General features: G+C 61.7%; 51 protein-coding genes (2 of these 51 only partly in view). 26 read left to right on the top strand and 25 right to left on the bottom strand.

Going from position 1 to position 57,165, the window contains the following annotated elements; translation table 11 throughout:
- The 6 genes from glmU to L6D81_RS12740 form a co-directional block, all read left to right on the top strand.
- Positions 1-1,027, top strand: the 3' portion of a protein-coding gene (gene glmU / locus L6D81_RS12765) for a bifunctional UDP-N-acetylglucosamine diphosphorylase/glucosamine-1-phosphate N-acetyltransferase GlmU (RefSeq protein ID WP_236179915.1). The gene continues 341 nt to the left of window position 1, outside the view; the window shows 1,027 of its 1,368 coding nt (coding positions 342-1,368); the start codon falls outside the window, past its left edge; it ends in the stop codon at positions 1,025-1,027.
- 128 nt (positions 1,028-1,155) lie between these two features.
- Positions 1,156-1,932 (top strand): DeoR/GlpR family DNA-binding transcription regulator, encoded by a 777-nt coding sequence (locus L6D81_RS12760; protein WP_236179912.1) that lies wholly within the window; start codon positions 1,156-1,158, stop codon positions 1,930-1,932.
- Positions 1,933-1,934: 2 nt separating this feature from the next.
- Positions 1,935-3,767: a glutamine--fructose-6-phosphate transaminase (isomerizing) gene (gene glmS, locus L6D81_RS12755; RefSeq protein WP_236179910.1), complete on the top strand. Its 1,833-nt coding sequence runs from the start codon at positions 1,935-1,937 to the stop codon at positions 3,765-3,767.
- 71 nt (positions 3,768-3,838) lie between these two features.
- Positions 3,839-4,765 (top strand): LysR family transcriptional regulator, encoded by a 927-nt coding sequence (locus L6D81_RS12750; RefSeq protein ID WP_236179908.1) that lies wholly within the window; start codon positions 3,839-3,841, stop codon positions 4,763-4,765.
- Between the two features lie 104 nt (positions 4,766-4,869).
- Positions 4,870-5,496: a glutathione S-transferase family protein gene (locus L6D81_RS12745; protein WP_236179906.1), complete on the top strand. Its 627-nt coding sequence runs from the start codon at positions 4,870-4,872 to the stop codon at positions 5,494-5,496.
- A gap of 38 nt (positions 5,497-5,534) precedes the next feature.
- Entirely contained in the window at positions 5,535-7,565 is a 2,031-nt protein-coding gene (locus L6D81_RS12740) for a 2Fe-2S iron-sulfur cluster-binding protein (protein ID WP_236179904.1), read from the top strand.
- Between the two features lie 4 nt (positions 7,566-7,569).
- Here the strand turns inward: L6D81_RS12740 and L6D81_RS12735 are convergent, their stop codons facing one another.
- From L6D81_RS12735 to L6D81_RS12700, 8 genes are read right to left on the bottom strand one after another with little or no spacing between them, the layout of a single operon-like run.
- Entirely contained in the window at positions 7,570-8,700 is a 1,131-nt protein-coding gene (locus L6D81_RS12735; RefSeq protein ID WP_236179902.1) for a glycosyltransferase family 4 protein, read from the bottom strand.
- A complete protein-coding gene (locus tag L6D81_RS12730; RefSeq protein ID WP_236179900.1) occupies positions 8,701-9,831 on the bottom strand; it encodes a glycosyltransferase family 4 protein in 1,131 nt (376 codons plus the stop codon). It abuts the gene before it with no gap.
- Complete coding sequence (locus L6D81_RS12725) at positions 9,815-11,182, bottom strand: glycosyltransferase family 4 protein (RefSeq protein WP_236179898.1); 1,368 nt, start codon at positions 11,180-11,182, stop codon at positions 9,815-9,817. The genes L6D81_RS12730 and L6D81_RS12725 overlap by 17 nt, the downstream gene beginning before the upstream one ends.
- Entirely contained in the window at positions 11,179-12,432 is a 1,254-nt protein-coding gene (locus tag L6D81_RS12720; RefSeq protein WP_236179896.1) for an ABC transporter ATP-binding protein, read from the bottom strand. Before L6D81_RS12720 ends, L6D81_RS12725 begins: the two co-directional genes overlap by 4 nt.
- On the bottom strand, positions 12,432-13,229 hold the full coding sequence (locus L6D81_RS12715; protein ID WP_236179894.1) for an ABC transporter permease: 798 nt from the start codon (positions 13,227-13,229) through the stop codon (positions 12,432-12,434). The genes L6D81_RS12720 and L6D81_RS12715 overlap by 1 nt, the downstream gene beginning before the upstream one ends.
- A complete protein-coding gene (locus L6D81_RS12710) occupies positions 13,230-14,672 on the bottom strand; it encodes a mannose-1-phosphate guanylyltransferase/mannose-6-phosphate isomerase (RefSeq protein ID WP_236179892.1) in 1,443 nt (480 codons plus the stop codon).
- A 3-nt stretch (positions 14,673-14,675) separates the two neighbouring features.
- Entirely contained in the window at positions 14,676-15,647 is a 972-nt protein-coding gene (gmd, locus tag L6D81_RS12705; RefSeq protein WP_085747992.1) for a GDP-mannose 4,6-dehydratase, read from the bottom strand.
- Entirely contained in the window at positions 15,644-16,558 is a 915-nt protein-coding gene (locus L6D81_RS12700) for a GDP-mannose 4,6-dehydratase (RefSeq protein ID WP_236179891.1), read from the bottom strand. Before L6D81_RS12700 ends, gmd begins: the two co-directional genes overlap by 4 nt.
- A gap of 426 nt (positions 16,559-16,984) precedes the next feature.
- On the opposite strand from L6D81_RS12700, the gene L6D81_RS12695 reads away from it, so the two are divergent.
- The 6 genes from L6D81_RS12695 to L6D81_RS12670 are packed head-to-tail and all read left to right on the top strand — an operon-like array spanning position 16,985 to position 25,160.
- Positions 16,985-18,532, top strand: a complete 1,548-nt coding sequence (locus L6D81_RS12695) for a glycosyltransferase (protein WP_236179889.1) — start codon at positions 16,985-16,987, stop codon at positions 18,530-18,532.
- Complete coding sequence (locus tag L6D81_RS12690) at positions 18,526-19,830, top strand: glycosyltransferase (RefSeq protein ID WP_236179887.1); 1,305 nt, start codon at positions 18,526-18,528, stop codon at positions 19,828-19,830. The genes L6D81_RS12695 and L6D81_RS12690 overlap by 7 nt, the downstream gene beginning before the upstream one ends.
- Positions 19,827-20,981 (top strand): acyltransferase family protein, encoded by a 1,155-nt coding sequence (locus L6D81_RS12685; protein ID WP_236179884.1) that lies wholly within the window; start codon positions 19,827-19,829, stop codon positions 20,979-20,981. The genes L6D81_RS12690 and L6D81_RS12685 overlap by 4 nt, the downstream gene beginning before the upstream one ends.
- Positions 20,975-21,793, top strand: coding sequence for a class I SAM-dependent methyltransferase (locus L6D81_RS12680; protein WP_236179882.1), 819 nt, complete (start codon positions 20,975-20,977; stop codon positions 21,791-21,793). Before L6D81_RS12685 ends, L6D81_RS12680 begins: the two co-directional genes overlap by 7 nt.
- 48 nt (positions 21,794-21,841) lie before the next feature.
- The gene (locus L6D81_RS12675) at positions 21,842-23,035 is read left to right on the top strand and encodes a DUF3142 domain-containing protein (RefSeq protein ID WP_230734382.1); all 1,194 of its coding nucleotides are present in this window, start codon (positions 21,842-21,844) and stop codon (positions 23,033-23,035) included.
- Positions 23,022-25,160, top strand: coding sequence for a hypothetical protein (locus tag L6D81_RS12670; RefSeq protein WP_236179881.1), 2,139 nt, complete (start codon positions 23,022-23,024; stop codon positions 25,158-25,160). Before L6D81_RS12675 ends, L6D81_RS12670 begins: the two co-directional genes overlap by 14 nt.
- On the opposite strand, the gene L6D81_RS12665 is transcribed toward L6D81_RS12670, so the two are convergent.
- Positions 25,157-25,786 (bottom strand): LysE family translocator, encoded by a 630-nt coding sequence (locus L6D81_RS12665; protein ID WP_236179879.1) that lies wholly within the window; start codon positions 25,784-25,786, stop codon positions 25,157-25,159. The two genes, L6D81_RS12670 and L6D81_RS12665, sit on opposite strands and share 4 nt — an antisense overlap.
- Positions 25,787-25,930: 144 nt before the next feature.
- Here L6D81_RS12665 and L6D81_RS12660 point away from each other — a divergent pair, with 144 nt between their 5' ends.
- Positions 25,931-26,404, top strand: coding sequence for an Lrp/AsnC family transcriptional regulator (locus tag L6D81_RS12660; protein ID WP_007954205.1), 474 nt, complete (start codon positions 25,931-25,933; stop codon positions 26,402-26,404).
- A gap of 37 nt (positions 26,405-26,441) precedes the next feature.
- Here the strand turns inward: L6D81_RS12660 and lpdA are convergent, their stop codons facing one another.
- Positions 26,442-27,842, bottom strand: coding sequence for a dihydrolipoyl dehydrogenase (gene lpdA, locus L6D81_RS12655; protein ID WP_085747982.1), 1,401 nt, complete (start codon positions 27,840-27,842; stop codon positions 26,442-26,444).
- Between the two features lie 210 nt (positions 27,843-28,052).
- Here lpdA and hflK (L6D81_RS12650) point away from each other — a divergent pair, with 210 nt between their 5' ends.
- From hflK (L6D81_RS12650) to cfaB, 5 genes are all read left to right on the top strand, one after another.
- Positions 28,053-29,999, top strand: coding sequence for a protease modulator HflK (gene hflK / locus L6D81_RS12650; protein WP_236180102.1), 1,947 nt, complete (start codon positions 28,053-28,055; stop codon positions 29,997-29,999).
- Positions 29,996-31,042 carry a protease modulator HflC gene (gene hflC, locus L6D81_RS12645; RefSeq protein WP_236179877.1) on the top strand — a complete coding sequence of 349 codons (1,047 nt, stop codon included), beginning with the start codon at positions 29,996-29,998 and terminating at the stop codon, positions 31,040-31,042. The genes hflK (L6D81_RS12650) and hflC overlap by 4 nt, the downstream gene beginning before the upstream one ends.
- On the top strand, positions 31,039-32,097 hold the full coding sequence (hflK, locus tag L6D81_RS12640) for a protease modulator HflK (RefSeq protein WP_236179875.1): 1,059 nt from the start codon (positions 31,039-31,041) through the stop codon (positions 32,095-32,097). The genes hflC and hflK (L6D81_RS12640) overlap by 4 nt, the downstream gene beginning before the upstream one ends.
- Positions 32,094-34,001, top strand: a complete 1,908-nt coding sequence (locus L6D81_RS12635) for a heavy metal translocating P-type ATPase (protein WP_236179873.1) — start codon at positions 32,094-32,096, stop codon at positions 33,999-34,001. Before hflK (L6D81_RS12640) ends, L6D81_RS12635 begins: the two co-directional genes overlap by 4 nt.
- Before the next feature lie 181 nt (positions 34,002-34,182).
- Complete coding sequence (cfaB, locus tag L6D81_RS12630) at positions 34,183-35,370, top strand: C17 cyclopropane fatty acid synthase CfaB (protein ID WP_236179871.1); 1,188 nt, start codon at positions 34,183-34,185, stop codon at positions 35,368-35,370.
- A gap of 1 nt (position 35,371) precedes the next feature.
- On the opposite strand, the gene cls is transcribed toward cfaB, so the two are convergent.
- Positions 35,372-36,811 (bottom strand): cardiolipin synthase, encoded by a 1,440-nt coding sequence (cls, locus tag L6D81_RS12625; RefSeq protein ID WP_236179870.1) that lies wholly within the window; start codon positions 36,809-36,811, stop codon positions 35,372-35,374.
- A gap of 144 nt (positions 36,812-36,955) precedes the next feature.
- Between cls and L6D81_RS12620 the strand changes: the two genes are divergently transcribed.
- A complete protein-coding gene (locus L6D81_RS12620) occupies positions 36,956-37,474 on the top strand; it encodes a DUF3617 domain-containing protein (RefSeq protein WP_007954220.1) in 519 nt (172 codons plus the stop codon).
- Positions 37,475-37,513: 39 nt separating this feature from the next.
- Here the strand turns inward: L6D81_RS12620 and L6D81_RS12615 are convergent, their stop codons facing one another.
- Genes L6D81_RS12615 through folE2 form a run of 6 tightly spaced genes read right to left on the bottom strand, consistent with a single transcriptional unit; the run spans position 37,514 to position 42,726 of the window.
- Positions 37,514-38,851 carry a dihydroorotase gene (locus tag L6D81_RS12615; protein WP_236179867.1) on the bottom strand — a complete coding sequence of 446 codons (1,338 nt, stop codon included), beginning with the start codon at positions 38,849-38,851 and terminating at the stop codon, positions 37,514-37,516.
- A gap of 3 nt (positions 38,852-38,854) precedes the next feature.
- Positions 38,855-39,415, bottom strand: coding sequence for a gamma carbonic anhydrase family protein (locus L6D81_RS12610; protein ID WP_236179866.1), 561 nt, complete (start codon positions 39,413-39,415; stop codon positions 38,855-38,857).
- Positions 39,412-40,287 (bottom strand): metal ABC transporter substrate-binding protein, encoded by an 876-nt coding sequence (locus tag L6D81_RS12605; protein WP_236179864.1) that lies wholly within the window; start codon positions 40,285-40,287, stop codon positions 39,412-39,414. The genes L6D81_RS12610 and L6D81_RS12605 overlap by 4 nt, the downstream gene beginning before the upstream one ends.
- Before the next feature lie 11 nt (positions 40,288-40,298).
- A complete protein-coding gene (locus L6D81_RS12600) occupies positions 40,299-41,165 on the bottom strand; it encodes a metal ABC transporter permease (protein ID WP_236179862.1) in 867 nt (288 codons plus the stop codon).
- Entirely contained in the window at positions 41,165-41,833 is a 669-nt protein-coding gene (locus L6D81_RS12595; RefSeq protein WP_236179861.1) for a metal ABC transporter ATP-binding protein, read from the bottom strand. The genes L6D81_RS12600 and L6D81_RS12595 overlap by 1 nt, the downstream gene beginning before the upstream one ends.
- A complete protein-coding gene (gene folE2 / locus L6D81_RS12590) occupies positions 41,830-42,726 on the bottom strand; it encodes a GTP cyclohydrolase FolE2 (RefSeq protein WP_236179859.1) in 897 nt (298 codons plus the stop codon). The genes L6D81_RS12595 and folE2 overlap by 4 nt, the downstream gene beginning before the upstream one ends.
- Positions 42,727-42,810: 84 nt before the next feature.
- On the opposite strand from folE2, the gene L6D81_RS12585 reads away from it, so the two are divergent.
- On the top strand, positions 42,811-44,010 hold the full coding sequence (locus L6D81_RS12585; RefSeq protein ID WP_236179857.1) for an N-acetylmuramoyl-L-alanine amidase: 1,200 nt from the start codon (positions 42,811-42,813) through the stop codon (positions 44,008-44,010).
- Here L6D81_RS12585 and L6D81_RS12580 read toward each other — a convergent pair.
- Positions 44,007-44,381 carry a glutamine synthetase gene (locus L6D81_RS12580; RefSeq protein WP_236179855.1) on the bottom strand — a complete coding sequence of 125 codons (375 nt, stop codon included), beginning with the start codon at positions 44,379-44,381 and terminating at the stop codon, positions 44,007-44,009. The genes L6D81_RS12585 and L6D81_RS12580 overlap by 4 nt on opposite strands.
- 223 nt (positions 44,382-44,604) lie before the next feature.
- On the opposite strand from L6D81_RS12580, the gene zigA reads away from it, so the two are divergent.
- Both zigA and L6D81_RS12570 read left to right on the top strand, forming a co-directional pair.
- Positions 44,605-45,810 (top strand): zinc metallochaperone GTPase ZigA, encoded by a 1,206-nt coding sequence (gene zigA, locus L6D81_RS12575; RefSeq protein WP_236179853.1) that lies wholly within the window; start codon positions 44,605-44,607, stop codon positions 45,808-45,810.
- The gene (locus L6D81_RS12570) at positions 45,810-46,460 is read left to right on the top strand and encodes a DUF1826 domain-containing protein (RefSeq protein WP_236179851.1); all 651 of its coding nucleotides are present in this window, start codon (positions 45,810-45,812) and stop codon (positions 46,458-46,460) included. The genes zigA and L6D81_RS12570 overlap by 1 nt, the downstream gene beginning before the upstream one ends.
- A gap of 4 nt (positions 46,461-46,464) precedes the next feature.
- Here the strand turns inward: L6D81_RS12570 and L6D81_RS12565 are convergent, their stop codons facing one another.
- Positions 46,465-46,821, bottom strand: a complete 357-nt coding sequence (locus L6D81_RS12565) for an NADH:ubiquinone oxidoreductase (protein ID WP_236179849.1) — start codon at positions 46,819-46,821, stop codon at positions 46,465-46,467.
- A gap of 25 nt (positions 46,822-46,846) precedes the next feature.
- Here L6D81_RS12565 and L6D81_RS12560 point away from each other — a divergent pair, with 25 nt between their 5' ends.
- The gene (locus tag L6D81_RS12560; protein WP_236179847.1) at positions 46,847-47,818 is read left to right on the top strand and encodes a CobW family GTP-binding protein; all 972 of its coding nucleotides are present in this window, start codon (positions 46,847-46,849) and stop codon (positions 47,816-47,818) included.
- A 1-nt stretch (position 47,819) separates the two neighbouring features.
- Here L6D81_RS12560 and L6D81_RS12555 read toward each other — a convergent pair whose 3' ends face one another.
- Positions 47,820-48,233, bottom strand: coding sequence for a DUF3301 domain-containing protein (locus L6D81_RS12555; protein ID WP_236179845.1), 414 nt, complete (start codon positions 48,231-48,233; stop codon positions 47,820-47,822).
- A gap of 117 nt (positions 48,234-48,350) precedes the next feature.
- On the opposite strand from L6D81_RS12555, the gene pdxY reads away from it, so the two are divergent.
- Entirely contained in the window at positions 48,351-49,223 is an 873-nt protein-coding gene (pdxY, locus tag L6D81_RS12550; protein ID WP_064379732.1) for a pyridoxal kinase PdxY, read from the top strand.
- Positions 49,224-49,266: 43 nt separating this feature from the next.
- Here the strand turns inward: pdxY and L6D81_RS12545 are convergent, their stop codons facing one another.
- Complete coding sequence (locus tag L6D81_RS12545; RefSeq protein WP_003229693.1) at positions 49,267-49,749, bottom strand: acyl-CoA thioesterase; 483 nt, start codon at positions 49,747-49,749, stop codon at positions 49,267-49,269.
- 281 nt (positions 49,750-50,030) lie between these two features.
- Here L6D81_RS12545 and L6D81_RS12540 point away from each other — a divergent pair, with 281 nt between their 5' ends.
- Complete coding sequence (locus tag L6D81_RS12540) at positions 50,031-51,794, top strand: cation:proton antiporter (protein WP_085686044.1); 1,764 nt, start codon at positions 50,031-50,033, stop codon at positions 51,792-51,794.
- A 22-nt stretch (positions 51,795-51,816) separates the two neighbouring features.
- Here L6D81_RS12540 and L6D81_RS12535 read toward each other — a convergent pair whose 3' ends face one another.
- From L6D81_RS12535 to uvrD, 4 genes are all read right to left on the bottom strand, one after another.
- Positions 51,817-52,224, bottom strand: a complete 408-nt coding sequence (locus L6D81_RS12535; RefSeq protein WP_007954245.1) for an SMI1/KNR4 family protein — start codon at positions 52,222-52,224, stop codon at positions 51,817-51,819.
- A 138-nt stretch (positions 52,225-52,362) separates the two neighbouring features.
- The gene (locus L6D81_RS12530) at positions 52,363-53,241 is read right to left on the bottom strand and encodes a Tim44 domain-containing protein (protein ID WP_236179843.1); all 879 of its coding nucleotides are present in this window, start codon (positions 53,239-53,241) and stop codon (positions 52,363-52,365) included.
- A gap of 175 nt (positions 53,242-53,416) precedes the next feature.
- A complete protein-coding gene (locus L6D81_RS12525; RefSeq protein ID WP_179693210.1) occupies positions 53,417-53,857 on the bottom strand; it encodes an EamA family transporter in 441 nt (146 codons plus the stop codon).
- Positions 53,858-53,932: 75 nt separating this feature from the next.
- Positions 53,933-56,116: a DNA helicase II gene (gene uvrD / locus L6D81_RS12520; RefSeq protein WP_007954248.1), complete on the bottom strand. Its 2,184-nt coding sequence runs from the start codon at positions 56,114-56,116 to the stop codon at positions 53,933-53,935.
- 259 nt (positions 56,117-56,375) lie between these two features.
- Here uvrD and L6D81_RS12515 point away from each other — a divergent pair, with 259 nt between their 5' ends.
- A protein-coding gene (locus tag L6D81_RS12515; protein ID WP_236179841.1) for a putative bifunctional diguanylate cyclase/phosphodiesterase crosses the window boundary here: on the top strand, positions 56,376-57,165 show its 5' end (the start). The gene runs 2,084 nt beyond the window's last position; 790 of the gene's 2,874 nt are visible here — the first part of the coding sequence; it begins with the start codon at positions 56,376-56,378; its stop codon lies off the right edge, out of view.

Here is a 57,165-nt window from a genome sequence, read left to right as displayed (position 1 = left end):
CAAGCACGTTGTACCCGGACAGATGGGGCTGCTCACCGTTGAACTGGCCGATCCGACCGGTTATGGCCGTATCGTACGCGACGCGGACGGCAAGGTTGCCGCGATCGTTGAGCACAAGGACGCCAGCGAAGCGCAACGGGCGATCACTGAAGGCAACACCGGCATTCTGGCCGTGCCGGCCAACCGCTTGGCGGACTGGATGAGTCGTCTGTCGAACAACAATGCTCAGGGTGAGTACTACCTCACCGACGTGATCGAGATGGCAGTAAACGACGGGCTGACCGTCGCCACCGAACAACCTCACGATCCGATGGAAGTGCAGGGCGCCAATGATCGCAAACAGCTTTCCGAGCTGGAGCGTCATTATCAGTTGCGTGCCGGTCGCCGTCTGATGGCTCAGGGCGTGACCCTGCGCGACCCGGCCCGGTTTGATGTACGTGGCGAAGTGACCGTCGGTCGCGATGTGCTGATCGACATCAACGTGATTCTCGAAGGCAAGGTTGTCATCGAGGATGACGTGGTCATCGGCCCGAACTGCGTGATCAAGGACAGCACCCTGCGCAAGGGCGTGGTGGTCAAGGCCAGCAGCCACATTGAAGGCGCGGTGTTGGGCGAAGGCAGCGATGCCGGCCCGTTTGCCCGTCTGCGTCCGGGTACCGTGCTGGAAGCCCGTGCCCATGTGGGTAACTTCGTCGAACTGAAAAACGCCCACATGGGCGAGGGCGCCAAGGCCGGACACCTGACTTACCTGGGCGACGCCGAGATCGGTGCACGCACCAACATCGGCGCCGGCACCATCACTTGCAACTACGATGGCGCCAACAAGTGGAAAACCGTCTTGGGTGAGGATGTGTTCATCGGCTCGAACAATTCGCTGGTGGCCCCTGTGGATATCTCTGCCGGTGCAACCACTGCAGCCGGTTCGACCATCAACCAGAATGTGGATAAAGCCCAGTTGGCCGTTGGCCGTGCGCGGCAGAAGAACATCGATGGCTGGAAGCGGCCGGAGAAGATCAAGAAGAGCTGAGTTATCCACAATGCTCTCATCAAAAAAGACCGCGACCAGCGGTCTTTTTTATGGGCGTCGGCTTGACGATTTGCAGTTGATAGGTTTTGATTGCTTCCGTTATCTTTCGAATCGAAACTTAATCAGCCATGTCGAAACGCAACACACCTCAGCGCCGTCACAACATTTTGGCTTTGCTCAATGAGCAGGGCGAGGTGAGTGTGGATGAACTGGCCAAGCGCTTCGAAACTTCGGAAGTTACGATTCGCAAGGATCTCGCCGCCCTGGAAAGTCATGGCTTGCTGCTGCGTCGCTATGGTGGCGCGATCACCATGCCGCAGGAACTGGTGGCAGACACCAGCCTTAACGTTTCCAAATACAAACAGGCGATTGCCCGCGCTGCCGTCACACGCATCCGCGAGCACGCCCGCATCATCATCGACAGCGGCAGCACCACCGCCGCGATGATCCCTGAGCTTGGCCTGCAGCCGGGCCTGGTGGTGATGACCAACTCCCTGCACGTGGCCAATGCCCTGAGCGAACTCGAACACGAGCCTGTGCTGCTGATGACCGGTGGCACCTGGGATCCGCACTCGGAATCCTTTCAGGGCCAGGTCGCCGAGCAGGTACTACGCTCTTACGACTTCGACCAGTTGTTTATCGGTGCCGATGGCATCGACCTGGTGCGTGGCACCACCACCTTCAATGAATTGCTCGGCCTGAGCCGGGTGATGGCGGAAGTGGCGCGGGAAGTGATCGTGATGGTCGAGGCCGACAAGATTGGCCGCAAGATTCCCAACCTGGAGCTGCCATGGAGCAGCGTCCATACCCTAATTACCGATGATCGCCTGCCCCTTGATGCGCGCGATCAGATTCAGGCTCGCGGTATCAACTTGATTTGCGCGACTGTCAGTCAGGAGAAATAAGCATGTGTGGAATTGTCGGCGCCGTTGCTGAACGTAACATCACCGCCATCCTGCTCGAAGGCCTCAAGCGCCTGGAATACCGGGGCTATGACAGCGCCGGTGTTGCGGTGTACACCAATGACGGCGCGCTGGAGCGCACCCGTCGTGTCGGCAAAGTCAGCGAACTCGACGCGGCGCTGGCCGAACATCCGCTGGTTGGCCGTCTCGGTATTGCCCATACCCGCTGGGCCACCCACGGTGCGCCGAGCGAGCGCAATGCCCACCCGCATTTCTCCGGTGACGTCGCTGTCGTGCACAACGGCATCATCGAAAACCACGAAGCGCTGCGCGAACAACTCAAGGCGCTGGGTTATGTGTTCACCTCGGACACCGACACCGAAGTCATCGCCCATCTGCTGACCGAAAAACTCAAGTCGTTGCCCGACCTCACTGACGCTCTGAAGGCTGCGGTCAAGGAGCTGCATGGCGCTTACGGTCTAGCGGTCATCCACGCACAGCAACCGGATCGACTGGTTGCTGCTCGCAGCGGCAGTCCGCTGGTGATCGGTCTGGGCCTGGGCGAAAACTTCCTTGCTTCCGACCAACTGGCCCTGCGTCAGGTCACCGACCGTTTCATGTACCTGGAAGAGGGCGATATCGCCGAAATCCAGCGCGACAAGGTGCAGATCTGGGACGTGACCGGCAAAGCGGTCGAGCGCCAGACCGTGCAGTACACCGACGGTGCGGAAGCCGCCGACAAAGGCGAGTTCCGGCATTACATGCTCAAGGAAATCCACGAGCAGCCGTCCGTGGTGCAGCGCACCCTGGAAGGCCGATTAAGTGCGGATCAGGTGCTGGTGCAGGCTTTCGGTCCACAAGCGGCGGAATTGTTCGCCAAAGTGCGCAACGTGCAGATCGTGGCGTGTGGCACCAGCTATCACGCCGGCATGGTTGCCCGTTACTGGCTCGAAGAGCTGGCCGGGATTCCGTGCCAGGTCGAGGTTGCCAGCGAGTTCCGCTACCGCAAGGTGGTGGTGCAGCCGGACACCCTGTTCGTCACCATCTCCCAGTCCGGCGAAACCGCCGACACCCTGGCCGCCCTGCGCAACGCCAAGGAACTGGGTTTCCTGGGCAGCCTGGCGATCTGCAACGTCGGCATCAGCTCGCTGGTGCGCGAATCCGACCTGACCCTGCTGACCCAGGCTGGTCGTGAAATCGGCGTGGCCTCGACCAAGGCGTTCACCACGCAGCTGGTCGGTCTGCTGCTGCTGACCCTGTCTCTGGGTCAGGTGCGCGGTACTTTGGGTGAAGGCGTTGAAGCCACGCTGGTTGAAGAACTGCGCCGCTTGCCAACCCGTCTGGGCGAAGCCCTGGCGATGGACAGCACCGTGGAAAAAATCGCAGAGCTGTTCGCCGAGAAGAACCACACCCTGTTCCTGGGCCGTGGCGCGCAATTCCCGGTGGCGATGGAAGGGGCCCTGAAACTCAAGGAAATCTCTTATATCCACGCCGAAGCTTACCCGGCCGGCGAATTGAAACACGGGCCGCTGGCGCTTGTGGATAACGACATGCCGGTGGTCACCGTTGCACCGAATAACGAGCTTCTTGAGAAGCTCAAGTCCAACCTGCAGGAAGTCCGCGCCCGCGGTGGTGAACTGATCGTGTTCGCCGACGAAAAGGCCGGGATGACCAACGGCGAAGGCACCCACGTGGTGCAGATGCCGCACATCCACGACATCCTGTCGCCGATCCTCTACACCATTCCGCTGCAATTGCTGTCGTACTACGTCGCCGTGCTCAAGGGCACCGACGTGGATCAGCCGCGCAACCTGGCGAAGTCGGTGACGGTGGAATAAGTTATCCACAGTTGATGACCCCATAAAATCGCAGCTCCGGCTGCGATTTTTTTATCCGGATCGAGGGCACCATGGATCGCTTCCAGGAAATGCAGGTTTTCGCCATCGTTGCCCAGGAACAGGGCTTTTCCGCGGCCGCGCGGCGCTTGGGTCTGTCGGCAGCCAGCGTGACCCGGGCGGTGGCGGCGCTGGAGCAGCGGATTGGTACGCAGTTGTTGATCCGTACCACCCGCAGCGTGCATTTGAGCGAAGCGGGTCTGCGTTATCTGGAAGACTGTCGGAGAATTCTCGCCGAAGTGCAGGAAGCGGAGGATTCCGCTGCCGGGAGTCATACTCAGCCCCGTGGGCAGTTAACGGTGACGGCGCCTGTTTTATTCGGCGAACTGTTTGTCACGCCGGTAATGGCGCGTTATCTGACGCAATACCCGGATGTTTCCATCAACGCCCTGTTGCTTGATCGAGTGGTCAGCATGGTCGAGGAGGGCATCGACGTCGCGGTGCGTATTGGCGAGTTGCCGGACAGCAATCAGCATGCGATCCGGGTCGGTGAGGTACGACGGGTGATTTGCGGCTCGCCGGAATACTTCGCGGTTCATGGTCGGCCTACCCATCCACAGGCATTGGCCGGGGCGCCGGTGGTGGCGACTTCGGCCATCGGCCAGCAGCGCAGTTGGCCATTCATGGAGCACGGTGAACTCATCGGGGTAAAACCGGAGCCGCGCCTGGTGGTCACGGCCAATCAGGCTGCGATCACAGCGGCGTCGCTGGGCCTGGGTCTGACCCGGGTGCTGTCTTATCAGGTGGCCAGCAAGGTCGCTTCCGGCGAACTGGAAATCGTCCTCGCCGAGTTCGAACTGCCTGCACTGCCGATCCACGTGGTGTATCAGGGCGGGCGCAAGGCGCCGGCGCGTGTGCGTAGTTTTGTCGACTTCATGGTCACAGCGTTGCGTGAGCATCCTGCCTTGAAAGATGCCGCTTTATTTCATCCAGAGAAATAATGGATTGCATTTGCTGGTGATTCTGTTGTTTTCGCGATGAGGGGAATATGGCTCCCACGGCCACCGTCCATCCTGAACGGCGCCATCATCCAGCGGAGTCGACCATGCAAGCGATCAAACTCTACAACTTCCCGCGTTCCGGCCACGCCCATCGCGTCGAACTGATGTTGTCACTGTTACAACTGCCGACCGAGCTGATCTTCGTCGATCTGGCCAAGGGTGAGCATAAACAGGCGCCATACCTGGCCATCAACAGCTTTGGCCAGGTTCCGGCCATTGATGACAATGGCGTGGTACTGGCCGATTCCAACGCGATTCTCGTTTATCTGGCACAGAAATACGGCAATGGCCGCTGGCTGCCAAGCGATCCGGTCGGCGCCGCGCAGGTGCAGCGCTGGTTGTCGGCAGCCGCCGGGCCGATTGCTTTCGGTCCTGCCGCCGCCCGCCTGATCACGGTGTTCGGGGCGAAGTTCAACGCCGAGGAAGTCATCACCCGTGCGCACAATTTTCTCAAGGTAATGGACCTTGAACTGGGAAAAACTCCTTACCTGGTGGGTCGCGAGCCGACCATCGCCGACGTCTCGGCCTACAGTTACATCGCCCATGCGCCGGAAGGCAATGTGTCGCTGGATGACTACGCTAACGTTCGCGCCTGGCTCTCGCGCATCGAGGCGCTGCCCGGTTTTGTCGGCATGCCGCGCACCGTTGCCGGCCTGCAAACCACCGTCTGACATTCAATCTGCGCCGACGGCGCAGGGGAGAGACCGTGATGGAACGTTCACCGTGGCACGCTGGCGAGCAACAGTTGCAGGCCCATGTCGGCGTTGCCGAGCGCATGGAGGAATTCGGCCGTAAGGTGATTCGCACCTGGATGCCGGATCAACACCGCCAGTTCTATCAGCAATTGCCTTTCATGCTGTACGGCGCGGTGGATGCCGAAGGTCGGCCCTGGGCCAGTGTGCTGGAGGGAGAGCCGGGCTTTGCTCACTCTCCCGAGCCGACGCAACTGCAGTTCGCAAGCCTGCCGGCTGCTGATGATCCTGCACAGTTACAGGCTGGCGCCGCGATCGGTCTGCTTGGCATCGAGCTGCACACCCGTCGGCGCAATCGGCTCAATGGCCACATCGATCATCTCGACGCGAACGGCTTCGGGCTGACGGTGGATCAGTCGTTCGGCAACTGCCCGCAATACATTCAATTGCGTCAGTTTCAGCGGGTGCCGCTGACGGATCCGCAGACCCGCAAAGCCGAACACCGTGACAGCCTCGATGCCGCCGCCATTGCGCTGATCGAAAGCGCCGACACCTTCTTTGTCGCCAGTTACGTCGATGTCGACGGCGAGCGTTCGGTGGATGTTTCGCACCGCGGCGGTCAGCCCGGTTTTGTGCGGATCGAGGGCAATCGCCTGACGATCCCGGATTTTGCCGGAAACCTGCACTTCAACACGCTCGGCAATCTGCTCATCAATCCTTTGGCCGGATTGCTGTTCATCGACTTTTCCACAGGCGATGTGTTGCAGCTCAGCGGCCGCACCGAGATCATTCTCGAAGGTCCACAGATCGAGGCTTTCCAGGGCGCCGAGCGCCTGTGGACATTCGAGGTTGAGAAACTGGTGCGGCGTCCGGCAGCGCTGGCTCTGCGCTGGCGCTTCGACGGCATGTCACCCACCAGCCTGCTGACCGGTAACTGGGCCCAGGCCGATGCACGGTTGCAGGCCAAGGCATTGGGTGACAGCTGGCGGCCATTGCGGGTGGCCAGGATCGAAATGGAAAGCCGTCATATACGGTCGATCTATCTGGAGCCGGATGATGGGGCGGGATTGCCGGTGTTTCTCGCCGGGCAGCATCTGCCGTTGCGTTTCACCCTCGATGGCGAGGTGCACATCCGCACCTACAGCCTGTCGGGCGCGCCATCGGATGATTTTTTCCGGATCAGCGTCAAACGCGAAGGACGGGTGTCGACGCACCTGCACGAGCAGATTCGCGTGGGCGATGTGCTGGAGGCGCGCTTGCCCCAGGGGCATTTCACCGTAGCGGCGCTGGAGCGCCGTCCATTGGTGTTGTTGGCGGCCGGGGTCGGCATTACGCCGTTGCTGTCGATGCTGCGTGAGGTGGTGTATCAGGGCCTGCGGACCCGACGGATTCGTCCGACCCTGTTTGTTCAGAGTTCCCGCAGCCTCGCCGACCAGCCGTTCCGCGCAGAGGTGGATCGGTTGCTGGAGGAGGCCGGTGATGCGGTAAAGGTGTTGCGGGTGCTCAGCCAGCCGGAGGACGATCTGATCGAAGGAAAGGACTTCGACCTGCGTGGCCGCATCGATGGCGATCTGTTGCGCAATCTGCTGACCGATGAGGACTTTGATCAGGTCGATTTTGTGCTCTGCGGTCCCGGCGGGTTTACCCAAGGTATTTACGACACCTTGCGTGAACTGGATGTGCGGGACGGGCAAATTCACGCGGAAACCTTCGGCCCTTCGACCCTCAAGCGCCAAGCCGATCCGGACGCGGTCGTGATCGAACAACCGCCGGCTGCGACCACGTCGGTACCGGTAGTGTTCGAGCGTTCGGCCAAGGAAGCGCGCTGGCAGCCCGAGGGCGGCAGTTTGCTGGAGCTGGCGGAAAGTCGCGGCCTGCGTCCGGAATTCAGTTGCCGAGGGGGTTCGTGCGGCACCTGCAGGACGCGGTTGATCAGCGGCGCGGTGAATTATCCACAGCCTCCGGCGGAAGTGCCGGAGGAGGGGCAAGTGCTGATTTGTTGCGCGGTACCGGCGCAAAGTGCCGAGCCGCTGGTGCTGGATCTGTAACGGATCAGGCGTAGGACAACGCCTTTTCCTCCAGCAGTTCCTGATACAGCTCGGTCCATTTGCGGCCCATTTCATCGGCTGTGAATAACTGCCGATAGCGGGCCTCAGCCTTGAGGCCCATTTCGGCGGCACGGGCCGGGTTTTCCCACAAGGTGCGCATCGCTTCGCGAAACGCCTGTGGATGACTCGGTGGCACCACCAGCCCCGTCTCGTTGTGGATATTGATGTAGCTGGTGCCGGTGCCGATTTCGCTGGAGATCATCGGTTTGCCGTACATCGCGCCTTCGAGCAGCGAAATGCCGAACGCTTCCGAGCGCAGGTGCGACGGGAAGACGATGGCGTAGCTCAGTTGCAGCAGGGCGACCTTGTCTTCATCGCTCAGCCGCCCGAGGAAATGAATGTTACGCAGGCCCAGCGCCGCGGCCTGGGCGTGCAGTTCCCGCTCCAGCGGGCCGGCGCCGACGATCACCACCGGATAGTCCACGTCTTTCAAGGCTTCGAGCAGGATGTGCAAGCCTTTGTAATAGCGCATCACCCCGACGAACAGGAAAAACTTGTCCCCAAGCTGCTGCCGCCAGCGATTCATGCGCTCGACGTCAGGCTGTGGATAACCGGCCTTGTTCAAGCCATAGGGGATGACCCGGGTCTTGTCCTGGAACTGCTGCAACACGTCGCTGGTGTGCAGATAGTTCGGCGAAGCCGCGACGATCCGGTCGGCGCTGGCGAGAAAGCGGTTCATCAGCGGGCGATAGAGTTTGAGCAGGTGCTTCTGGCGAATGATGTCCGAGTGGTACGTCACCACCGTCGGTTTGTTCACACCGCTGGCGAAATGCACCAGATCCATGAATGGCCACGGGAAGTGGTAGTTGATGACGTCGGCTTCGGCGGCCAGTTCGCGAAATTGCTTGAACACGCTCCAGGAAAACCCCGTAGAGGCGAACTGGATATCCAGTTTCGCCCGATGCACCTCATGCTGGCCGAGACGCACCACCGCAGGCTCGGGATTGGCGCTGAGGGTCAGCACCTGGCCGTCGATGCCGTGCGGGGCGCCACTCTCGCAGAGTTGAAAGATCACTTGCTCGATACCGCCGACCGAGTCAGGCAGGTACGTCTTGAAGAAATGAAGAACTCGCATTCAACCTCCCATGGCCTGGTGGTAGGCGCCGGCCGTGGCCTGCGCGCAACGCTTCCAGGAAAAAAGCCGTGCCTGCTGCAATCCGGCTTCCCGGCATGCCTGCCAGTGCGCTTGATCATCGATCAGTCGGCTCATCGCATCATGCAAACCGCCTGCATCGTCAGCTTCAATATAGTTGCCGGCGTTTCCCGCCACTTCCGGCATGGCCGAAGAGCGGGTGAGCACCACCGGCGTGCCGCTGGCCATCGCCTCCAGCACCGGCAGGCCGAAACCTTCATACAGCGACGGAAAAATCAGCGCCCGGGCACCGGCCAGCAATTGCGCGACTTGCTCATCGGGCAAGTAGCCGAGCAGGCACACGTGCCCGCAAGCCAGTGCCTGGCGCAATTCATCACTGAACTGGTCGCGCTGCCAGCCGGCCATGCCGACGATCAACAGCGGGAAACGCTGGCGCACCCGATCCGGTAACAGCGCGTGGGCGCGCAGGGCCAGGTTCAGGTTCTTGCGCGGCTCCAGGGTGCCGACGCACAGGAAATATTCCCGATACTCGACCGCATGGGCCTTGAGCACCGCATCGATGTCTTGCGGTTCACGCGGCTGGAAACGCTCGGCGACCCCCAGCGGCGCGACCACGAAACGCTCGGCAGGCAGTCCGAAATAGTCCCGGGCCTCGTCAGCGATGGCTTGCGAGTCGGTCAGAATGATCCGCGCCTGGCGTACGCCATCGGCGAGCCGTCGCTCGATTTCCCGCAGCCGTGCTGGCGGCTGGGTCTCGGGGAAATGCAGGTGCGTGAGATCGTGCAGGGTCATCACGGTCGGGCCATCGAAGGCCAGCGGCCACAGGCTCGGTTCGTGATACAGATCGACCGGTTGCGCAGGGCCCTGATCGAAGCGCTTCTGCTCAAGCCACCGGCGGGCCTGATAGGCGCCGGGGATCTGCCGCAACAGCGGCGTCAGGCGTGAATAACCGGGCACCGCCGCTTCCGGCAGTTGCGAGCTCCAGCCCCAGCCGTGGAACAGCGCCACCTCGATATCAGTTTCCGATTGCAGGGCGTTCACCAGTTCGGCCACGTAATGGCCGATGCCGGTGCGCGGGGCCTGGAGGATTCGGGCGTTAAGGGCTATGCGCATGTTGCCTCGCTGACACCTCAGGTACCTCCAGCACATGGCGCGCGGTACGCTCGGCCAGTTGCGCACTGGCTTCACGCCAGCCGATCCATTGCCAGCCGCTGACATCGCGGGCGGCGGGGAATCGACCGCTGCGCTCAAAGGACTGCACCAGATCGGCAAGGCTGTGCGGCGATCGCAGATCGAAATACGCCATGAACTCACCGCCGATCTCGCGAAACACCGGGATGTCGCTGCCCATCGCCGGCAGCCCGCGTTGCATGGCTTCCACCAGCGGCAAGCCAAAGCCTTCGACGAACGACGGAAACACCAGCGCGCTGGCATGGGCGTAGGCGTGTTCGAGGCTGGTGTCGCTCAAGTCGTTGAACATGAACAGGCGCCGGTTCAGCTCCGGATGATGGCGAATCCGGGCCAGCAGCGCGTCGCACTTCCAGCCGATGCGCCCGGCAATGCACAACCGGGCGTTCGAGCCGTTCGTCCAGGCAAGATCAAAGGCATCCAGCAGGTAGTCGTGGTTCTTGCGCGGCTCGATGGTGCTGACCATCAGAAACACCGGCTCCGGTGTTGCGAACAGCTGTTGCAGACGCGGTTCGACGGCGGCTTCGACGCTTTGCAGATCCAGCTCCGAACCGAGGTGAAAGTAGTCGAACCAGCGTTTGCCGACTTGCGCCGATCCTAGACGACGTTGCAGTTCTGCCCGCACCTGATCGCGCACCGTCGCGGATATGGCCATGAAGCCGTCGGCGTTGCGGGCGATCCAGTCGAACCACTCGCTGTACACCTCGACCAGTCGCGTGTCGTAGAACTGCGGATGGGACAGGGGAATCAGATCGTAGATCACCGCAACGATGCCCATGCCTTCACGCTTGAGTCGTTCGGCGTGGAGGAAAAAATCCGAATGCCAGGACGAATCCAGCAGTACCAGTTGATCGCCCGGCTGGTGTGACAGGGGTTCGCAGCGTCGGGGCAACTGAAAACGGTTCACGTGCTCGATCAGCCGCAGCGGCAGGCTGAATGCGCCGATCGAAAGCAGGCGATAACCGACATACAACAGACGCCGCGCCAGTCTGCTGCCTGAGTGACTGTCTAAACGCTGATGCCATTGCCAGCAACGATGGGACAGGCGTTCCAGGCGTTCACCGAACGTGAAGATCCCGCTGAACAGCGCCGAATCCAGCGGCGCCAGACGCGTCACGCGATACAGCCTGCCCTTGAGCAGGATCACCGGTACGCATTCGACACCTTCGGCGTTCGACGGCAACCGGTTGATGACATTGCGCACGACCCGCTGAATCCCCGAATTGACCTTCGGGTGTTTGAACACGTGGGTGCATTCGACCAGCAGGCGGGTCATGGCGCACGCTCGGTCAATGCAGCGGCGGGGTGGCGGGTGATCGAGGCTTTGGCATCGAGCCATGAGCAACCGACGAAGTCTTCATGCCGGTTGTTGATCACATGAAATACCAGGCCATAGTCGCGCCACTCGAAGTTGCGATCCAGATGGGAGTCCAGGCGCGACAGACTCAGGGATACCGAGTAGTTGCCCTTGCCCAGACCCATCACGAAGGCAAAGCGATAGGTCACTCGTTCACCGGCATGCAGGTCCGTCAGCGCCTTGTCCAGGCGATGGGTATTGATGCCATACATCATCTGACCCAGGCGGTCCTTGAGAATGAAGCCGAGTACCAGCCTTTCGATGTCGCGACGCACCTCGACCTGCACTTCCAGCACCACTGGCTGGCCGACTTCGGCAGCATCGATGGAGCGGTTCTGATCATCGAGCAGGCGTACCTCAAGAATGGCAGCTTCACCGGTACCGGACACGGTCCGCATCTCGCCACCTGCGAGTTTTTCCTGACGCACGACCTGACCCTCACGCTCGGCCATCAGGGCGTTGTAATAATCGAGCACGGCTTCCGGTTTGTCGTACATGGCCATGTGGCCATCCTTGAGCAGGATGGCCGAATCGCAAATCGACTGGATCGCGAAGCGATCGTGGGACACGATCAGCAACGTCGTGCCCGCCTTGCGGAAGCTGCGAATGCGCTCGAAGCTCTTGTGCTGGAAGTAGGCGTCACCGACCGACAGTGCTTCGTCGACGATCAGGATGTCCGGTCGCCGCGCGGTGGCGACACTGAAGGCCAGGCGCATTTGCATGCCGCTGGAGTAGGTGCGGACCGGGTGATCGATTGCCTCGCCGATTTCTGCAAAAAGTTCGATGTCGGGCATCAACGCTTCGATTTCGTGGACCTGCAGCCCCAGCAGCTGCCCGGCCATGACGGCATTCTGGCGGCCGGTGAAGTCCGGGTGAAAACCCATGCCCAGCTCCAGCAATGCGGCGACGCGGCCTTCAGTCTCGATCTTGCCGCAGGTGGGGTGAGTGGTTCCCGTGATCATCTTGAGCAAGGTGCTTTTACCGGCACCGTTCGCACCGACGATGCCCACCGACTCTCCGGCTGCAATCTCGAACGCCACATCCTGAAGTACCCAGTGCTGGTGATGGCGCAGGGGAGAAAACGGGATCAGCCATTCGGCCAGGCGGCTCCAGCGGGTCGGGTACTGCTTGTAGGCCTTGCCCAGGCCGGTTACACGAATATGCCCCATCAGAGTTCATCCACCATTTCACCGACACGCCGGCGAAACAGCCGCAGGCCCATCAGGCACATCAACAGCGCGGCGATGAACGTCGGCAGCAGCGAACTCCATACAGGCCAGTGTCCATAAAGGAACAGGTTCTGATAGCTGCCGATCAGGTTGGTCATCGGGTTGAGTTGAAGCAGGCGCTGTACCCACTCCGGCAGGATGCTCACCGGGTACACGATCGGGGTCAGCCAGAACCAGAACTGCAGGCAGATGGCAAAGAGCTGGCCGACGTCGCGAAAGAACACATTCAACACGCCGAGAATCATGCCAAGCCCGGCGCAGAACATCATTTGCAGTGCAATCAGGGGAATCAGCGCCAGCAGCGCCATGCCCGGCCAGCGCCCGGTGATCAGCAGAAACCCGAGGAACAGGCCGATGATGATGGCAAAGTTGATCGCCGCGTTGCAGAGCACGATCACCGGCAGGCAGATTCTGGGGAAGCTGATTTTCTTCAGCAGGTTGGCGTTGTCCAGAAACATGGTCTGGCTGCGCAACGTGATTTCAGAGAACAACCCCCATGCCAGCAACCCGGCGCAGAGGTAGATGCTGTAGGCCATGCTGTCATCCACGCCCGGCAGGCGTGCGCGCATGATGTGGGAAAAGATCACGGTGTAGACGATGATCATCGACAGCGGATTGAACACAGGCCACAAGGCGCCGAGCAGTGAATTGCGATACCGCGCTTGAAACTCCCGTTTGACGCTACCGAGGATGAAACCCCGATAGTCGTGAAGCGAGCGGTACAGGGAAAGCAGCATTCAAACCGTCCTGCCGTACTGGTCTTCGAAGCGGACGATATCGTCCTCTCCCAGGTATTCGCCGCTTTGCACTTCGATGATCACCAGGTCGATCACGCCGGGGTTTTCCAGACGGTGCCTGTGACCGGCAGCGATGAACGTCGATTCGTTCTTGGCCACCAGGGTCGTGCCGCTGCCGTTGTTGGTCACCTTGGCCATGCCTTCGACCACCACCCAGTGTTCGTTGCGGTGATGGTGCATCTGCAACGACAGCTTGCCGCCGGGCTTGACCACGATGCGCTTGATCTTGAAGCGCGGGCCTTCCTCGAGCACGGTGTAGGTGCCCCACGGACGGCTGACCGTGCGGTGCAGGCGATAGGCTTCGTGGGACTTGTCCTTGAGCTGCTTGGCCACGCGCCGCACATCCTGCGCACGATCGGCGTGGGCTACCAGCACGGCGTCGGCGGTGTCGATGACGATCAGGTTATCCACACCGACGGCGGCCACCAGGCGGCCTTCGCTTTGAACGAAGTTGTTGTGGCTGTCGATGAATATCGCTTCGCCGCTGGCGCGGTTGTTGTCGGCATCGGCCGGCACCAGCGCCGCTACGGCACCCCACGAACCGATATCGCTCCAGTCGAAACCGGCGGGTACCATCACGACTTTCTCCGAGCGTTCCATCAGCGCGTAGTCGATGGAAATGTCGGTGATTTCGGTGAACAGCTGCGGGCAGAGTTCCTGTTGCAGGCAGCCGACGGTTTCCACCGGTTCGCTGGCGGCCATGCAGGCGCGGGTCTGTTCCAGCAGCTCGGGGGCGTGCAGTTCCAGCTCGGCGATCAGGGTTGCGGTGGTGAAGCAGAACATCCCCGAGTTCCACAGGAAGTTGCCACTCTCCAGATAATGGGTGGCGGTCTGCAGGTCAGGTTTTTCCACGAAACGCTGCACCTTGGCCGCGCCCCGGGCATCCAGCGGAGCGCCAGTCTCGATGTAGCCGAAGCCGGTTTCCGGGGCGGTCGGCACCACGCCGAAGGTCACCAGATAACCGTCCTTCGCCAGATTGACCGCGTGTTCGACCGCGCTTTTGAGCGCGTCTTCGTTGACGATCAGATGGTCGGCGGGCATCACCACCATGATCGCGGCATCACCGTGCAGCGCTTGCAGCGACAGAGCGGCCGCCGCGATGGCCGGTGCGGTGTTGCGTCCGGTGGGCTCGAGCAGGAAATGCCCGCGATGCCGTGACAGATGTGCGGCCTGATAGTGATCCTTGCTCTGGAAGTAGTACTCGCGGTTGGTCACCGTGACAATGTCGCCCCAGCCGTCCAGCAGCGCAGCGGCGCGCCGGTAGGTCTTGCCCAGCAGCGACTGGCCGTCGGGCAGGGTCATGAACGGCTTGGGATGGCCCTCGCGGGACACCGGCCACAAACGGGTGCCGGCACCGCCGGACAGAATCACGGGGATCAGCATGGCCTACTCCTTGGCGACGCGTTTCATGTCCGCATCCATCATCATGCGGATCAGGGTGTCGAGGTCGGTCCTGGGTTTCCAGCCGAGCACGCGCTGGGCCTTGGCCGGGTTGCCGAGCAGCACTTCGACTTCCGCCGGGCGGAAGAATGCCGGGTCGATCTTCACGTAATCCCGGTAGTTGAGGCCGACGTGATCGAAGGCGATACGGCACATCTCGCGCACGGTGGTGGTGACGCCGGTGGCAACCACGAAGTCGTCGGGCTTGTCCTGTTGCAGCATCAGCCACATGGCTTCGACGTAGTCACCGGCAAAGCCCCAGTCGCGCTTGGCGTCGATGTTGCCCAGGGCCAGCTCCTGCTGTTTGCCCTGCTTGATCCGGGCGGCCGCGTCGGTGACCTTGCGGGTCACGAATTCGATGCCGCGCAGCGGTGACTCGTGATTGAACAGAATGCCGCTGCTGGCGTGCAGATTGAAGCTTTCGCGGTAGTTGACGGTGATCCAGTGGCCATAGAGTTTGGCCACGCCGTAAGGGCTGCGCGGATAGAACGGGGTGTTCTCGTCCTGTTGCTCGGCCTGGATCAGACCGAACATTTCACTGGTGGACGCCTGATAGAAACGGGTGTGCGGGCTGAACTGACGGATCGCCTCGAGCAGGTGAGTCACGCCCAGGCCATCGACGATGCCGGTGGTCACCGGTTGATCCCAGGAGGCGGCGACGAAGCTCTGGGCCGCCAGGTTGTACACCTCGTCCGGCGCCGACTTGATCACCGCGCGCTGCACCGAGCAGGCATCGGCCATGTCGCCGTCCAGGTAGACGATGTCGGCTTCAACGCCCATCTCGCGCAGGCGCCAGCGCGAATCGCTGCTGCGTCGCGCCACCAGGCCGTGAACCTTGTAACCCTTGTCGAGCAGCAGTCTGGCCAGATAGGCGCCGTCCTGGCCGGTGATCCCTGTGATCAATGCACTTTTTGTCATTCTTGTCGTACTCGCGTCTCCCAGTCGGACAGGATCGCCCGCAGGGATTGTTGTGTAGTGGTTTGCGGCGCCCAGCCTGTGATCCTGGCGAGCCGTTGATGGCTGCCGCAGACGCGACGCTGATCAGCGCGGCGCATGCGCGCCGGATCCTGAACCAGTTGCAGTTCGACCTCGGCCAGGTCGCCCATCTGTTCGATGAGGCTGCGGATGCTTTGCTCACGACCCGAGCAAATGTTGTAGACCTGTCCCGGCGTGCCTTTTTCCAGCAGCGCGAAATAGGCCGAGACCACGTCGTCGACGTCGAGGAAATCGCGGGTGACATCAATGTCGCCGACTTCCAGTTGCGACGCCTGCAGGCCTTGCTTGATGCGGTTGATCTGCCGCGCGGCACTGGCGATCACGAAGCTTTCTTTCTGCCCGGTGCCAATGTGATTGAACGGGCGCGCCACCAGCACCGGCCAGCCCTCGCTCAACCCCCATTGCAGGCTGAGGAATTCGGCCGACAGCTTGCTCACCGCATAGGGATTGCGCGGGCAGGGGGGGTGCTGTTCGGTGACCGGCAGGGCGGACTCATCGACCTGGCCGTAGACGTCGCCCGAGCTGACATACAGGAACGTGCCCTTGAAGCCGCGGGCCTTGAGGGCCTGCAACAGGTTCAGGGTGCCGAGCAGGTTGATGTCGAAGGTACGTGCCGGATCGCGGAAAGCTTCAGGGACAAAGGTCTGGCCGGCCAGATGAATGACCGCATCGGGCAGTTGCGGCCACAGGTCAATGAGGCTGTCCGGGTTGGTCAGGTCGTAGGGTGAGGCGGCAGGCAGCAGTTCCCACGACGCGTCTTCCCTGTGCAGACGTGACTGGATGTGTTGTCCCACGAATCCACTGAGGCCCGTGATGAACAGACTTTTTTTCAAACAGCGACCCCTTGGTCTTTAACTTTCACCGCTTCCCACAGGCTTTAAGGGAATGTCTGTCAGACCGAGAGAAAATCCGGGCAAGACGACGGGTGAAGTCGTTGTTGTAGTTGTTTGGTTGCCAATCTGTGCCAATTGCGAAGCAATTTCAACAGGGCAAATCGTGACTGGTCAGTTCTCGTCAGCGTAGTCGGGTTTTTCTCGCCGGGCGGTTCCCGAATGCGCGACGGATGTGTTTAGAATGCCCCTCGTCGCGGTTCCCCGAACGCTGCCGGAGTGGGTGTGCAACCGGGTGAATCTGACCAATAAAACAAGAACGAAGACGTGTCCCGGAACACTGGACGAGCATCGGCCCTGCCGACTTGATCCAATGTCAGGCCGTCATAGCGTGAAGTTGCCGGGATGGCGATTTCACCGTGAGATGCCATGAATTTCATTCTCTACTCGGACGTCAACGACCGCTCCATCAGCCAGAGTCTCGGGCGTCCCGAATACAGCTATTACTTCGTGCTCAAGGCCTATCGCCCGGTGCTCGAAAGCCTCGGGCAGGTGCATGTGGTGTCCACCAGCGCCGAGGTCGATCCGCTCTATCGACGGCTGCTCGCCACCGGCGAGCCCAGCGTGTTCCTGTCGTTCACTCCGCCGCAAAATACCCCGACCGACCTTGAATGCCCGACGATCTGCGTGATCGCATGGGAATTCGATTCGATCCCCGATGAGTCATGGGACGCTGATCCGCGCCACGACTGGACGCAAATGCTCGCCCGACAGGGACGGGTCATCACGCTGTCGAGCCACACCGCCCGCGCGATTCGCCGCGCCATGGGCGAGGACTTTCCGGTACTCGTGCTGCCGACGCCCTTGTGGGAAAACTTCGCCGCCATTCGTGAGCGACATGTCAGTGCGCCGATCAATCCCGGCGCGACCCTGGCGATCAAGGGCTGCATTTTCGACAGTCGCACGCTGGCGTTATCTGCCGACGATCTGTTGCCCAAGCCGCTGACTGCCGAACAACTGGCTGAAATCGAAGCGCTGCGCCCGCCACCGCTGACGTTCAAACGCCGCCTGGTCATTGCCCGCCATTATCTGCGTCTGTGGTGGCTGGGGGCAGGTGAAGAACGGGTGAAGTACCTGCATCACTGGTACTGGGAAGGTGTGCAGGATCTGTTGTCGGATCGCACACACGCCTGGCTCGAGAAACGCCTGCCGGCCATTGCCGCTCCGCATGCGGTGGCCGTGGCCGAGCCACCGCCGCTGGATCTGCCGGACACATCCTCGGTGGTCGAGACCACGGTAGAAGGCGTGATCTACGTGACCGTGTTCAACCCCAGGGACGGCCGCAAGAACTGGCATCATCTGGTTACCGCCTTCTGCTGGGCCTTTCGCGAAACACCTGACGCGACGCTGGTGCTGAAGATCACCCAGAACGATCTGGCGTCCTACTACAGCGAACTGATGACCCTGCTCGCGCAACTGACACCGTTCGCCTGCCGGGTGCTGGTGATGCACGGATACCTGGATGATGCGCAATACGCGCGGCTCTACCAGGCTGCCAGTTTCTACGTCAATGCGTCACGCTGCGAAGGCCTGTGCCTGCCGCTGATGGAGTTCATGTCCAGCGGCAAACCGGTCATCGCCCCGAACCACACGGCCATGGAAGACTACATCGATGACACGGTGGCTTTCGTTGTCCGGTCCAGCGAAGAGCTGACGATCTGGCCCCAGGACACCCGCATCATCTACCGCACCCTGCGCTATCGGCCGGACTGGGCCTCGCTCAAAAGCGCCTACGAGAACAGCTACCGGATGGCCAAGGCGCAGCCGCAGGATTACGCGCGCATGTCTGCCGCCGCTGTGGAGCGCATGCACGACTATTGCGCGTTCGCCCCGGTGCAGCGGCGCATGGCGGACTTTTTCGGCCTCGTGCCGCTGGCTGCCGATGCCGCCCCCGTGACGGATAACGCCTCATGCTGATCATCATTCACTCGGAAACCAACCAGCACACCATTGCGCAAAACCTGGGCCGTTCGGAGTACAGCTACTACTTCGTGCTCAAGGAATACCGGCCGGTGCTCGAACGCCTCGGGCGTGTGGTGGAAGTCACCGACCCGGCGCGCGAAGTCGATGCGCTGTATCTGGAATGCCTGGCCCGTGGCGAGCCGTGTGTGTTTCTGTCGTTCTCGCCGCCGCACCGCACGCCGATCCACCTGGCGTGCCCGACGCTGCCGGTGTTCGCCTGGGAATTCAGCACCATCCCCGACGAACCCTTCGACAACGAGCCGCGCAATGACTGGCGCACGGTACTCCGGGCCTGCGGAGCAGCGATCACCCATTCCAGCTATACGGTCAATGCTGTGCGCGAGGCCATGGGCGCCGACTACCCGATCGTCGCGGTGCCGGCACCGGTATGGGACCGCTTTGCGGCCCGTGGCGCGCAGCTTCAGGGCCAGCCCTCGACAGGGCCGGTGCGGTTGAAGATCAAGGGGCTGGTCGCCGACAGCCGTCAGCTCGATCTCGACGCGTTTGGCCCGAAACATTTGCGCCGCGGCAAGGGCATCGATTTCCGGGCGCCGGTTCGCGAGCAGGCGCTGTTGCTGGACGGTGTCGTTTACACGTCGGTGTTCAATCCCGGTGACGGACGCAAGAACTGGGAAGACATGCTCAGCGCATTCTGCGTGACGTTTCGCGATGTCGAAGACGCGACGCTGGTGCTCAAGCTCACGCACCACGATGCTGAAGAAGCGCTGAGCGACATTCTTCATCACCTGTACAAGAATCAGTCCTACCGCTGCCGCATCGTGCTGATTTATGGCTACCTTGCGGACCCGGACTACGAACGCCTGGTGCAGGCTACCCGCTACGTGGTGAACACTTCCTACGGCGAAGGCCAGTGCCTGCCGCTGATGGAGTTCATGTCCTGCGGCAAGCCGGCCGTGGCGCCGCGCACCACGGCGATGATCGATTACCTGAGCACCGACAATGCGTTCCTGGTCGAGTCCACCGATGAACTCACCGCCTGGCCTCACGATCCGCGCAAGGCGTTCCGCACGTTGCGCTATATGACCAACTGGGCGTCGGTCTGCGTGGCCTATCGCGACAGTTACGAGGTGGCGAAACACGATCCGCAACGTTACGCACAAATGGCTGCCCAGGCCGTCAGCAGCCTGCGGGGTTTCTGCAGTCAGGCGGTGGCCGAGCAGCGGCTGCGGGCTTTTCTCGCGCAGTTGTTCGAGCGTCAGGCATCTGCGGGCACAGAGGTGCCCCAGGCATGAGCGACAAACGAATCCTGGATATCGAAGTACTGCGAGCGATCGCGGTGCTCGGTGTGCTGTTTCATCATTTGCAGGGCAGCCTGTTCACCGACCCGGTGCCCTTGCTGGAAAAAATCCACGCCTGGGCGCAGCCGTGGTGGGGCGTCGATCTGTTTTTCGCGATCTCCGGATTCGTCATCGCCCGCAGTCTGATCCCGGCGTTGCGAGGCTGCACGACCCGTCAGGAGTGCTGGGAGCAGACGCGGGACTTCTGGTTGCGCCGGGGCTTTCGTCTGCTGCCGTCAGCGTGGTTGTGGCTGGCGCTGATGTTGCTCGCTTGCCTGTTTCTCAATCGCTCCGGAGCATTCGGTACGTTGCACGCCAACCTGCAAGCGACGCTGGCGGGCGTGTTGCAGTACGCCAACTTCCGTTTTGCCGACAGTTTTTTTCATTACGAGTACGGCAGCAGTTTCGTGTACTGGAGCCTGGCGCTGGAGGAGCAGTTCTATCTGCTGTTCCCGCTGCTGATTCTGGTGTGCCGCAAACGTCTGGTCTGGGCGCTGCTGGCGCTGGTTGCGGTGCAATTGTTCACCCTGCGCACGCCGATATTGATGGTGATCCGCACCGATGCGCTGGTCCTGGGTGTGTTGCTGGCGATGTGGAGCATGCAGCCGGGCTATCGCCGGTGGGAGCCGACTTTCCTGCGCCGCCCGTGGGCCGGAGTGGGTGCGCTGATCGTGCTGGCGCTGTTGCTGAGCTACATGGCCACCGACCGTTTTACTTTCACTTCCTGGCGCATCGGCTCGATTGCCGTGCTCGGCGTACTGCTGGTGTGGATCGCTTCGTACAACCGCGATTACCTGCTGCCTGCCGGCAGGCTGCAACGGTTGATGGCGTGGGTCGGCAGCCGTTCCTACGGGATCTACCTGATCCACATTCCGGCTTACCAATTGGTGCGTGAGCTGATCTTCCGCTTGCAGGAGGCGGGAATGCCCAGCCCTGCCGGTCACCCGATCATCACGCTGTTGCTGGCGTTCGGTCTGATCGTGCTGCTCAGCGAGCTTAATTACCGTGTCATCGAAATGCCGATGCGCAATCGAGGCGCTGCCCTGGTGCGGCGCCTCGGTACATCGCGAATCGCCGTCCCATCCTCTGGAGCCACCTCATGCTGAGCCTTTTGAAGAAACTCACGGCGTCGACGCCTGCACTGATGCCCGAGCAGCCAGCTGCCGGAAAGGTCGATTCGTACATGCTCGGCCTGCACGACGCGATGCTCAGCGGCTGGTTCAACCAGGAAACCGGTGAGCTGTTCAAAGGCTTCCCGGTGACCGCCGATGACACCTTGCTCGACGTTGGCTGTGGCGACGGTGGCAACGTGCATTTCTGCGGCATGCGCGGGGCGAAGATCATCATCGCCGACATCGACGGCGCCAAGGTCGAGGCGACTCGCCAGCGCCTGAGCGATACGCCGGCGCGTAGCGTCGAGTGCCATGTGACCGACTGCAATCCGCTGCCGATTGCTGATGGCACCGCCACTCGCGTGGTGTCCACCGAAGTCATCGAGCACGTTGACGACCCGGCGCAGTTCCTCGCCGAACTGGTGCGCGTCGGCCAGTCGGGCGCGCTGTATCTGCTGAGCGTGCCGCACCCGAGCTCCGAAGACCTGCAAAAGGACATCGCCGCGCCGGAGTATTTCCAGAAGCCCAACCACATTCGCATCATCAGTGAAGAGCAGTTCAAGGCGATGGTCAGTGAGGCGGGGCTCGAGATCATCAGCCACAGCCAGTACGGCTTTTACTGGTCGATGTGGATGTTGCTGTTCTGGGAGGCCAAGGTCGAGTTCAGCAACCCGGATCATCCGCTGCTCAACCATTGGGCCGAGACCTGGCAAGCGGTGCTCGACTCGCCGCGCGGCGCGCAGATCAAGCAGGCGCTGGATGCGGTGGTGGCGAAGAGTCAGGTCATCATTGCCCGCAAGCCCTGAGCGCTTTTGTGTAACCTTGCAGCCTGATGTCTCAGGGATCTGCAAGGTATGCGCTTTATCATCGGGTGGTCAGCCCTGGTGGCTGTGTTGTTGCTGTGTGCTTGTGAACGGCAGGACGCAGCGCCGCTCGATCAGCAGCTTTATGTCTGGCAACGGCAATGGACGCCGGCCCATGAACCTGCCCTGAACGACAGTCGCAACGACTTCTCGACGTTGCGGGTATTGGCGTTGCAGGCTTTCCCGAATGCCGGATGGAGTCGGGCACGCGTCGATTTCGCGTTGCTGAAACGCGATGCCCGGCCGTTGATCGCGGTGATTCGCCTCGATGGCCAGCTCAAGGCGCTCGACCCGCAAGCGGTCACGGCGCAAATCCTTCAGGTACTTGCCGACTGGCAAGGGCAGGGGCTCACGCTGGCCGGGGTCGAGATCGACCATGACGCCGGCAGTGCCCGACTGTCGGTCTATACCGAATTCCTCGCTCACCTGCGCGGCGCATTGCCGGCCAACCTGCCTCTGAGTATCACCGCGTTGCCTGCCTGGCTCGACAGTCCGCAATTGCCGGCGCTCCTGGCGACCGTCGACAGCAGTGTGTTGCAGGTGCATGCCGTCAGCGATCCGCGTCGCGGTCTGTTCGATCCCGAGCAGGCGCAGCGCTGGGCCAAGGCCTGGGGGCGAGTGACTGACAAACCGTTTTACCTGGCGCTGCCGGCCTATGGCGTGGCGTTGTTGGCGGATGCCGATGGCGCCCCGGTGGTGGAAAGCGAAGTGCCGCTCGAGCGTGGTGGCCAGCGACGCGAATTGCTCGCCGATCCGCAACAACTGAGCCGACTGGCCAATGAATTACGCGAGGATCGCCCGGCGCACCTGGCCGGTCTGATCTGGTTTCGTCTGCCGTTGGCCAACGACCGCAGGGCCTGGAGCCTGAGCACGCTGCGTGCGGTCGCCCGAGGCGATGCATTGAGCAGCCAGCTTGGCGTGACGTTCAACGAACATAACGGTCTGCAAGACATTGCTTTGCGCAATGTTGGCAACCTCGACAGCGCCTGGCCCGCCCGCATCACCCTCAAGGCCCAGAGCTGCGAGGGCGCCGATGCGCTCGCCGGTTATGCATTGCAACAGACGGCGGATCTGCTTACCTTCACCCGCCTGCGCGACGGCCGAATACCGGCGGGCGGGCAGCGTGCGATCGGTTGGGCACGTTGCGCAAATATTGATCAAGGAGGTTCGCATGTTGACCCGTAACTGGCCCCGCCATCTGCTTTGCCTGAGCCTCAGCCTGCCGCTGGGTTCGGCGCTGGCCTGCGGCCCGGATTTTCCGATGCGTCTGCTCGACGATCGCGGGCAATCGCTGGCGGAACTGCCGGAGGGCAACTTCAGGTTCGAGATCAGTCGCCTCGGCAAAACCATTGCCGGGCTGAAGAATGTCACCGCTGCCCCCCACCATCCGGATGACATTTACGCCGAAGCGCCAGAACCCGCCGAGGTGCGCGAGAAGGCCGAGCAGATCGGCCTGACCCCTGAACAGCAAGCGCTGGTCAAACACCTGCGCAGCCTGACCGACGCCCGTCAGGTCGAAGCGCAGGGCGCGAGCCTGCCGGCGGAACTGCGTCTGTATGTGGCGGGCGCCGTGGCGTTCGGGGCCGGCGATCATCAGTTGGCTGTCGAGTATTTCCACCAGTTGCTGGCGCTGCCGGCCAATCAACGTCCTTTGCGCAGCACTTGGGCTGCTTATTCGCTGGGCCGGGCGTTCTTTGCCATGAGCAATGAAGCAGGCGACGCGATCGAAGCCTTGGAAAACGCCATCGACGCCTTCCGCCAGGCGCGGCAACTGAGCATCGACGGTTTCAGCGATCCGCTGGAGCTGGGCGTGGCCAGCCTCGGTGAAGAGGCGCGGGCGCTGCGCACGGCGGGTGACTGGAACAACGCCATCAAGCTCTATGCCGCGCAGAACCTGCACGGCTCGAACGTCGGTTACACCTCGCTCAAACAGTTGATGAACGAACTGGCCGAAGAGCCCGAAGACCGGCTCACGAAACTGCTGCGCGGCGAAGCGGTGCAGCAACTGGTGACCGCCTCGCTGATCAGCCGGATCGGCTGGTCGTTCGGCGATGAGCCGCCGAACGAGAAAAAGCTGGTCAAGGCGCTGCAAGCGAGTACCCGCGGCAGCCTCGACAACGCTGATCGTCTGGCAGCGATGAATTATCAGCAGGGCGATTACGCCAGCGCCAAGGCGTTCCTCGAACACGCGGGCGACAGCGGCCTGGCGTGGTGGCTGCGGGCGAAACTGGCGGTGCGCGATGGCGACAAGAATGCGGCAGCTGCGGCCTACGCGAAGGCCGCGCAAGCGTTCCCGCAGGACGAGTCCTGGGGCGAGCGGCGCACCGCCGACTGGAATCTCGAAACCGTGCAGCCGAAATGCCGGGTCGAAGGTGAAAGCGCCATTCTTGCGCTGCAACGTGGCGAGTACCTGCAGGCCTTCGACCAGTTGTATCGCAGCCAGCACATTTACTGGTTCGACGCGGCGACCGTGGCCGAGCGAGTGCTGACGGTCGAGGAGTTGAAAAACTATGTCGATACCAACGTGCCGGCACCGCCCGCGCTGAGCCAGCAGGAGCGCGACCATTACGTGCCGCTGCCGGTGGCCGCCAGCCTGCGCAATCTGCTGGGGCGGCGGTTGTTGCGTGAGGGGCACTACGAAGAAGCGGTCGGTTATTTCGACAGTGCTGATCTGCAGAACAAGGCCCGGCTCTATGGCGAGCAACGCCTGAAGGCCGACTCAGCGTGGTGGCCGACCAAACGTGCCAGCGCACTGTTCAATGCGGCGTGGACGGCTCGTGAGTGGGGCATGGACATTCTGGGCTACGAAATGGCCCCGGATTACGCGACCTTCGGCGGCAACTACAGCCTGGAAAACACCGAGCTGAAAGTCGGGCCGTTGGTCAGCGAGGCCGAAGTGCAACGTCAGAAGGCCAGTGAAGCGCAGCCGGACGAGCGTTATCACTATCGTTTTGTTGCGACGGCGCTGGCCAGCCAGGCGGCGGATAATCTGCCGCACACCAGTCAGGCGTTTGCCGCTGTGTTGTGCTCGGCGGCGGGCTGGAACAGCAGTCTGGAAGAGCAGAGCGCGTTGTACAAACGCTATGTCGATGAGGGGCCGTACGTTTTGTGGGCCGTGGATTTCGGCCATCAATGCCCCTATCCGGACTTTGAAAACGCCGACAAGCGCTACGTCACTCAGGTGGCAGACTCGGTGCGTTCGACACTGCGGCCGTACAAGTGGCCGGTTCAGATCGGAGCGATCGTGGCCTTCACCGCGGTGGTGTTGCTGCTGATCACCCGCCGCCAGCGCAAGACCCGCAAAACCTAAGCCTGCTGGAGGAAGGTCAGGCGCACGGCAAAGCCGATCAACAGGCTGCCGAACAGCCACTGCTGTACTCGCTGGGCTGTCGGGCTGTGTTTCAGCCAGCGACCCAGCGCGGCGCCGGTCAGGGCGTAGGCGCTGTCGAACAGCAGTCCTGCGCCCACCAGCATCGCACCGAGCACGGCGAATTGCGTCAGCACCGGTGCGCCATGTGCCACGATGAACTGCGGCAGCAGCACCGAGCAGAACAGCAGTGCTTTCGGGTTGAGCAGATTGGTCAGCAGGCCGCGGCGGATGGCGGCGTACCACTGCGCATGACTGTCCGTCTCGGTGCCGGCGTTCAGATCCGGCAGCAGCGTGGTGCGCAGGCACTGAATGCCGATCCACAGCAAATACGCCGCCCCGGCGATCCGCACAGCATCGAACGTCCACGGTGCCGCCTTGAACAGCGCCGCCAGCCCCAACGCCGCGAGCGCTACATGACAGCCTCGGGCGATGGCCAGACCCACCGCCGTGGCCAGCGCTGCACCGCGCCCCTGGCGAGCGCCGGTCTGCAGCAGCAGGATCATGTCCGGGCCGGGCAACAGAAAGACTACCGCCAGCGCCAGGAAAAACAGCCAGAGACTTGCCATGTCGCACCCCATTCGTTGTCGATTCGGTCGCCTCAGTCTAGGGCCGAAGGGCAGGGCAGGTGGTTGCGTAGTCCGCTTCTAAAGGCGACTGAATTGGCATAATCTGCGCGCTTTCACCGCTAAAGCCATCAGGATCTGCCAACCATGAAACTGGATGCCTTCGATCGCAAGATTCTCGCCGCGCTGCAACGAGACGGGCGCCTGAGCAATGTGCAGCTGGCCGACGAAATTGGTCTGTCGGCGTCGCCGTGTTTGCGCCGGGTACGGATGCTCGAAGAGGCCGGGGTGATTCGCGGTTATCAGGCCAATCTGGATCGTGATGAAGTGGGGTTGGGGCTGACGGTGTTTGTCGGGGTCAAGGTCGAGCGCCACAACGACGAACAGGCCGAGGCGTTCCACCGGGCGGTGACGGCGTTGCCGGAGGTGATTTCGGCGTTTCTGGTGTCCGGGGAATCGGACTTTCTGCTGCAAGTGGTGGTGCCGGATCTGCGCGCCTATGACCGCTTTCTCACCGGGTGCCTGTTGAAGCTGCCGGGGGTGAGCGATATCCGCAGCAATTTTGCGATTCACACGGTGAAGACGCCTGGCGCGCTGCCGCTGGGGCATCTGCCGTCCTGATACTTCCCGCATTGCGCGGGAAGTATTCGCACAGTGCTTACATCTGCGTCGCCATCCCCTCGACATTCATCGCCGCCTGACGCAACGCTTCGGAGCGGGTTGGATGCGGGTGGCAGGTCAGGGCGATGTCTTCGGCTGAGGCGCTGAATTCCATGGCCACACAGAACTCGCCGATCATTTCACTGACGCTCGGGCCGACCAGGTGCACGCCGAGGACTTCGTCGGTGCGCTCATCGGCGATGACTTTGGCAAAGCCTTCGGTCTCGTGATTGATCTTCGCCCGGCTGTTGGCGGTGAACGGGAATTTGCCAACCTTGTACGCCCGGCCTTCGGCTTTCAGCTGCTCTTCGGTCTTGCCGACGCTGGCCAGTTCCGGGCGGGTGTAGATCACGTTGGGAATCAGGTCGTAATTGACCTCGCCGGCCTTGCCGACGATCTGCTCGATGCAGGCCATGGCTTCGTCTTCGGCCTTGTGCGCGAGCATCGGCCCGGACGTCACGTCGCCGATCACCCACACGCCGGGCGCTTCGGTGCGATGCTGTTTGTTGGCGAGCATGCCGCGTTTGTCGGTGCTCAGGCCGACGTTTTCCAGGCCCAGGCCCTGGGTGTACGGACGACGACCGATGGCCACCAGCACGTAATCGGCCTCGAGAATTTCCGCGCTGCCGCCCGCGGCGGGTTCGACGCTGAGCTGTACGCCAGTGGCCGAGGAGGTGGCGCTGGTCACTTTCGAGCTCAGCTTGAAGCTGATCCCCTGTTTGCTCAGCGAGCGTTGCAGGGTCTTGCCGGCTTCGCCGTCGACACCGGGGCAGATGCGGTCGAGGTATTCCACCACCGTCACCTGTGCGCCGAGCCGGCGCCAGACCGAGCCGAGTTCGAGGCCGATCACACCCGCACCGATCACCACCAGATGTTTGGGCACTTCACTCAGGGACAGCGCACCGGTGGAGTCGAGGATGCGCTTGTTGTCGATCTCCACGCCGGGCAGGGGAGTGGGCTCGGAGCCGGTGGCGATGACGATGTCCTTGGCGGTCAGCTCGATCCGGCTGCCTTGATCGCCGGTCACGCTGACTTTTCCGGGACCGTCGATGTGGCCCCAGCCCTTGATCCAGTCGACCTTGTTCTTGCGAAACAGAAACTCGATGCCTTTGGTCAGGCCGCTCACGCTTTCGTCTTTCTGTTTCATCATTTGCGCGAGGTTGAGCGTGGGTTTGACCTCGATACCGAGGTTGGCGAACTCCGCTCCCAGTGCCGCTTCGTAGAGCTCGGAGGCATGCAAAAGCGCCTTGGACGGCATGCAGCCGACGTTCAGGCAGGTGCCTCCCAGCGTGGCGCGGCCCTCGACGCACGCGGCCTTGAGGCCCAGCTGGCCAGCGCGGATTGCTGCGTTATAACCGCCGGGGCCGCCGCCCAGAATCACCACGTCATAGTTGCTCATGCTGTTGCTCCTGGCTGAAGGATGCGGATCACTAAAAGTAGTTCGAGCTTAAAATTACGAACGTAATATGAGCGTTTCCAGACATTTCGGTCAAGGCTTCAGGCAAGCGACAGGTTGCGCCTCTTTGAATGGTGCAAATGAGTACAAATATTTCACGACTTTCGTTATACCGTAACGATATGTGCAGTGAGCCAAGGGTTTTGGGGGGATATGCAAGTCGATCTGGATGAAGGCATGCCGGTGACCGGGTTGCCGCGCTTTCAGCAAGCGGCAACGCAGGGCCGGCGTTTGCGTCGCCTGGCGATCGGTCTGGGGGCATTGGCCGGAGCAGGGTGGGTGCTGGCGTTTTTTGTCGGGCTGTTTGCGCCGCTCTCGCTGTGGCCCGCGTTGCTGGTCAATCAAAGCGCGGCCTTGCTGGTGCTGGTGGCCGGGCTGCAATCGGCGTGGTGGGGGACGCAATGGCGGGCGCGGGTGATCAATCCCGTCGTGCCGGTTACCGCTGCGCAGGAACCGGTGCCGGACGGCTGGTACGAGCGGCTGCTGGATCGGATGAGCCAGCGCAGTCTGCGCCTGCTCGGGCAGATCGGCGCGCCCACGTTGTGGCTGGGTGGGTGGTCGTTGCTGGTGCTGTTAAGCATCGAACAGACGTGGAATTTGACGCTGCCGACGGCGGGTGTGGGGTTGTCCGCCACGGTCGGCGCAGCCATCGCCTTGCTGCTGGCGTTCGCTCTGCTGGTGCTGGAGCGACAGCTGGCGCAGGAAAATCCGGCGCAATGGCCCGAGGCCGAAGCGCTGGCGCAGTTGACGCGAGTGGCAATCATCAGTTTGGTGCTGGGTGCGTTGTGCCTGTTGTTCGCCAGTGACCGTGCAATCTGGCCGGTGCGTCTGGCGGTATTGATCGGCATTCTGCCGGGGCTGGTCGCTCTCGAATTGCTGTTGCGTGCGTTGCTGTCGTTGTTCAGCCCGCGCCGTGAACAACTCGAACCGGTGCTGCTGGCGCGCAGTTTTGTTGCCGACCTGCTGCGCTGGCCGCCACAACCTCTGCTCGCGTTGCAGCATGAATTGCACAACCGCTTCGGCATCGATCTGCGCCAGATCTGGGCCTTCAGTTACATGCGTCGCGCATTCTTGCCGGTGTTGCTGCTGGTGGCAGCGGTGGGCTGGCTGCTCACCGGTCTTCACGAAATTCCGATGCAAAGCCGTGGCATCTACGAGCGCTTCGGCAAACCGGTGCAGGTGTTCGGGCCGGGGCTGCATGCGGGTTTGCCATGGCCGCTGGGGCGTGTGCTGAGTGTTGAAAACGGTGTGGTGCATGAACTGGCGACCAGCGTCGGCGAAAACCCGGCACCCGTGCAGTTGGCCCCGGCAGAAGGCCCGGCGCCGCTCACCGCCAATCGTCTGTGGGACGCCAGCCACGTCAATGACAAGTCGCAGGTAATCGCCAGCAGCCGTGGCGATCAGCAGAGCTTTCAGATCGTCAACATGGACGTGCGCTTCGTCTATCGCATCGGCCTGAGCGATCAAGCCGCCCTCGCCGCTACCTACAACAGTGCCGATGTGCCGACGCTGATCCGCAGCACCGCCAGCCGGATTCTGGTGCATGACTTTGCCTCGCGCACCCTCGACGGTTTGCTCGGCGAGGACAGGACCGGGCTCGCCGAAGAAATCGGCCGCGCCGTGCAAAGCGATTTGCAGAAACTCGACAGCGGCGTGGAAATTCTCGCCACGGTGGTCGAAGCGATTCACCCGCCGGCCGGGGCGGCCAATGCCTATCACAGCGTGCAGGCGGCTCAGATCGGTGCTCAGGCGTTGATCTCCCGCGAGCGTGGCGCCGCTGCCGAAGCGAGTAATCAGGCGCAGTTGCAGGCTAGCCTCGCTCGGGATCAGGCCAGTGCCAACGCCCATGAAACCAACGCCACGGCCCGGGCGGCAGATCTGAAATTCAGCGCCGAACAAAAGGCCTACGCCAGTGCCGGCCAGGCCTTCGTGCTGGAGCAATACCTCAGCCAGCTCAGCCAGGGGTTGAGCAAGGCCAAACTGTTGATACTCGACCATCGCCTGGGCGGCAGCAATAACGCACCGACCATCGACCTGCGTACGTTCACGCTGCCGGCAGATCCGGCGCGCACCACCGCTCAGCCAGGAGCCACCCATTGAGCCAGTCGCACACTCACGATCACCATGACCACAGCGGCCACGATCAGGCGCATGGCGGCGGTCATCACCATCACGGGCATCATCACCATCACCACGGTGCGCCGGAAGAGGCGGGGCCTTTTCCGTGGAAACGCATGGGCTGGGCAGCGTTGCTGGTGGCGTTCGCCGTCGCGGCGGCGAGCCTGGTGCAAGTGCGTTCCGGTGAAGCCACGGTCATCACCCGTTTCGGCAACCCGTCCCGCGTATTGCTGGAACCGGGCCTGAGCTGGCGTTGGCCGGCGCCGTTCGAAGCAGCGATTCCGGTGGACCTGCGTTTGCGCACGACCTCCAGCGGCTTGCAGGACGTCGGCACCCGCGACGGTTTGCGCATCATCGTGCAGGCGTACGTGGCCTGGCAGGTGCAGGGCGATCCCGACAACGTGCAGCGCTTCATGCGCGCCGTGCAGAACCAGCCGGACGAAGCGGCGCGGCAGATTCGCACGTTTGTCGGCTCGGCACTGGAAACCACGGCCAGCAGTTTTGATCTGGCCAATCTGGTGAACACCGATGCCAGTCAGGTTCGCATCGCCGATTTTGAAACGCAGTTGCGCCAGCAAATCGATCAGCAACTGCTCGCCACTTATGGCGTGCGGGTGGTGCAGGTGGGCATCGAGCGCCTGACGTTGCCGTCGGTGACCCTGACCGCAACGGTCGACCGGATGCGTGCCGAGCGTGAAACCATCGCCACCGAACGCACCGCCATCGGCAAGCGTGAGGCAGCGCAAATCCGCTCCGCCGCTGAACGCGATGCGCGTATCGTGCAAGCCGATGCCACGGTGAAAGCTGCTGATATCGAAGCCCAATCGCGGGTGGAAGCGGCGCAGATTTACGGGCGTGCTTACGCCGGTTCGCCGCAGCTGTACAACCTGCTGCGTTCGCTGGACACCCTCGGCACCATCGTTTCGCCAGACACCAAACTGATCCTGCGCACCGACGCCGCGCCATTCCGCGTGTTGGTCGACGGTCCACCCACGCTCGACAGCAAGAGCGGAACACAGCCATGAATGAAGTTCCACGTGGAACACATTCGCTGAACAGTCCTTGGATTCAGGCGGGACGTCTGGCGTTTTTCGCCCTGTACGCGGTGACGGTGCTCGCGGCATTGGCCTGGGCATTTTCCAATGTCCGGCAGATCGATCCGCAAAACCGAGCGGTGGTTTTGCATTTCGGAGCGCTGGATCGCATTCAGAATGCCGGGCTGTTATTAGCGTGGCCACAGCCGTTCGAGCAAGTGGTGGTGGTGCCGGCGGCAGATCGGGTGATCGAGCGACGGGTGGAAAATCTATTGCGCAGCGATCAGGCCTTGCAGGCGGATCGCGTGGCAACCTTCGCCACGCCGTTGAGTGATGCGCTGGCCGGCTCCGGTTATCTGCTCACCGGTGACGCCGGTGTGGTGCAACTGGATGTGCGGGTCTTCTACAAGGTCACCGATCCCTATGACTTCGTGCTGCAAGGCGAGCATGTGCTGCCGTCCCTGGATCGAGTGGTGACGCGCAGCGCGGTGGCGCTGACGGCGGCGCGGGATCTGGACACGATTCTGGTAGCGCGGCCGGAGTTGATCGGCGCTGATAATCAGGCGGCCGAACGTCGCGAACGATTGCGGGGTGATCTGGTGCAAGGCATCAACCGACGTCTCGCCGAGTTGAAGGCGAGCGGGCAGGGCATCGGCATCGAAGTAGCGCGGGTCGATGTGCAATCGAGTCTGCCGGAGCCGGCGGTGAGCGCGTTCAATGCCGTCCTCACCGCCAGTCAGCAAGCCGACAAAGCGGTCGCCAATGCCCGCACGGAAGCTGAGAAACTCACCCAGTCCGCCAACGAGCAGGCCGACCGCACGCTGCAAGTCGCCCACGCCCAGGCCGGTGAGCGCCTGGCCAAAGCCTCCGCCGACACGGCGACGGTGTTGAGCCTGGCCAAGGCGCAACAGCAGGGCACGGACCCGCAACTGCTGTTGCGTCTGTACCGCGAGCGGATGCCGAAGATTCTCGGTCAGGCCGGTTCGGTGACCACGGTCGACCCGAAAGACGATTCACGCCTGATCATTCAGGGAGCCAGCCAATGACTGCCACCACCACCGCACCGAGCCTGTTGTCCTCGGCCGAACAACGCCGCGCCGCACGCCAGTTGACCCTGGCGATGCTTGCCCTCGGCTTGCTTGGTCTGGGGCTGATCTGGCGCTGGCTGATGCCGGAACAGACGGGCGTCAGTCAGTTGTTGCTCGGATTTGCTTCTTTATTAGTGGCTGTGCCGGTAATGCGTTCGGCGTGGTTCAGCCTGCGTTATCCGAGCCTGCACGGCATCACCGACCAGTTGATCGCCCTGGCGATGATCGGGGCCTGGGCCACGGGGGATCTGCTCACGGCCGCGTTGTTGCCGATTATCATGATCTTCGGCCACGTGCTGGAAGAACGCAGCGTGATCGGCTCCCAGGAAGCGATTCACGCCCTCGGCCAACTGACCCGCAGCCATGCGCGCAAGGTACAGGCGGACGGCTCGATCATCGAAGTCGACAACGGCACGCTCAGGGCCGGCGACAAGGTGGAGGTGCGCGCCGGGGATCGGGTGCCGGCGGACGGTCGGGTGTTGTCGGGACAGGCCAGCCTCGATACGGCGTCGATCACCGGTGAGTCGGTACCGGTGGAGGCGGGCGTCGGCAGGGCGGTGTTCGGCGGCGCGATCAACCTCGACGGGCTACTGCGAATCGAAGTGACCCGGACCGGGGATGAGTCCACCCTCGGCAAGGTCATCGCGCTGATGCAGAACGCCGAACGCTCCAAGCCACCGATCACCCGTTTGCTCGAACGCTATGCCGGCAGTTACATGGTGCTGGTGTTATTGCTCGCGGCGGTCACCTGGTTTATCACCCACGATGCGCAGGCGATGCTCGCGGTGTTGGTGGCGGCATGCCCATGTGCGCTGGTGTTGTCAGCGCCGGCCACGGCGATTGCCGGGGTGGCGGTGGCGGCGCGGCACGGGATTCTGATCCGTAGTTCGGCATTTCTTGAGGAACTGGCCGACCTCACTTCGCTGGTCGTCGACAAGACTGGGACCCTGACGTACGGCACGCTGCGTTTGCAGTCGATCAACAGTGCGCGAGCGGATCACGGGAGGGTGATGGCGCTGGCTGCAAGCCTGGGCGCGGCGAGCAGTCATCCGGTCAGCCGCGCCCTGGCCGGACTGGTCAGCGCAGAAGAGGCGCTGGTGCTGGCCGATATTCATGAGCGGCAGGGGTTGGGCGTAGTCGCCGGGACTGCGCAAGGCGAAGCAGCACTCGGGCGTCCGGAGCTGTTTGCGCAGTTGGGCATCCCGACTACCGCCATCCCCGAGCACGATGGCCCGATTGCCGGGTTGGCCTTGAATGGCGAATTCCTTGCCTGGCTGTTGCTGGCCGACACGGTCAAACCGGAAGCGCGATTTGCGCTGAGTGAGCTGCGTGACCTCGGGCTGGGGCGCCAACTGCTGTTGACCGGTGACCGGCAGAGCGTCGCGCAAACCCTGGCCAAGGATGTCGGCCTGCACGAAGTCGAAGCCCAGGCGTTGCCCGAAGACAAACTCAATCGAGTGCTCAAGGAAATCGACAATGGCTTCCGGCCGATGGTGGTCGGCGACGGGATCAACGATTCGCTGGCGCTCAAGGCGGGCGTCGTCGGGGTGGCGATGGGCGCGGGCGGCGCGGACATCGCACTGGCGTCCGCCGACATTGTGCTGATCGGCAGCGACCTGCGTCGGCTCGGCACCTGTGTGCGCCTGAGCCGGCAGTGCCGACGGACCTTACAGGTGAATGTGATCATCGGCCTGGGCTGGACGCTGGCCATCGTGGTGTTCGCCGCCTTCGGCTGGTTCGGTGCGGCGGGCGCGATGATCGCGGCGTTGCTGCACAACCTGAGCACGTTGTTGGTGCTCGGCAATGCTGGACGCCTGCTGCGGTTTCAAGAGCCACTGCTGAAGCTGAAAGCATCGGACTGAGCGAGCATTTTTCGAACTGTGCGCCTGTCTCGCAGTCACTTGAGAAGGCGCACTGAAACAGGGATGACAGCGCGGTGACAGCCGATGTGGCTGATAGGCGGCGACTATCAAATCGATAGCCTGCTAATTTTCAAGGATGGTCTACCCTCAGATCAGACGTCTGAAACCAGGGGGATATTCCATGCTCGCGCAACTTCCACCGGCCTTACAGAATCTGCAGCTTCCGCTTCGCCTGCGACTCTGGGACGGCCATGAATTCAATCTGGGCCCGACGCCCAGCGTCACCATCGTGGTCAAGGACCCGTTGATGGTGTCCCAGTTGACCCATCCAAGTCTCGATGCGCTGGGGGCGGCGTTCGTCGAGGGCAAACTCGAACTGGAGGGCTCGATCAGCGAGGTCATCCGGGTGTGCGATGAGTTGAGTTCCGCATTGCTCGACGAGGACGAAGACAGCCAGCCGGTGCGCAACGTGCACGACAAGGAAACCGACGCCAAGGCCATCTCCTATCATTACGACCTGTCCAACGCGTTCTATCAGCTGTGGCTGGACAGCGACATGGCGTATTCCTGCGCGTATTTCGAAACCGGCAGCGAATCCCTGGAGCAAGCCCAGCAGGCCAAATTCCGGCACCTGTGCCGCAAGCTGCGTCTGCAGCCCGGCGATTATCTGCTGGATGTGGGTTGTGGTTGGGGCGGGCTGGCGCGTTATGCCGCCCGCGAGTTCGGCGCCAAGGTCTTCGGAATCACCCTGAGCAAAGAGCAACTGGCCCTGGCCCGTGAGCGGGTAAAAGCCGAAGGCCTGGAAGACCAGATCGAACTGCAACTGCTCGACTACCGCGATCTACCCCAGGACGGGCGTTTCGACAAAGTGGTCAGCGTCGGCATGTTCGAGCACGTCGGTCATGCCAATCTCTCCGAATACTGCAAAACCCTGTTCGGTGCAGTGAAAGAGGGCGGCCTGGTGATGAACCACGGCATCACCGCCAAGCACACCGATGGCCGTCCGGTGGGACGCGGTGCCGGGGACTTCATCGAGAAATACGTGTTCCCCAACGGCGAGCTACCGCACCTGGCGATGATCTCGGCCGAGATCAGTGACGCGGGTCTGGAGATTGTCGACGTCGAGAGTCTGCGCCTGCATTACGCACGCACCCTGGACCACTGGAGCGAACGGCTGGAAGACAATCTTGAAGCCGCCGCGAAACTGGTGCCGGACCAGGCGTTGCGTATCTGGCGTCTGTACCTCGCGGGCTGCGCTTATGCATTCGCTCGCGGCTGGATCAATCTGCACCAAATTCTCGCCGTGAAGGCCCATGCCGACGGCAGCCATGAATTGCCATGGACGAGGGACGATATCTACAACCCTTGAACTAGAGAATCGGTGAAATCAGCCGGGCGATCCGCATACCGACATGTTGCAGGCGGTGGACCTCCCGGCTTTCTTCTTTGGCGACTTCGTAGGCCTGGGCGAAATCATCGTTGAGCATCTGTTCCACGCTGGCGGCGAATTCACTGTCGACGGTCAGCAGCATCACTTCGAAATTCAACCGGAACGAACGGTTGTCCAGATTGGCGCTGCCGATGGCGCTGATCTCGCTGTCGATCAACACCACTTTCTGATGGAGGAAGCCCGGTTCGTAGCGGAATACCCGTACGCCGGCGCGCACCGCTTCGAACGCATACAGGCTGGAAGCGGCGTAGACGATGCGATGGTCGGGACGCGAAGGCAGCAACAGACGCACATCAATCCCACGCAACACCGCGAGGCGTAATGCGGCGAACACGGCTTCGTCGGGAATGAAGTAGGGGCTGGTGATCCACACGCGCTCGGTGGCGGCGTGGATGGCTTCGACGAAGAACAGCGAGCAGGTTTCGTAGGCATCCGCCGGGCCGCTGGCGAGCAATTGGCAAAGCACGCCGTCATCGGGATACGCGTCCGGCAGGATCAGTGGCGGCAATGTCCGTGCAGCCCAGAACCAGTCTTCGGCAAATGACTCCTGCATGCACGCCACCACCGGACCGCGCACCTGGACGTGAGTGTCGCGCCACGGCGCCAGCGGAGGTTTTTCACCCATGTACTCGTCGCCGACGTTGTGGCCGCCAACAAATCCGATCAGCCCGTCGACCACCACGATCTTGCGGTGGTTGCGGAAATTCACCTGGAAACGATTGAGCCAGCCGCTGCGGGTGGCAAACGCCTTGACCTCGACGCCGCCGTCGCGCAGCGCCTGCACGTAACTGTGGGGCAGGGCGTGGCTGCCGATGCGGTCGTAGAGCAAATGAATCGCCACGCCTTCGGCTGCTTTCTTCAGCAACAGGTCACGCAAACGCTGGCCCAGGCGATCGTCGTGAATGATGAAAAACTGGATCAGCACCGCTTCCCGCGCCAGGTCGATTGCGTGGAAAATCGCCTCGAAGGTGGCGGCACCGTTGATCAGCAATCGCACTTCATTGTTGGCCAGGCACGGCATGCGTCCCAGTTTCGGCATCGCCCGCAATGAGTCATAAGCATTCGAGGCGCGGGCGGTCAGGGCTTCTTCCACCCACGGCCGCCAGTTGAGTTCGGAAATCGCCTGGCGCATCTGTTCGTTGGCCTGGCGGCGAGCTTTGATGTAGCCGTCGAAGGTGCTGCGACCGAACACCAGATACGGAATGAGGGTGAGGTAGGGAATGAAGATCAGCGACAGCGCCCAGGCGATCGCGCCTTGGGCGGTGCGGACGGTCAATACGGCATGGATCGCCGCGATCGAGCCGAGGGTGTGTATCAGGGCGATCAGATAACCGAAAATGTGCGGTCCGAAATAATCCATGGGGCAACCTTGCTCCTGAAGATTCAATGCTTAACAGACCATGTTCCAGGGCGATTGTCGCTATTTGTTTTCAAGCCGTCGGCGCGCCATGAACCGAAACCGGCGGCCGGCGTCTAACGGCCACTACTGATCAGGAGTTTTTCAATGAACGTTCGTCTGCTGGGTTTGGCGCTGGGCCTGGGTTTGGCCTTGCCGGTGGTTGCTCAGGCGCAAATGCTGCAGCCGGGGTTGTGGGAAATGACGTCGAGCAATGTGAAAGTCGATGATCAGGTAATGGATGTGCAATCGATACTCGGCCAGATTCAGGGCCAGATCACCCCGCAGCAACGGGCGGAACTGGAGAAGCAGGGGATCAACATCGGCGGCAAGGGCATCCGCGCATGCCTGACGCCGCAGCAGGTGGCGACCAACGATATTCCGCTGGCGGATCCGCAGTCGGGCTGCAAACAGCAGATCACCGAGCGCGTCGGCAACCAGTGGAAATTCCGCTTCAGTTGCCCGAAAGCCCAGGGCACCGGTGTTGCGACGTTCCTCAGTGACCGCGAGTTCACCACCGTCGCCAACGGCACTTTCAACGCCATCGGGATCAACCAGAAGGGCAGTCTGGAAACCCGTGCGGTCTGGCTGGGGCAGGATTGCGGTACGGTCAAACCGAGAGCGTAAAAATCAAACCGCCTCCACAGTCAGTGGAGGCGGTTTTTTTCAGCGCATGAACCGCAGCGGTAAGCCCTGACAGTTGTCATGAATCCGGTGGTCATGCCAAGCAATCTGCCCCGACACCATCGTCGTGCTGACCCGATGACGAAAGCTGCGCTGAGCGAACGGCGTCCAGCCGCATTGCGACAGAACCGGTTGGCGTGACACCGCGACACCCCCGGGCTCCGGTTGAACCAACACCAGATCCGCCCAATACCCCTCACGCAAATAACCGCGATCCGGAATGGCAAACAGATCCGCCACTCGGTGGCTGGTCTTGGCTACCAACGTGGTGATCGGCAGCACGCCATCCGCCACCAGCTCGAATAACGCCGGCAGCGCGTGCTGCACCAGTGGCAGTCCGGACGGTGCCTGTTGATACGCTTGCTGTTTTTCCGCCCAGGTGTGTGGCGCGTGATCGCTGCCAATCACGTCCAGTCGATTGCTCAGCAGTGCGTGACGCAAGGCATCCCGATCGCTCTGGGACTTGATCGCCGGATTGCATTTGATCAGGTTGCCGAGGTGCGGATAGTCACGGTCATCAAACAGCAAGTGATGCAGGCAGACTTCGGCGGTGATGCGTTTTTGTGTCAGCGGTTTGTCTTCGAACAGCGCCAGTTCCCGGGCCGTGGTCAGGTGCAGCACGTGCAGGCGAGTGCCGTGACGTCTGGCCAGATCGACCGCCAGAGAGGATGAACGAAAGCAGGTGTCGGCATTGCGGATCAGCGCGTGGGCATCGGGTGGCAATTGGGTGCCGAACCGTTCACGCAAGTTCGCGGCATTCGCTTCGATGCTCGGGGTGTGTTCACAGTGGGCCAGCAGAATCGTCGGCACTTCAGCGAACAGACGCTCGAGGGTGTGGGGGTCGTCCACCAGCATGTTGCCGGTGGACGCGCCCATGAACACCTTCACACCGGCCACTTCGCTCGGATTGAGTGCTGCAACCGTGTCCAGATTGTCGTGACTGACGCCGAAGTGAAAACCGTAGTTGGCCACCGAATTGATCGCTGCCCGGCGCTTTTTGTCGGCCAGCGCGTCAAGGGTAAGCGTGGCAGGGTGGGTGTTGGGCATGTCCATGAAACTGGTGATGCCACCGGCCACCGCTGCACGGGATTCAGTGTGGATGCTGCCCTTGGCCGGCGCACCCGGCTCACGGAAATGCACCTGGTCATCAATCATTCCCGGCAGCAGCCATTGACCGTTGGCGTCGATTTCCCTAGTGGCGTTTTCCCCTTCGATGCTGCTGGCGATCTTGACGATGCGCCCGTGGCTGACTAACAGATCGGCGTCGAACTCCCGCCCCTCGTTCACCAGCCGCGCATTGCGAATCAACACACTGCTCATGATTCAGAACTCGTTCTGCAAGGCTTTGTAGCCGCGCACCAGGTCGACGTTGGTGCGCGCCACGTCTTCGGAAAACTCCGAAGCGCTGACGCTCACCGGCGGGAATTGCGAGAGGTCGGTGCCTGGGCCGATGCGGGTGGTGGAGGGCACGTAGAACGCGTCCGGCAGATCCCGGCCGTCGACCACCGAGTTGTGCCGTACCACGCAACCGTTACCCACAACACAGTTGAACAGCACGCTGTTGAAGCCGATGAACACCCGGTCGCCGACCGCGCACGGGCCATGCACGATCGAGCGGTGAGCGATGGAGGTGAATTCGCCAATGGTCACCGCCGCGCCGGATTTGGAGTGGATCACCACGCCGTCCTGGATGTTCGAATTGGCGCCGATGGTGATCGGTTCCATCTCACCTGTGGCGTCCACTTCATCGGCGCGGATCACCGCGTACGGGCCGACGAACACGTTTTCACCGATGACGACTTTGCCGCAGATGATTGCGGTTTTATCGACGTAGGCAGACTCGGCAATCTGCGGCAAATCACCGGAAGGATTTTTACGGATCATGGTTGGCTCAGGGCTTGGTAAAGAGTGTTGAGGTTGTATTCGAACAGCCCGGTGAAGGTGCTGGCCGGACCGCTGGCGGCGAGAGCATCGGAGTACAGCGTGCCGCCGATGTGTGCGCCGCTTTCGTCGGCGATCTGTTTGAGCAGGCGTGCGTCCTTGATGTTTTCCATGAACACCGCTTTGACCTTGGCCTGGCGAATCTGGGTGATCAGCGCGGCGACTTCGGCAGCGGACGGTTCGCGTTCGGTGGACAGCCCCTGTGGCGCCATGAAGTCGATGCCGTACGCCTGACCCAGATAACCGAAGGCGTCGTGGCTGGTGACAATCTTGCGGTTGCCCGGCGGCAATGAACCGAGCTTGGCTTTCGCCTGGGCGAGGAGGGCGTAGATCTGTTTCAGGTAGGCCTGGCTGTTGCGCTCGTAGTCGGCTTTGTTTGCCGGGTCGGCGGCGATCAGCGCCTTGGTGATGTTGGCGACGTACAACTCGGCGTTCGCCAGGTTGTGCCAGGCGTGAGGATCGGGAACGGTTTCGCCGTCCTCATCCAGCGAGCGCGGAATCACGCCACGACTGGCGCTGATCACCGGGGCATGGGTGTCGGTGCTGGCGACCAGCCGATCCAGCCACGGCTCGAAACCCAGTCCGTTCTTGACGATCAGTTTTGCCTTGAGCAAAGCCTTGGCGTCATCCGGCGTCGGTTCGTAAGTGTGGGCATCGGCGTCAGGGCCGACCATGTTGGTGATCTGGACATGCTCGCCGCCGACCTGATGCACCATGTCGGCCAGGATACTGAAACTGGTGACCACCGGCAGTTTTTCCGCCGCCGATAACGACATCGACAGCATCAGGCTGAACAGCACGAGTAGAGCGCGCATCGGGAAACACCTCATTGGGATGTGAGCAAAGGCGGGCGGCGCAACAGACCGTGAACCGGCCCGAACACCACGGACAACAAGTAACCGCCACCGGCGACCAGCACGATGGCCGGGCCGCTGGGCAGCGAGTAGTAGAACGACAGCAGCAGACCGAGCCATACCGAGACGCTGCCAATGAGCGCGGCGGTGGCAATCAGGATCGGCAGGCGCCGGCTCCAGAAGCGTGAGGCAGCGGCGGGCAGCATCATCAGGCCGACCACCATCAGGGCGCCGATCGCCTGGAAGCCAATCACCAGATTGAGCACCACCAGCGTCAGGAACACACCATGGGCGACGGGGCCGAGCCGGCTGACCGTGCGCAGGAAAAACGGATCGAGGGTGTCGAGCAGCAGCGGTTTGTAGATCAGCGTCATGGCCATCAGGCTGAGCGCCGAAACGCACAACATGCCGTTGAGAGTTGGCCCGTCGACCGCCAATGCGGAGCCGAACAGCAGGTGCAGCAAATCCAGTCGCTTGCCGGCGATGCCGAGAATCAGCACGCCGCTGGCCAGCGAGATGGGATAGATGGCCGCGAGGCTCGCGTCTTCGCGCAGGCCGGTGCGTCGGGTGATCCACGCGGCGAGTCCGGCCATGCTCAGGCCGGCACCGAGTCCGCCGAGGGTCAGCGCTGGCAGACTCAGCCCGGCGAACCAGAACCCCAGTGCGGCGCCGGGGAGAATGCCGTGGGCGACGGCGTCGCCGATCAGGCTCATCCGGCGCAGGATCAGAAACACACCCAGCGGTGCCGTGCTGCACGCCAATACCAGGCCGCCGAGCAGGGCCCGGCGCATGAAAACGAACTCGTGGAACGGCTGCCATAAATGGCTGAGCGTGAGCATCAGGCCACCTGCGTGTGAGGCGTTTGCTGGATCAGATCGACGCTGCTGCCGAATGCGCAGCCGCTCTGTTTGATCAGCAGGGTTTGTGGAATGTGTTGGCGCACGGCGGCAAGGTCATGGCAAACCACGACCAGGGTTCGTCCCTGCTCATGCCAGGCTTGCAGGTGTTGCCACAGCAGGGTCTGACCCAGTTCGTCGAGCGCGGCGTGGGGTTCGTCGAGCAACAGCAACGGTGTGTCGGCCAGGCTCAATCGGGCGAGCAGGGCGCGCTGCAGTTCTCCGCCGGAGAGGGCTATCAGGGGGCGATGTTCAAGTCCGCTCAGGTGCCAGTCTTCAAGCGCGGATTCGAGACGTTGGGCCCTGAGTTGCGACGACAGTCGGCGTCCCCAGAAACCGGCAGCGACCAATTCCTGAAGGCTGATCGGGAACTGCCGATCCAGATGCTGTTGTTGGGGCAGGAATGACAAACCGCTTTGACGTGGAACACCCAGCTCGACCTTGCCGGCCAGTGGTCGCTGTAACCCGGCGATGACTTTGAGCAGGCTGCTTTTGCCGCTGCCGTTGACGCCAATGATTGCCGTCAGACTGCCGCTTTCCAATCGAAGGTCGAGCGGCGCGGTGAGCGGTTGGCCGGGTATTCCCCAGCTCAGCTTGTGGCAGCGAATCATGGCTGCTCCCGGCGCCAATGAGTCTCGGCGACGGCGTCGTGAGCATGAAGGCTTTCGGCGTGGATGACTCGGACGTGGAATTCGCTGATACCGGGTGAACGACGCAGTGCCAGATTCAGGCGGCGGGCAGCGTCTTCGCAGAACATCAGGTTCTGGCCGTTGGCAAGGGCGAAGGCTTGTTCGTCGGCGCGTTTCACAGCGGTTTGCACGGCGGTGCCGAGGGCTGCTTCGGCGTCGTTGATGATGGACGTCAGGGGCAGTTCGTCGACGAATTCGTCCAGGTGCAAATGCAACTGGGCGGTACTGCGTTGACTGTGAGGTGTAGCCAAAATGCCTTGGGTCGAGCCCAACCACGCCAACACATCGGCGTGCTGCAGTGGTTTGTTGGCGAAGTCGTCGACGAATTGTTGCTGGATCAGTTGCCTCGCCAATGCCGCAGAACATGGGCAAGTTGAGGAATACGCCACCTCGATTTTCAGTTCCACGTGGAACACTTTGTTTTTTAGCTGCGCTGAAACAGTGACGGGATAGGTTTTCCATCCCGCCAGAGGACTGACCATCGCGGGCCTTCTCAGGAGTAAATCGGTGTGGATATTGAGATAGGCGGCATCAGACAGATCTTCGTGGCTGTCGAGAAAGCGCTGCAGAATTCGGCGTAGTAGAGCGGGAGAAAGATTCTGCTGCTCCAGCGCTTCCAGCCCAAGATAGAGCCGTGACATGTGAATGCCACGTGCGTCTCCATCATCCAGGCTGACGCCCGCATCCGCTTTTGCGGCCAGGCGTTGGCCTTCGATAAACACAGGTAATGCGATGCCGCACATCCCCACCCATTCGAGAGGCAGGGCCTGGCGGGCGGCTTGAGCCGCGACATCCGGCAGAGTCAGCGCGTTCATGAGCAGTTCCATCATGGTGATTGAATTTGATGTTACATTATAACAATTCAAACCACGATGCCTTTTTCATGAACAGGCTTTCATATGCACAGACGCCATTTGCTCAACCTGATGCTGGCCAGCGCGGCCTTTGTTTTGCCTTTTTCGGTGTCCGCCACGCAGATACGCAATGCGCGGATTTCGCGTTCGGATAACAAGCTGCGGCTGGTGTTCGACCTGAGCGGCGCTGTGAGCTACAAGACATTTACTTTGAGCGCGCCGGAGCGGGTAATCATCGATTTAAGCGGGGCCAGCCTGGAGGGCGATTTCAGCCAGTTGGCTTTATCCGACACCCTGATTCGCTCGATTCGCTCCGGCCATTTTGGCCAGGGGAATACCCGCATCGTGCTGGATCTAAGCAGCCCGGTTCAGCTCAATTCATTCTTATTGGCACCTCAGGACGGGCAAGGGCATCGCCTGGTTCTGGATCTGATGAGCGCTTCAGCAGGGCTCCCGGCGAGCGTTCCACGTGAAACACCCCAAGAAAAATCCCACCCCAAGCGCGACATCATGGTGGTGGTCGACCCTGGGCATGGCGGAAAAGATCCGGGTGCAATTGGCGCCAAGGGCGAGCGTGAGAAGGATGTGGTTCTGTCCATTGCGCAACTGCTCGCACGCCGGCTCAAGCGAGAGAAAGGCTTTGATGTGAAGCTGGTTCGTAACGACGACTTCTTCGTTCCGTTACGCAAGCGTGTGGAGATCGCGCGTCAGCACAAGGCCGACATGTTCATCTCGGTGCACGCCGATGCTGCGCCGCGTCTGACAGCCTCTGGAGCGTCGGTGTATTGCTTGTCCGAAGGTGGCGCTACGTCCGCCACCGCGCGGTTCATGGCGCAGCGTGAGAACGGTGTGGATCTGCTCGGGGCTACCAGCCTGCTCAATCTTAAGGATAAGGATCCGATGCTCGCTGGCGTGATCCTCGACATGTCGATGAACGCAACCATCGCTGCCAGTTTGCAACTCGGAAGCACAGTGCTGGGCAGCCTGGCTGGCATCACCACGCTGCATCAAAAGCGCGTGGAACAAGCTGGATTTGCCGTTCTGAAGTCGCCGGATGTGCCTTCAATCCTGGTGGAAACCGGATTCATTTCCAACGCGCGGGACAGCCAACGGCTGGTAACTGCGCGTCATCAGCAGGCGGTGGCAGACGGTTTGTTTGAGGGCTTGCAGCGCTACTTCCAGAAAAATCCACCTGTCGACAGCTATATGGCGTGGCAACAAGAGCAGAAAGGGGCGCGGGTTTAGCAGCCGGTAATCCGGTTGCAAGTAAACTTCGCGCTGCTGCCGCCGGAGCTGGAGAACCGATTGATCGTCGTCCAGCCCACGCGGCGGTTGTAGCCAACCCAGGCTTCTCCATCGGAAGCGATGCCGGTGAAAAACGTCAGTTGTCCGTAGCGGCTGTTGGTTTGTGCCCAGTAGCGGTTTCCCGCTTGTTCAAAACCACGCAAGTAAATCGTGCTGCCGACAGTGTTGACGCTATAGGCGTTGCCGTTGGCGTCCACGCATGCCAACAGGTTTGCGCTGCGTGTGCAATTGGAGAGCCCCGGCACTTGTGCCACGGCATTCAACGTCAGCGTTGCCAGCCAGATAAACGAGTATTTCAGCGCGGTTTTCATGATGTCACTCGACGGCGAACTGATTGCAGCTTCCGGCCCTTTGTCACTTTGGGCAAGAAGAGAGTGGATTGATTTTGTTGTTATACTATAACATTCATCAGGCAAGGCTTTCCGTGGCTTTCATTTCAAGCGTCCGCTTCCCTGGTGATCTCATTGAAGCCGAAGAACGCGAGCCCCGAGAGCTTCCAGCGCTGTTCAGCGACCGTCTGATGAGGTTTATCCAATGTCTTACCGACTTCCCGTGACCGTTTTGTCCGGCTTTCTCGGCGCCGGAAAAAGTACACTTTTGAATTACGTACTACGTAACAGGGACGATCTGCGCGTCGCCGTTATCGTCAATGATATGAGCGAGATCAACATCGATGGCAGCGAAGTTCAGCGTGATGTCAGCCTGAACCGCGCCGAAGAGAAGCTTGTGGAAATGAGCAACGGCTGTATCTGCTGTACGTTACGCGAAGACCTGCTTGAAGAGGTCAGTCAGTTGGCCCGCGAACGCCGCTTCGATTATCTGCTGATCGAATCCACGGGAATCTCCGAGCCGCTGCCGGTGGCCGAAACCTTCACTTTCCGTGATGAGCAGGGGCAAAGCCTCGCCGACATTGCTCGCCTCGATACCATGGTCACTGTCGTCGACGGTATGAGTTTTCTGCCGGACTACCAGGCCGCCGAAAATCTCGCCTCCCGTGGCGAATTCCTCGGTGAAGAAGATGAGCGCTCGATCACCGATCTGCTGATCGAGCAGATCGAGTTCGCCGACGTCCTGCTGATCAGCAAGATCGACCTGATCAGCAGTCGCGAGCGGGAAGAGCTGATGGCCATTCTCAAACGTCTCAACCCTCAGGCCGAGATCATCCCGATGGTCATGGGCGCAGTACCGCTGGAGAAGATTCTCAACACCGGTCGTTTCGACTTCGAAAAGGCCGCCCAGGCCCCCGGCTGGTTGCAGGAGCTGCGTGGCGAACATGTGCCGGAAACCGAAGAGTACGGCATCGCCTCCACGGCCTATCGGGCACGCCGGCCCTTTCATCCACAGCGCTTCTTCGACTTCATCGATCGCCCATGGGTAAACGGCAAACTGCTGCGTTCCAAGGGCTTCTTCTGGTTGGCCAGCAAACCCACTGATGCTGGTAGCTGGTCCCAGGCTGGCGGGTTGATGCGCCACGGTTTCGCCGGGCGCTGGTGGCGCTTCGTACCGAAAGAACAGTGGCCGCTGGATCAGGAAAGCACCGCCGCGATCATGGAAAACTGGGTCGCCAGCGTAGGTGATTGTCGCCAGGAGCTGGTGTTTATCGGGCAGAACATCGATTTCGCACAGCTGTCGTTGGAGCTCGATGATTGCCTGCTGACTGATGCCGAAATGGCGCTCGGTACGCAAGGCTGGTTACAACTTCGCGATCCCTTTGGCTCCTGGCACGACGAGGTCGCCTGATGCTCGCCCTGAAACCGCTGCCAGGCAGCACACGCCATCAGTCTTTCGGCGAAACCCCGCAGGCGCTGGTGGACATTCTCGAAAATGAGATCAATCTCGCGGTCTGGCAACGGCAGCTTCCGCTGCACATTGCCGAGTTTGCGGACTTGTTGCTGTCTCTGAACGAACCCTACGCCGAGGCGTTGTGCCTGGAATTGCCGGACGAAGACGCAGATCCGGATCTCACGGGACTGGCCAGCGGCTTTCGCGATCTGGAAGGCTACGAAGGGTTTATCGCCGATCTGAAATGGTTGGTCAGTGCCTTCGCCTGCCTGCTGGGCGCGCGGCGGATCGGCTTGCGCCTGCGGGTGCTGGACAAGGCCATGTGTCCGCGTTTTCACGTCGATCATGTGCCGGTGCGGTTGATCACCACGTACGCAGGCGTCGGCAGCGAATGGCTCAGGGAAGGGGAAATGGATCGTCGGCAACTGGGAAATCCGCAAGCCGAGCCGCAGGAAACGTCACGGATTCAGCAATTGAGTCGGGGCGAAGTGGCCTTGCTCAAGGGTGAAAAATGGCACGGCAACGAAGGTTTCGGCCTGATCCATCGTTCGCCACAACCGACGCCGGGGGAGCGGCGATTGATGCTGACCCTCGACTGGCTCGGATAGCGCGTCAGGGCTCGAGCCACTTCCCCTGGCTCCGGCCCTCGCAATAGGGCAGCAAATACGCCGCATCGGTGGCCACGCCGTAATAGTGGATATCCTGGCGATAAGGCATATTGGCGACTTGCGCGTTGCTGCACACACCGAACGCGCCGGCGGGGCACTGATCAAGGTATTGAACCTCGACTTTCTGCCCGGCCAGGGTTGGCTGGCAGAAACCGTCGTTGAACAGTTTTTCCGGGATGTTGCGGTTCTGCTGGCAGACTTTTACATCGAGCCGCTCCGCCTGGCTGTGCACCACGCAGGCCTGGGCCAACGCCTCGCTCGACACCAGCGCCAGCAGCAACGACCATCCCATCCACCGCATCTTCGACCTCCAGAAAACCTTGATCATGTTGCAGAACATTCCCACCCACGTCATCGCCGGCCCCCTGGGCGCGGGCAAGACCAGCCTGATCCGCCAGCTCATGGCGCAGCGACCGGCGGGCGAGCGCTGGGCGGTGCTGATCAACGAGTTCGGCCAGATCGGGCTCGACGCGGCGCTGTTGACCCGCGACGCCGATGGTATCGCACTGGGCGAAGTGGCCGGGGGGTGTTTGTGTTGCGTGAACGGTGCGCCGTTCCAGGTCGGTCTGGGCCGATTGCTGCGCAAGGCAAAGCCGGATCGGTTGTTCATTGAGCCCTCCGGACTCGGTCATCCGGCGCAGTTGCTGAAGCAACTGAACGAGGCGCCGTGGCAAGGCGTACTCGCCGTACAACCTTGCGTGCTGGTGCTGGACGCCCAGACCTTGGCGGCGGGCAGACCGCTGCCGGACTCCCAACAGGAAACCTTGTCCAGCGCAGGCCTGCTGCTATTGAACAAGGCAGAAAGCCTCGACGAGCCCACGCGTGAGCGAATCACCCGACAGTTGCCGCCTGTACGGCTGATCTGGACGCAACAGGCGATGTTGCCGCTCCGTGAGTTGCCGGGGCTGGCGGTACGGGCGCAGGCTGGTGTGGATAAGTTGATCGTGCCCCAGGGGTTGGCACAGATGCCGGCGATCTGGAGCGATCCGGCGTTGCCGATCTGCTTGAGTCAGGCACAGGAGGGGGGGTGGAGCATCGGTTGGCGCTGGCATCCGAGCCAGGTGTTCGATGTGTCGGGGATAACCCAATGGCTGAAAAGCCTGAACTGGCGCCGGGCCAAACTGGTGATTCACAGCCCGGACGGCTGGCAGTCAGCCAATGCGCTGGACAATGCCAAGCTCAGCTGGCTACCCAGTGAATGGCGCAAGGATTCCCGGATCGAGCTGATTTTCGACGAACCGCAAGCTGTCGGCGAATTACAGGCCGGGCTGGCTCAGTGTCGGCTTCAAGTCAGCTGACTCAAGGCTTCCACTTGGTGTGTTCCTGACGCCACTGGCTCAGCTCGATCACTTCACCACGCGGTTTTGTCACCTCCACCACGGGAGGCGTGTCATCGAACGGTGCCGGGTAGGGCGCCAGTTCAATCTGCGCGCTGTGTGCGCCGAATTGGGTGATGGTGCCGTTGTGTCGGGTTTCGCCGGTCACGGTAAATTCGAAATTGTAGACCCGGGCCAGGCGCCGCCGACCGCTGGCGTCCTTGATCAGACCGATCTTCTTCAGCGCCACGTTACCGTCGAGCAACTCGATGCCGACATTCACGCAATGCTGTTTGACCCGCTCCAGCGCTCGCTCGCGCAAGCCGTGGTTGTGCCAGAGCCACGCAGCGGCGACGGCGAACAGCATCAGCACGAAAATGTTTTCCAGGGTGAGCATCAACACGAAACTCCAAATGATGGCGTCAGCTTAACTGCGTCGCCGGTCTGTCGTACAGGCTGCGTTTCGTCGCATACTGCGCGGCTTGAATTTCAATCGTTTTACGGAAAAACCCGAATGAAACGTACGCCTCATCTGCTCGCCATCCAGTCCCATGTGGTGTTCGGCCACGCCGGCAACAGCGCTGCGGTTTTTCCGATGCAGCGGGTCGGGGTGAATGTCTGGCCGCTCAATACGGTGCAGTTCTCCAACCACACCCAGTACGGCCAATGGGCCGGCGAAGTGCTGGCGCCGCACCGGATCCCCGAGCTGGTCGAGGGCATCGCCGCTATCGGTGAGCTGGGCAACTGCGATGCGGTGCTGTCCGGCTATCTCGGCAGTGCGGCGCAGGGGCGGGCGATTCTCAGTGGCATCGAGCGGATCAAGGCGGCCAACCCGAAAGCCCTATATCTGTGCGACCCGGTGATGGGGCATCCGGAAAAGGGTTGCAGCGTTCCTGCTGAAGTCAGTGATTTTCTGTTGGACGAAGCCGCTGCCGTTGCGGATTTCATGTGCCCGAACCAGTTGGAGCTGGACAGCTTCTCCGGGCGCAAGCCGCAGTCGCTGTTCGATTGCCTGGCGATGGCGCGGGCGCTGCTGGCTCGCGGGCCGAAAGCGGTGCTGGTCAAACACCTGGATTATCCGGGCAAGCCGGCGGATGGCTTTGAAATGTTGCTGGTGACGGCCGAGGGCAGTTGGCATCTGCGTCGTCCGCTGCTGGCGTTTCCGCGTCAGCCCGTGGGAGTAGGCGATCTGACGTCCGGGCTGTTCCTGGCCCGCGTGTTGCTCGGTGACAGCCTGGTGGCGGCGTTCGAATTCACCGCCGCGGCGGTGCATGAGGTGTTGCTGGAAACCCAGGCCTGCGCCAGTTACGAACTGCAACTGGTGCGGGCGCAAGACCGGATTGCGCATCCGCGGGTGAAATTCGAGGCCACGCCAATAAGCCTCTGATCATTGCGGCGCTCGCGAACCACGTCCGCGAGCGCGCTTTCACTCAGGCGTCGCCCTTGATTTCCTGATAGCGCTTTTCCAGCTCCTGACGAATCTGCCGGCGTTGTTGCGCCTGCATGTAGCGGCGCTTGTCTTCGCTGTTCTGCGGTTGCAGCGGCGGTACGGCGGCGGGTTTGCGCTGATCGTCCACCGCGACCATGGTGAAGAAGCAGCTGTTGGTGTGGCGCACCGAGCGCTCGCGAATATTCTCGGTCACCACTTTGATGCCGACTTCCATCGAGGTGTTGCCGGTGTAGTTCACCGACGCCAGGAAGGTCACCAGTTCGCCGACATGGATCGGCTCGCGGAAAATCACCTGATCCACCGACAGGGTCACCACGTAGCGGCCGGCATAACGGCTGGCGCAGGCGTAGGCCACTTCGTCGAGGTATTTGAGCAGGGTGCCGCCGTGGACATTGCCAGAGAAGTTGGCCATGTCGGGGGTCATCAGTACCGTCATCGACAGCTGGGCGTTTCCGGGTTCCATAACGTTCTCACGGGTCAAGGCAGGGTTGCTGGAAGAAACACCTCTGCGGGTGCCTGGTCGCTTTTCAAAAGCACCGTTATCGGGACGCCAGGCAACTGGCCGCCGTCACGCCCGAATCGATCTGTTTCCATATATTGCACCGCCTTTCAGCCGGAAGTCCCGGTGTTACCCTGCAAAAGCGCCTCCCCAAGGGCGATTCCTACACCAAAAGCGGATTTTTACTCAGCTCACCCAGACATTTTCATGCTTGCGTGAGCCTCGTTATTCAAGGAGCCCACACCATGCATGCCATCAGCTTTATTCAGGATCTGGCGGTGATCATGTTGGTCGCAGGTGTGGTGACCGTTCTGTTTCACCGCTTCAAGCAGCCGGTGGTGCTCGGCTACATCGTCGCCGGCTTCATCATCGGCCCGCACACACCGCCGTTCGGCCTGATCCACGATGAAGAAACGATCAAGACCCTCGCCGAACTGGGGGTGATTTTCCTGATGTTCTGCCTGGGGCTGGAGTTCAGCTTGCGCAAGCTGTTCAAGGTCGGCGCCACGGCCTTCATCGCAGCGTTCCTCGAAATTGTGCTGATGATCTGGATCGGCTACGAAATCGGCCGCTGGTTCGACTGGAACACCATGGATTCGCTGTTCCTCGGCGCGATCCTGGCGATTTCTTCGACCACCATCATCGTCAAGGCGCTTAACGACCTGAAGATGAAAAACGAGCGTTTCGCGCAGTTGATTTTCGGCGTGCTGATCGTCGAGGACATTCTCGGCATCGGCATCATCGCCTTGCTGTCGAGCATCGCGGTCAGCGGCACGGTGAGTTCCGGCGAAGTGTTTTCCACAGTCGGCAAGCTCTCGCTGTTCATGATCGTCGCCTTGGTGATCGGCATTCTGCTGGTACCACGACTGTTGGCTTACGTGGCGAAATTCGAAAGCAACGAGATGCTGCTGATCACGGTGCTGGGCCTGTGTTTCGGTTTCTGCCTGTTGGTGGTCAAACTCGAATACAGCATGGTGCTCGGCGCGTTCCTGATCGGCGCAATCATGGCCGAGTCGCGGCAATTGCTGAAAATCGAGCGGCTGATCGAGCCGGTTCGCGACCTGTTCAGCGCGATCTTCTTCGTCGCCATCGGCTTGATGCTCGACCCGATGATCCTGCTGCAATACGCGTGGCCGATTGCGGTGATCACGGTCGCCGTGGTGCTGGGCAAGATGCTGTCCTGCGGCCTCGGTGCGTTTATCGCCGGCAATGACGGACGCACCTCACTGCGGGTCGGGATGGGGCTTTCGCAGATTGGCGAATTCTCCTTCATCATCGCGGCCCTGGGGATGACCCTGCAGGTCACCAGCAACTTCCTCTACCCGGTGGCCGTGGCGGTTTCGGTGATTACCACGTTGCTGACGCCGTACCTGATCCGGGCTGCCGATCCGCTCTCGATCAAGCTGTCCGCCGCCATGCCGCAGCGCCTTGGTCGGGTGTTCGGGATGTACGGCGAGTGGCTGCGCAGCATTCAGCCGCAGGGTGAGGGCGCGATGCTGGCCTCGATGATCCGGCGGATTCTGCTGCAGGTCGGGGTCAATCTGGCGCTGGTGATCGCGATCTTCTTTGCCGGCGCTTTCTTTGCCGGGCGGCTCTCGATCTGGATGCAGGACTGGATCAGCGATCCGAGCTGGCAGAAAGCGTTGATCTGGGGCGGGGCGTTGCTGGTGTCGTTGCCGTTCCTGATCGCGGCCTATCGCAAGCTCAAGGCGCTGTCGATGCTATTGGCGGAGATGGGCGTGAAGCCGGAAATGGCCGGGCGTCACACACAGCGAGTGCGCCGGGTGATCGCCGAAGTGATCCCGATCATCTCGCTGCTGGTGATTTTCCTGCTGCTGGCAGCCTTGTCGGCCAGTATCTTGCCGACCAACAAGTTGCTGGTGCTGATCGCCGTGGTCGCGGCCGCCGTGGCGGCGCTGCTCTGGCGCTGGTTCATCCGGGTACACACGCGGATGCAGGTCGCCTTGCTGGAAACCCTCGACAACCACAAGGAACCATCGGGGCACTGAGCATCCATGGAGGCGTGGCGTTTCAGCTTTCCAGCCAGACGTCCCGCGCCCAGTGCCAGACCGATTCCCAGGACTCTTCGGTGATCAGTTCTTCTTCGCCCGACCACAGCACCACGGTGCCGTCTTCTTCGACGCAGTAGTAGTCGTCACCGTCCTGGCAGATCGGGATCAGGTCGCGCGGCACGCCGGCATCCCAGGCGTTGGCGGCTACGTCCGGCAGGTAGGTGTGGGACTGCGGGTCGGTGACGGTCACCGGCTCCAGGCTGCCGTAAACCACGTCGCTGACGGTCAGTAGAAACTCTTTGAAGACGAACGGGATGTTGATGAAGAGTTCTTCTTCGATTTCCACCAACTGGTCTTCGTCGGGCAATTCCAAAGGAACCGGTACGGGTTCGTTGGCTTCGCGCAGTTGTTCGATGATTTCTTCCACGTCCGGGATCCTCTTGCTTGAATGGCGCGGTTTATATGGGCCGGTTTATACAGTAGCTCGCTATAGATGCAACCGCGAAATAGAAAACCCCGGCCGAAGCCGGGGTTTTTATTGCAGCGGGTAAAACGTTGGAGGTGATCAGCCGTTCTGGCGGATACCGGCAACGAACCACGGCTGGTTGTCGCCCTGTGGACGTTCCATGTTCCAGCTTTCGCTGAACACTTCGCCCTGCTGGTCGAAACGCGAGGTTTTCGACACGCCGCTGAAGGTCAGGGTCGCGATCGTCTTGTCGGCCCGATCATCCACGCCATCCAGTTGCACCTGAAGGTTGTCGATGTAGGTGGACTGGAAGGCATCGCCCAGTTCCGCGCGCTCGCGCTTGAGGAACTCGAACATCTGCGGGGTCACGAACTCGGCGATCTTGTCCATTTCGTTGGCGTCCCAGTGCTGCTGCAGCGCCTGGAAGTGGCTGCGGGCGGCTTCGAGGAAGCGCTGTTCGTTGAACCAGGCCGGTGCGTTGATCACCGGGCGGGCGGCAGCAGGTGCCGCCGAACCGCCGAAGATCGAGCCCATGGCTGCTGGTTTCTGTTCGAATACTTCACGCTGCATCGGCGCGCCGGCCGGAGCGAACTGCTCCTGCTGCTTGCGGCGACGGGCGGCGATGAAACGGAAGATCACGAACGCGATCACGGCCATGATCAGGATGTCGAAGATCTGCATGCCTTCGAAGCCACCGCCCATGAACATGGAAGCGAGCAGGCCACCGGCCGCGATGCCGGCCAGAGGGCCGAGCCATTTAGAAGCGCCGCCGGCCTTGGCCGCAGCGCCAGCGGCACCGGCAGCACCAGCGGTCGCCGCAGCGCCGCCCATGCCTGGGGAAGAAGGAGCCATCTGGCTGGTCTGGTGCGTCGGCGCAGCGCCGGCGCTTTTGCCACCACCAAAGCGCTTGGCGTTGGCGTCGAGGCTCATCGTCAGGCCGATGCACAACGCCATGGCGATGCTAAGAAAACGTTTCATAAAGGGAATTCCCGTTTGTGGAGACACGCGCGCCATGTTGCACAGCTGAAGTGTCACTGGCTAGCGGCAGAGTGTTTCGGGCTTTTGCCTGACAGGTTACGTTCAGCTCGGTCGGGGCAATAAGGCTATGTACTTTTGTCTGTAGGAAAAGGAGATAGGTTCAGCAGGAAATAGATCAGCGGCGCAAGGCCAGCATCACCACACCGGCGGTGATCAGGCCTATGCCGCCCCACTGGCGCAGGTCGAGTTTCTCGCCCAGCAGGATCACACCGAGCACCGCCACGAAGACCACGCTGAGCTTGTCCACCGGGGCGACCAGCGACGCCGGGCCGACTTTCAACGCGCGGAAGTAACACAGCCACGAAGCGCCGGTACCCAGCCCGGACAACAGCAGGAACAGGTAGCTCCTGGCGGAGATCGATCCTAAGGACTGATATTGGCCAGTGGCGTACAAAATCAAGGCCAGGCTGACCAATACGACAATTGTGCGCAGCAGGGTGGCGAAGTCGGAGTTGACGTTTTCGATGCCGATCTTGGCGAAGATGGCCGTCAGCGCGGCGAAGGTGGCCGAGAGCAGGGCCCAGAACGTCCAGGAGGAAAAGAAGCCCGAGCCCATGGATGTTGCCTCCAGTATTCGTGTCCGATCGTTCCCACGCAGAGCGTGGGAACGATGAGCAACGACGAGCTGCGTTTAGATCGCTTCCAGCTTCGCGTACCCGAGCATCAGCCACTTGCTGCCTTCGGCGAAGTTCACCTGCACCCGGGCCTGGGCGCCGGCGCCTTCGAAGTTGAGGATCACGCCGTCGCCGAAGATCGAGTGACGGACAGCCTGGCCAAGGCTCAGGCCGGTTTCCGGAATTTCGCTGCCACTGAACAGGTTGCTGCCGCCCATCGACTGGTTGCCGCCGAACGGCCGGCTGACGCTGTTGGACAGGCGCACTTCCTGAATCAGGCCTTTCGGCACTTCCCGTACGAAACGCGACACCTTGTTGTAGGTTTCGCTGCCGTACAGGCGTCGGGTTTCAGCATAGGTCATGACCAGATTCTGCATCGCCCGGGTAATCCCGACGTAGGCCAGACGCCGTTCTTCCTCAAGGCGTCCCGGCTCTTCCAGGCTCATCTTGTGCGGGAACAGGCCTTCTTCCATGCCCACCAGGAACACATAAGGGAATTCCAGGCCCTTGGCGCTGTGCAGGGTCATCAACTGAATGCTGTCTTCGTGCTCGTCGGCCTGGGTGTCGCCGGCCTCCAGCGACGCGTGGCCGAGGAATGCCGCCAGCGGCGTCAGCTCTTCGTCTTCTTCGGTGTTCTCGAAGTTGCGCGCGGCGCTGACCAGTTCCTCAAGGTTTTCTACCCGGGCCTGGCCTTTCTCGCCTTTTTCCGCTTCGTGGTAGGCGATCAGTCCGGATTGCTCGATGACGGTCTGGGTCATCAGGTGCAACGGCATCTCGGCGCACTTGGCGGCGAGGTTCTCGATCAGCTCGATAAACGCACCCAGTGCACCGGCGGCGCGACCGGTCAGGCCTTTGTTGGCCACCAACTGGCGCATGGCTTCCCACATCGACACATCGCTGTGGCGCGCATGATCGCGGATCGCTTCGACGGTTTTCTCGCCGATGCCACGCGCCGGGACGTTGATGACCCGCTCCAGCGCCGCATCGTTGCCGCGACCTTCCAGCAAGCGCAGGTAAGCCATGGCGTTCTTGATTTCAGCCCGCTCGAAGAAGCGCTGGCCGCCGTAGATGCGGTACGGAATGCGTTCGCGAAGCAAGGCTTCTTCCAGAACGCGCGATTGGGCGTTGGAGCGGTAGAGAATCGCGATATCGCTGCGAGCCAGGCCGGTTTTCAGCGCGCTTTCGATGGTTTCGACAACGTAGCGCGCTTCATCGTGTTCGTTGAACGCGGCGTAAAGGTTGATCGCTTCGCCGTCGCCGCCGTCAGTCCACAATTCCTTGCCCAGACGTCCGGTATTGTTGGCGATCAGGGCGTTGGCGGCCTTCAAGATGCCGGCCGTGGAGCGGTAGTTCTGCTCCAGACGGATGGTCACCGAGTCCGGGAAATCGGAAGAGTACTGGTGGATGTTCTCGATTTTCGCGCCACGCCAGCCGTAGATCGACTGGTCGTCGTCGCCAACCACCATCAGGCTGTCGCCGCCCTTGCCCAGCAGACGCAACCAGGCGTACTGCACGGCGTTGGTGTCCTGGAATTCGTCCACCAGAATGTGTCGGAAACGCTTCTGGTAGTGAGCCAGCAGGCCCGGGTGGTCGCGCCACAGGTCGAGGGCGCGCAGCAACAGTTCGGAGAAATCGATGACGCCGGCCCGCTGGCATGCCGCCTCGTAGGCTTCATAAATGCCGCGCATGGTCGCCAGGAACAGATCGCCGCTGGCCTGAATGTGTTGCGGGCGCAGACCTTCGTCTTTTTGCCCGTTGATGAACCACTGGGCCTGACGGGCGGGCCAGCGTTGCTCGTCCAGTCCCAGCTCGCGGATCACCCGCTTGACCAGCCGTTGCTGGTCGTCGCTGTCGAGAATCTGGAAGGTCTGGCTCAGCCCGGCTTCCTGCCAGTGCGCCCGCAACAGGCGGTGCGCCAGGCCGTGGAAGGTGCCGACCCACATGCCGGCCGGGTTGATGCCCAGCAATTGCTCGATGCGGTGACGCATCTCGGCAGCGGCCTTGTTGGTGAAGGTCACCGACAGGATCGAGTGGGGCGAGGCGTTTTCGACCTGGATCAACCAGGCGATACGGTGCACCAGCACTCGGGTTTTGCCGGAGCCGGCACCGGCCAGGACCAATTGACGACCAACGGGAGCCGCTACGGCCTGGCGTTGGGCATCGTTGAGGGAGTTCAGCAGAAGGGAGAGATCATCGCGCATCGGGGCATTCTAGGGGGCGCCGCAGGCCCGGGCAAACCGAGCTTTGCATTAGCCGATGAAAGTGCTGCCCGTGACGACCGGTCGGTCACCGGCTACAGGCGTTGGCCCGCCTGGCGTCGGGGCTTTGGAGGGGGACGAGCGGTGGAAAAGTTTCAGTGAATTTATGATCTGGGGCAGTTTGGCAAGTGGTTCGGCTTGTGTATGCTCCGTCCACGTTTCCGGGCGCATGCTCACACTTATAAGAACAAGAACGTTGCCTATGACCCTCAGCTTCGACCTGTCGGGCCCCTCCGTGGAGCCTCGGGTGATCCGCAAGCTTTACGCCACCCAGATGGCGGTCGAGCGCACGCGCCTTCTTTACCAGGGCTCGCTGTTGCCCACCCTGTTCATGTTGATCAATGGTCTGGTCTGCGCCGCTCTGCTCTGGAGCCCGCAGCGTTACTTCGTGGTCAGCGTCTGGCTGGTGTGGCTGTTGTCGCTGGTGGCGTTGCGAGTGATTCAGGTCGCCGCGTTCGATTCGGCGATTCCCGATCGCCAGGCCCAGCCGATCTGGGGGCGGATGTTCCTGCTCGGCTCGACCATGACCGGCCTGACCCTGGCCGGCGCCGGCATCGCTTTGGTTCCGGCCGACAACTTCATGCAGCAGGCCTGGGTGTTCGGCCTGATCGGCGCCGCGACCCTGTCGGCCAGCGTGGCTTACGCTGTGAGCATTCCGGCCTTCCTTTCCTTTACTTTGCCGTGCCTGCTGCCGGCCATCGGCTACCTGTTCTGGGGCGGTGACGAACTGGCGCGGGGCTGGGGCTGGCTCGGGCTGATTCTGCTCGGCTCCTTGAGCGTCGTGGCGTGGCAGGTCAATCGGCTGATTGATCGTGGTTTGCTGCGGCGCTTCCAGAACCAGCACCTGATCGAACACCTGCAACAGACGCAAACCCGCAGCGAACAGCTCAATCAGGAGCTGGCGAAGGAAATCGAGCACCGGCGCTGCGCCGAGGGCAAGCTGCGCGAGGCGCAGGTCGAGCTGGAAGACCGGGTCGCCCAGCGCAGCCGGG

Origin of the sequence: Pseudomonas sputi, from assembly GCF_021603585.1 — a bacterium.
In the GTDB taxonomy this organism is placed as follows: Bacteria; Pseudomonadota; Gammaproteobacteria; order Pseudomonadales; family Pseudomonadaceae; genus Aquipseudomonas; species Aquipseudomonas sputi.
The sequence above is the reverse complement of the archived record's forward strand: the minus strand, read 5'-3'. Positions and strand labels throughout refer to the sequence as shown.

Coding starts and splice junctions, on each gene's coding strand:
- L6D81_RS12745 (WP_236179906.1), top strand. CDS start 4,870: ATGCAAGCGATCAAACTCTACAACTTCCCGCGTTCCGGCCACGCCCAT.
- L6D81_RS12565 (WP_236179849.1), bottom strand. CDS start 46,821: ATGCGGTGGATGGGATGGTCGTTGCTGCTGGCGCTGGTGTCGAGCGAG.
- L6D81_RS12725 (WP_236179898.1), bottom strand. CDS start 11,182: ATGACCCGCCTGCTGGTCGAATGCACCCACGTGTTCAAACACCCGAAG.
- L6D81_RS12560 (WP_236179847.1), top strand. CDS start 46,847: ATGTTGCAGAACATTCCCACCCACGTCATCGCCGGCCCCCTGGGCGCG.
- L6D81_RS12615 (WP_236179867.1), bottom strand. CDS start 38,851: ATGAGCAGTGTGTTGATTCGCAATGCGCGGCTGGTGAACGAGGGGCGG.
- L6D81_RS12740 (WP_236179904.1), top strand. CDS start 5,535: ATGGAACGTTCACCGTGGCACGCTGGCGAGCAACAGTTGCAGGCCCAT.
- hflK (WP_236180102.1), top strand. CDS start 28,053: ATGCAAGTCGATCTGGATGAAGGCATGCCGGTGACCGGGTTGCCGCGC.
- L6D81_RS12670 (WP_236179881.1), top strand. CDS start 23,022: ATGTTGACCCGTAACTGGCCCCGCCATCTGCTTTGCCTGAGCCTCAGC.
- L6D81_RS12525 (WP_179693210.1), bottom strand. CDS start 53,857: ATGGGCTCGGGCTTCTTTTCCTCCTGGACGTTCTGGGCCCTGCTCTCG.
- L6D81_RS12600 (WP_236179862.1), bottom strand. CDS start 41,165: ATGCTCACGCTCAGCCATTTATGGCAGCCGTTCCACGAGTTCGTTTTC.
- L6D81_RS12555 (WP_236179845.1), bottom strand. CDS start 48,233: ATGCTCACCCTGGAAAACATTTTCGTGCTGATGCTGTTCGCCGTCGCC.
- gmd (WP_085747992.1), bottom strand. CDS start 15,647: ATGACAAAAAGTGCATTGATCACAGGGATCACCGGCCAGGACGGCGCC.
- L6D81_RS12585 (WP_236179857.1), top strand. CDS start 42,811: ATGCACAGACGCCATTTGCTCAACCTGATGCTGGCCAGCGCGGCCTTT.
- L6D81_RS12620 (WP_007954220.1), top strand. CDS start 36,956: ATGAACGTTCGTCTGCTGGGTTTGGCGCTGGGCCTGGGTTTGGCCTTG.
- L6D81_RS12595 (WP_236179861.1), bottom strand. CDS start 41,833: ATGATTCGCTGCCACAAGCTGAGCTGGGGAATACCCGGCCAACCGCTC.
- L6D81_RS12720 (WP_236179896.1), bottom strand. CDS start 12,432: ATGGGGCATATTCGTGTAACCGGCCTGGGCAAGGCCTACAAGCAGTAC.
- L6D81_RS12580 (WP_236179855.1), bottom strand. CDS start 44,381: ATGAAAACCGCGCTGAAATACTCGTTTATCTGGCTGGCAACGCTGACG.
- L6D81_RS12735 (WP_236179902.1), bottom strand. CDS start 8,700: ATGCGAGTTCTTCATTTCTTCAAGACGTACCTGCCTGACTCGGTCGGC.
- L6D81_RS12610 (WP_236179866.1), bottom strand. CDS start 39,415: ATGATCCGTAAAAATCCTTCCGGTGATTTGCCGCAGATTGCCGAGTCT.
- L6D81_RS12715 (WP_236179894.1), bottom strand. CDS start 13,229: ATGCTGCTTTCCCTGTACCGCTCGCTTCACGACTATCGGGGTTTCATC.
- hflK (WP_236179875.1), top strand. CDS start 31,039: ATGAATGAAGTTCCACGTGGAACACATTCGCTGAACAGTCCTTGGATT.
- L6D81_RS12695 (WP_236179889.1), top strand. CDS start 16,985: ATGAATTTCATTCTCTACTCGGACGTCAACGACCGCTCCATCAGCCAG.
- L6D81_RS12540 (WP_085686044.1), top strand. CDS start 50,031: ATGCATGCCATCAGCTTTATTCAGGATCTGGCGGTGATCATGTTGGTC.
- L6D81_RS12690 (WP_236179887.1), top strand. CDS start 18,526: ATGCTGATCATCATTCACTCGGAAACCAACCAGCACACCATTGCGCAA.
- L6D81_RS12570 (WP_236179851.1), top strand. CDS start 45,810: ATGCTCGCCCTGAAACCGCTGCCAGGCAGCACACGCCATCAGTCTTTC.
- L6D81_RS12685 (WP_236179884.1), top strand. CDS start 19,827: ATGAGCGACAAACGAATCCTGGATATCGAAGTACTGCGAGCGATCGCG.
- L6D81_RS12660 (WP_007954205.1), top strand. CDS start 25,931: ATGAAACTGGATGCCTTCGATCGCAAGATTCTCGCCGCGCTGCAACGA.
- L6D81_RS12760 (WP_236179912.1), top strand. CDS start 1,156: ATGTCGAAACGCAACACACCTCAGCGCCGTCACAACATTTTGGCTTTG.
- L6D81_RS12635 (WP_236179873.1), top strand. CDS start 32,094: ATGACTGCCACCACCACCGCACCGAGCCTGTTGTCCTCGGCCGAACAA.
- cls (WP_236179870.1), bottom strand. CDS start 36,811: ATGGATTATTTCGGACCGCACATTTTCGGTTATCTGATCGCCCTGATA.
- L6D81_RS12750 (WP_236179908.1), top strand. CDS start 3,839: ATGGATCGCTTCCAGGAAATGCAGGTTTTCGCCATCGTTGCCCAGGAA.
- L6D81_RS12605 (WP_236179864.1), bottom strand. CDS start 40,287: ATGCGCGCTCTACTCGTGCTGTTCAGCCTGATGCTGTCGATGTCGTTA.
- L6D81_RS12675 (WP_230734382.1), top strand. CDS start 21,842: ATGCGCTTTATCATCGGGTGGTCAGCCCTGGTGGCTGTGTTGTTGCTG.
- cfaB (WP_236179871.1), top strand. CDS start 34,183: ATGCTCGCGCAACTTCCACCGGCCTTACAGAATCTGCAGCTTCCGCTT.
- L6D81_RS12545 (WP_003229693.1), bottom strand. CDS start 49,749: ATGGAACCCGGAAACGCCCAGCTGTCGATGACGGTACTGATGACCCCC.
- pdxY (WP_064379732.1), top strand. CDS start 48,351: ATGAAACGTACGCCTCATCTGCTCGCCATCCAGTCCCATGTGGTGTTC.
- L6D81_RS12530 (WP_236179843.1), bottom strand. CDS start 53,241: ATGAAACGTTTTCTTAGCATCGCCATGGCGTTGTGCATCGGCCTGACG.
- uvrD (WP_007954248.1), bottom strand. CDS start 56,116: ATGCGCGATGATCTCTCCCTTCTGCTGAACTCCCTCAACGATGCCCAA.
- L6D81_RS12710 (WP_236179892.1), bottom strand. CDS start 14,672: ATGCTGATCCCCGTGATTCTGTCCGGCGGTGCCGGCACCCGTTTGTGG.
- folE2 (WP_236179859.1), bottom strand. CDS start 42,726: ATGAACGCGCTGACTCTGCCGGATGTCGCGGCTCAAGCCGCCCGCCAG.
- glmS (WP_236179910.1), top strand. CDS start 1,935: ATGTGTGGAATTGTCGGCGCCGTTGCTGAACGTAACATCACCGCCATC.
- L6D81_RS12730 (WP_236179900.1), bottom strand. CDS start 9,831: ATGCGCATAGCCCTTAACGCCCGAATCCTCCAGGCCCCGCGCACCGGC.
- L6D81_RS12665 (WP_236179879.1), bottom strand. CDS start 25,786: ATGGCAAGTCTCTGGCTGTTTTTCCTGGCGCTGGCGGTAGTCTTTCTG.
- L6D81_RS12680 (WP_236179882.1), top strand. CDS start 20,975: ATGCTGAGCCTTTTGAAGAAACTCACGGCGTCGACGCCTGCACTGATG.
- zigA (WP_236179853.1), top strand. CDS start 44,605: ATGTCTTACCGACTTCCCGTGACCGTTTTGTCCGGCTTTCTCGGCGCC.
- lpdA (WP_085747982.1), bottom strand. CDS start 27,842: ATGAGCAACTATGACGTGGTGATTCTGGGCGGCGGCCCCGGCGGTTAT.